The sequence below is a fragment of the Ruegeria sp. CDSB136 genome, assembly GCF_059610965.1.
This window is the reverse complement of record NZ_JBXWOP010000024.1, coordinates 1-57,671: the sequence shown is the minus strand read 5'-3', so window position 1 is coordinate 57,671 and position 57,671 is coordinate 1. Positions and strand designations below refer to the sequence as shown.

Here is a 57,671-nt window from a genome sequence, read left to right as displayed (position 1 = left end):
GGCTGACAGTGCGATAATGGATCGAACGAGCGCCACGTCGTTCACAAAAATCATCGCCAGCCCCAGGCCGCCCAGTACCACGCCCCAGATGGTACGCACACCAGGGGAAGGGTTTTCATCTCCGCCTGTTCCAATCATTGCAAGCGTGAATCCGGCGCTGACAACGCTGGTAACCACAAACAGGAACGCGGCCGCGATGGTTGCGATCTGTGTCACGTATTGCAGAGGAAACTCTTGCAACAAAGCAAATGTCGTCGCATCGAGGCTTTCGGCGTTCACCTCCAGAAGATGGCCGCTTCCATCCAGAACGTCAAAGATACCAATCCCGCCGAAAACGCCAAACCAGAAGATCGAGAACAAAGTCGGCGCGATGATGACGCCGGTCAGAAACTCGCGGATCGTGCGGCCGCGCGAAATTCTTGCAATGAAAATCCCGACGAACGGGGACCATGCAAGCCACCAGATCATGTAGTTCAGCGTCCAGTCCTGAAACCATGTGGAAACGGTTTCGTCGAAAAACTCGGTTGTCGAAAACCCGGCGGGTATGACGTGGAAAACGTACCGACCAAAACCGGAAACGATGGAATTCATCGCGAAGGACGTGGGGCCAACAAGCAGCAAATATACCAGCAGGGCGATTGCAATACTCATGGCCAGATTGGACAGCCTGGACATCCCCTCACCCAGATCGCGCCGAAGTGGGATAAGAAATGCAATGCACATGACGACAAAGATAATCGCGGTCAGCGAATACGAGTTTGGTATTCCCAGGACCCCTGCCAATCCCGTTTGAATCTGGAACACCCCCATCGCCAATGAGCCTGCCAGCCCGACGGCGATGGCAACAACCGACAAGAAATCGAAAACCCACGCCAACGCCCGGGTCCAGGCTTTGTCCCCGTAAACGTCCAGCAACGGTGCACTCAACAGCAAGGAGCGCTCTCGCCGAAATGCAAAATACGCAATAATCAGCCCGACGACGCCATAGATCGCCCAAGCATGAAAACCCCAGTTCAAATAGGTGACAAATATGGCCAGGCTGGCCGCTTCCGGGTCAGCGCTGAAGTTGCGAATAACCGAAAAGTGCGTGAGAGGCTCTGACGCGCCAAAGAACAGCAGTCCAACGCCCATACCCGCCGCAAACAGCATTGCTATCCAGGCGACAGTGGAAAACTCGGGCTCTGATCCTTCGGGACCAATTCGTATCGAACCGAACCTGGACAGCGCGAGATAGATCGACAGCAACAAAAGTGCACTGGCTTCCAGCATAATGAACCAGCCCCGGCTTTCGAATTGAATCGAAACAACTGTTGAAGAAACGGATCCCAGGCCCTGTGGGTCGACAATGCCCCAAATGGCAATGCCGCTGCTGACCAGTAGTGCCGATACCAATAGCGCGTTAACTTTCATCGCTCGCCAATCTGAAGAAGTGCGTCTGCCTTGGCACCGTAGTCACAAAATACCGTCACACAAAGTCGCAAACGTGGATTGCCACGAGAAGCCGATGCTTATCCTGCCCTCGCAGTGGCCGTTTTCGTCCGCCCCCTGCCGCATCGTGGCTAATCACGGCTTGGTCCGCACAGAAAACGATCAAAGAACCGATGGACGGACGTGTCGAACCCGAACTGTGCAAACAATACTTTTCAAAAAATCACTATAAGTGAATATAATGCCCTAATATAGCATTGAACGGCGTGAACGGGGGAAGTCGGCGGTGTTTGATATATTGGCGCATACTGTCAATGAGACAGGCCAAGGTGATCTGATTGTTCAAAACACCACTATGCCTGCGATAATCAGCGGCTCGACCATTTCTTTCGACGGTGGGCAGACGTTCCAAGCCTACACGTATCTCGGTCAGGGCAACTATCGCGGCACCGGTGAGTCCGGCGAATTCATCAGAGTTGGCGGACAGGTCTATGCCTATAACACCACGAATCCCACCGGCCCGATGCAGACGGGCAACTGGAAAATTACAGAAGGCGACCTCGATCCCAGCAATCCTCCCTGCTTTGTTGGCGGAACATTGATCCAGACACCGCAAGGCGAGGTTCTGGTCGAACAGCTTCAAGCAGGAGACTTGGTTACCACGGCATCAGGCGGACACATGCCAATTCTTTGGATAGGCAGCCGACAGGTCATGCCCTCCATGCTGCTTCGCAATCCGTCATTGCAACCGTTGAGAATAGACACAGGCGTCCTTGGGAACGACCGGCCCCTGGTAATTTCCCAGCAACACAGATTGTTGGTTTCGGGCTACAAAGCGGAACTTCTTTTTGGTGAGCGAGAGGTCCTGATGCCCGCCAAGGCGCTTGTTGGATTTCCGGGTGTCACATTGGATTACTCCCGTACAACGTTCACCTACTACCACCTGTTGCTGGAAACACACGAGGTGGTCTTCGCAAATGGAGTTCCATCGGAAAGTCTGTTTCTTGGTGACCAGCTTGGGCGCACTGAAACCGATGAAATCAAACTCCTGTTTCCGGATTTGTTCTGCGAGTTAAGAACTGTCAGAGCAGCAAAGCCTATGGTTTCTCGTCGCGAAGCAATGGTGATGTTTGCCTGATCCGTTTTGCGCTAGCAGGAAAGACTGGCTTCATTCTATCCTTGATCCTGCTGACTTCGTATTGTTGGCGAAGCAGTTTTCGCCGCGACTGAATGAAGGACTACGATGAGCCCAAATCAGGCTTCTTTTCCAAAGGTGGATGCAACGGGCGTGATAGCCTGCCCACACACCGCAGCCAACATATTCAGAAGCCACTTACGCGTTCTATTAGCCAATACATCGACACTGAGCCGATGCCATAAGCGGTAACAGTTGTCGCCGTTTGACCAATCGGAACCGCTATGAATCGCCCCGCCGCCATTAGAAGAGCCAAAGCGCCAATGAAACTGAGCTGGCCTGCCTCGACGCCGACATTGAAGGCAAGCAACGCCGCCGGAATATCGCTTGAGGGCAATCCGATCTCGGCCAACGCTCCCGCAAAGCCAAGGCCGTGCAAAAGCCCAAATCCGAAACATACGATCCAGGGTTTCTGTTTTGACAACCGGAACCGACCTTCGCCGCCCTTCACAATCTCAATAGCGAGGAAAACGATTGAAAGCGCGATCACAGCCTCGACCGGTGGACCGGGAACATTCAGGACACCGAAAGTTGCAAGCACCAGAGTTATGGAGTGCGCAAGTGTAAAAGCCGTTACTGCGCCAACCAGCCTCCATGGGTCACGAACCAGAATGAACAACGCAAACACAAACAGCAGGTGATCCCAGCCTTCCAGTATGTGTTCAAACCCCAACAGGAAATACGCGGAAAAGACTGACCACGTCGTCTGTTCAGTAGGTATTTTCTGAGTAACGGCATCTGGCGTGAAACGAAGGGTCGTCGGCTCGGCTTGCAGAGGGTGCAAACGCACCAAGACGTCGTTCTTTTGAGTCTCTAGCCCCTCAATCGCAATGGGTTGGCCAGCTATACCTGCCCCGCACTCGACAACCCATGAAGATACCCAGGCTCTGCCGTCTGAAACCGGGTCCGGGCCACGCGCCGGGGCGCAGCCATCCGGTAGGACCGCATCAATCGCCATCGGTCGACCGTTCACATCCGGCTTTCGCCAATGAACGCTCCACGTGCCTGAAGCGATTTGGCGAATTTCCAGATAACCCGGATCAAGCGCATGTGCGGTAGCCTTACCTGCCGACAAGGCAAACAGCAGAGCAAAAACAAGACAGACAACCGCTCTCATTTGGCCGGGCCTGCAAGATCGGGAGCTACGATTTCATAGTTTCGGGCAAGAGCCTCATATTGCGCCTGCGCCAGATCTTCGCTTGCAGCGCGACGCCAATCCCGCAGTACCACACCGTGGATTTCTGCCAACGAAGGCAGTTGGCTGGGTTCGATGGCGACAACCTTGACCAGATGTACCCCATATCCCGACCGGATCGGTCCGGTCCATTCACCCACGTCCAGCGTTGTCAGACCTTCGGAAAATCCATTTCCAAACACCGAGTCGATGACTCTTGTCGCGGTCATGGGCATTGACGCGGGCAGCAGTGTCGAGCTTCCAAGGCCATCAGGTTCCTGCTCGGCCCGCAGCGCGGTCAGTGCCTGCTCGATTTCTGCTTCACCTGGCTTTTCACCCAGAAAAACCTGAGTGAAGGCCGCTTTGGCAGATGTTGCGTAGCGTTCAGAGTTCTCCTCCAGAAAAGCCTCTAATTCTTCGTCATCCGGAACAACTGATGTGGCGATCGCTTCAGACAGAAAATCCATCTTTTGGCTCAGCCGGGACCTGATGACGGTATCGCCGCGATCAAGGCCAAGTTTTCTCGCTTCTCTGACTAGTACCTCTTCGCGAATTGATGCATCGACCAAGGCTTGCAACTCAGCTTCGCTTGGTCTGCGTTTCCACCTAGCTTCAAACTGTGCTGACAGCAGCGCAACATCGTTTTCGTCGATTGCTATCGTATCAATGTCTTCAACAGCCTCGGCTTCCGGCGCAACCAAATGGAACCAAACGAAAATCGCCGCTCCAATCAAGAAGAAATGGAACAGAGGTTCTTTCAACAATCGCATGAAGGCTCCTGCAAGAAAAACACGATCCGGTTCTATGTATCGATGCTGGCATCACCCGGTTGGGTTTTGCAAGAAACGAACACCCTGTGTGTTTCAGAAAGTTGGTGACAGCACCGGGGCAGAGTTCCCTACCCCGGCTTCCAATTCCGTCCCCAGATTGGATCACTCTTCCGGCGTGTACCAGATCGGAGAGGAATACGCGCGCTCCTGATGCGTCAGAACCGCGTCTTCCGGCAATTCGGCACCGAACCTCAGCTTGTCGTACAGCACCCAGCGTGGTGTGGGGATTTCGATGGCGCGCACGTAGTAAAAGGCCCGCGCATTCGGATCGAAATCAGGATCAGACCAAACCGTAACCAGTTCGGCGGTTCCGATTGTGTTGGTCCAGCTTGCGGTGTCTACATCCACGGTGTTTCCAACCGCGGGAACCTTGCCGTTTTCATCAGCAACACGATCACCCGACCACGCCACATCGTAGACCTTTTCCTGCAAAGCTCCGTCGGAATCGAGCCATCCCTTTACCACTTGCACGCGGTCCAGATTGGCACCAACCGGGTCGCGCAGAGCAGCGATCAGGAATGCGGGCGCACCATCACCTTCGCGGGGGCGCAGGTCCGAACCCATCGGGACTCCTTTGGTATAGCCGACATCTGCAAGGAAACGGGTTTCAACGTCCGCGTCATTGAAATCCCATCCGCCAAAGAACCGCAGGCCGATCCGGGGGCCGGTTGTTGCATAAGTCTCGCGCCGCTTGAACGCATCAAAGATCGCAGCGCGTGTGTTTTCGGTCGCCCAAACGGCCGTGTAGCCGGAAGCGACCAGAAGGTCGCCGGGAATTTCACCCAGATCATTGGCAATGAAAGGATGTTTGATCCGCGTGGCCGAAGGTTCAACACTGACAGATTTTCCAAAGAAGTTGTCTTCTTCGGCAGTGGCCAGAGACGTATGGCTGTCCGTCGCGCCGCCCATACCGAACTTATAGGGGTTAACGCCGAACTTTTCTTCCAGCAACAGACCGCGCTTCAGTGCTTCTCGGGCGTATTCACCGGCCAACATGTCATCGGTCTTCAGCTCGGTGATATCCAGATTGCCTACATCCCAGTTTTCGTAGTCTGCAAATTCGTCATCCGGGCTCAGGAATGGATGCGCTTCGCCGTCACCCTTGATCTGCGTGACTTCGTAATGGGGCTCCCATTTCGCACGGGCCGCCACGTATTCCTCATCGACCTTACCGCCGTGATATGTATCTTCGGTCGGGAACATCCACCCGTTTGACAGGTTGCCGTTATGGGCAAAGGCAACTGCACGCCCCCCGGTTTTTTCCTGATACTCTTCAAGCCACGCGTAAAGCGCCTTTGGATCCGTATCGCCGTAAGGCGGCTGCGTCACCGGGGGCACCATCTGAAGCGCTCTGATCGGCCCATCGCGCAGCATGACGTTCCGATGCAAATTGAAACCCTTCGGTACCGAGGTCCACTCGAACCCGATGAAAGCGGTAAAGTCGCCAGGGTCGTTATGCCGCTCGGCCGCCAAGACAATGTTCTCCCAGGTGAAGGCGAAAGCGTCGGCACCGGGGCTGTAGGACTCGAGAAGAACTTCCGGCAACGTCATTTGCGAGAAGTTGGTAATAATGTCGAACGCGGTTTTCCCGGCCTCTTCACCGCCGGCTTTGTAACCCTCGTACCATTCCAGACCTTTTGGATCGGCAAGAACACCGGGCTTGCCAGCTTGCAGATCCGGGGCAAATCCCATCAGGTCCGTGTGATCCGTCAGAACCATCCAATCCAACGGCCGGGCCAGCCGGACAGGTTGACCGGTGGACGAAATGACCTGCTCACCCTTTGCGAAACGCCATGCGTCGTCCGGCAGCAGGGTGTTCCCGAAGGCGCCCGCATCCAAGGAAAGCCCCGTGTGAAGGTGCGTGTCCCCCCAAAGCGGGCGTTCGGGAAAAGTCCGGTTGGCATATGGAGAAAACGGTCGGTCCGAGAACAAGTCTTCGGCCGCTTCTTTGCTTGGCACGGCGTCAGAAAGAGCAATTGTCGGCGCAAACACCAATGAGAAAAAACACGCGGATATCCGAAACATAGTGACCTCCCAAATCAACTATACCAACAGAATGGAGGAACTTTTCGCAGCCCCTTAATATTCGATTTTGTTTATATCACAGTGCGTCGATTTCCGTGAGGAATTTTCCGGACCACGGTTTTCGTGGTGCTGGAAAGGCAACCGATCCGTTTCCAATTCGAAGTTTCCACCTGCGAACGTTTTACGGTTTCGCCCATGCTCGTGACCAGGAACCAGTGCTTGCGGAACTCAGGTGCGCAACCGCTTGTTCTCTGGGTCATAGACGTGGTGGTTGTGACGAACGGCAGATCGAAGTGCGCCAAAGGCTTGAACGTGGCAGCTTTGGCCAATGTCCAGAGTTCCCGTTTCCACATAACCCAGCGCGATAAGACGACCGCTTCGGAACCCCATCGACACGGATGTTAGGTAACCGATTGCTCGATCGCCCAGGATAATGGGATCAGACGGCAACGGATCTGGGCCAGGGTCCGTAATTTCAAGTCCGATGAATTGCCAGGCTGGCACCTCGCGCTTTTGCTGCATGACAGCTTCGCGCCCTGTGAACTGCCCCTTTCTCAGGTTGGCAAAGCTCGCCAGCCCCGCGTCAAAGAGTGTGTATTCCGTGCCAAAATCAGCAGCCCAGCCGTGATATCCCTTTTCAACCCGCATTGCGTTCAGCGCGTAGGAGCCGAAATTTCGAATACCGTGGTTTTGCCCGGCCTCCCAAATGGCCTGGTAAAGCTTTGTCAGGTGCTCGGAAGAGACATGAAGCTCCCAACCCAATTCACCCACGTAACTCACCCTGAGGGCGGTGACTGGTACGTCGGCGATCGTCGTCTCGGTAACGCTCATCCAAGGCCGGGTCAGGTCGCCGTTTGTCAAAGGCTCAAGAAGCGCACGGGATTTCGGCCCCATGACCAGAAGTGCGCCATCTCGTTCGTGCTGCCGGGTGAGCGTGGCATCGGCGTCGCCTATCTGTCCCGCGATCCAGTCGTAGTCACGGTCCACGGCAAGTGTCGGACCGCAGAGCAGAAAGCGGTCATCGGCCAGCCGGGCGATCGTTGCCTCGGACCAGATCTTTCCGTTTGGTGTCAGCATGTAAGACAGGCGCACCCGTCCAACGTCCGGCAGGGAACTACAGAAGACCCTGTTCAAAACCGCGGCCGCATCCGGACCTTCGAGCGTGAATTTGGTAAAGCCGCCATGATCCATGATACCGACCGCATCCCGAACGGCCTCGCATTCCTTGCGGACCGGCTCATTCCATGCTTCTTCGCCAAAGCTTAGATCATGAGCCTCTGAACCAGGTGCCGGATCAAACCAGAAGGCACGTTCCCAACCGCCGATCTGCCCCATGACCGCGCCCTGTGAAACCAGATGGTCGTAAAGCGGAGACTGCCTGACGGGTCGCCCTGAGGTCAGAATGCGGTGGGGGTAAGGGATCGCATATTGCAGATCGTAATGCTCCGACGCCCGGCGCGCCGCATAATCCCCGCATGCCCAGTCGCCAAAGCGTCGCGGATCCCAAGCGCTCAGATCCCATTCGGTTTCGCCTGCGGTCAACCATTCGGCCATTGCCTTGCCAATCGCGGCTGAATGCGTGATTCCGATCTGAATACCTGTCGCGTGGAAGAAATTTCGTACGCCACTTGCCGGGCCGACAAGCGGCAGAGCATCCGGCGCATAAGGAATGGGGCCATTCACGAAACGTTGTGCCCCGGCTTGTTCCAGCAGCGGGACATGGCTGCATGCAGCCTCGAACACCGCCATCATCCCGTCGACATCGTCGGCAAAAAGCTGATGGTCAAAATCCCCGGGAACACCATCCATCCAGACCGGTCGACCTTCATGCGCGTAAGACCCCAGCAGGAACGCGTTCCGTTCCCGGCGCAGGTAGAACCTTAGATCCGGGTCCCGGATCAGCGGGAAAAGATCACTGTCCGCGTCCAGCTCAGGCAAGGCGCTTGTAACCATGTATTGGTGTTCCAGGGTCACGACAGGCAGGTTCATTCCGGCAAGCGCGGCGATCTGCGCGCCGCTAGACCCCGCCGCATTGATTACGGTTTCCGCAATCAGGCTGCCAGCCGATGTTTCGACCTCCCAGTCTCCGCTGCTGCGCTGTCTGAGGCCGGTGACTTTGGTATAGCGGCGCACCTCGGCTCCCATGTCCCGCGCGCGTTTGGCCAAGGCCTGCGTCAACTGGCTGGGATCGATATCACCTTCATAGGGGTCCAGAATGCCGCCCAGAACGTCATTCCCCGCCTTCCAGTAAGGGTGCATCTTCTCAATGTCCGATGGTTCCAGCATCGAAAGCTCGAACCCCGCGGATCGCGACACGCCACACAAATGCTGAAACAGCTGCATCCGCTCTGGCGTGTGTGCGGGCCAGATTGCCTTGGTGTGGCGGTAGGTAATCGGTGCATCCGGGTGGGTTGCAAGTTCCTTGTAAAGACGCCAAGCGTAATTGCCCGCGCGCATCCCCAGCCACGAGTTGGCGTAAGTGGGAATGTTGCCTGCCGCATGCCAGGTCGAGCCAGCCGTCAGCTCATTTTTCTCGAGCAGCAGCGCATCGGTAATACCCGCCTTGGCAAGATGGTAAAGGATAGCCGCCCCTACGGCGCCGCCACCGATGACGGCGACCTGCACGTGGTCCTGCATTCAGTGTTTCTCCAGCAATGTGCCGTAGCCCGGGATCGCATCCTTGATGCCGATGGCGCGAAGCGCTTGCCAATACACGGCCGCATTGCATGCAACGACTGGTTTTTTATAGCGCGCTTCCAATTCGGCGATCAGTGAGACCACGGGCAACGCGGTACCGACCTGAAGGATGACATCGCAGTCCGATGCAGCCACCTGAGAGAAGACGGCACGAATATCGTCAAGCGGTGTTTCGCAAATCTCGGGGAGTGTCGGCGCCGCCGTTCCTTTGATCGCGGCAACCTCAAATCCGGCGGCCTCGGTATTGGCTTTTACAACCGCATCCACTTCTGCGCTGAACGGGGTGACAACTCCGACCCGCACCGCCCCAAGTGCGCGAAGCGCCGCGTAGTTGGCCTGCGAAGCGCCCAGCAAACGCACGCCTACCTGGTCAGAGACTTCCGAGCACCGGGCCGCCAGCTTGTCCGGCCCGCCCGCCCCTGCATCCGTTGTCAGCCCCACGGCAATTACCCCGGGGTTACAATCCATCAGCTTGGCCGCTTCGTCAGGCAGATCATCCGACACAGTGTCCCCACCAAGGCGAAAGCGCTGCATCTGGTTGGTCACACCGTTCGGCCGCAAAAGCTCCAGCTCCGGCTGCACGACGGTATTCATCGCCGGTGTCATCACGCCGACAATGGCGCGGGGCGCGAGCGTGTCAGTCATGCTGGTTCTCCCTGAGATATCGGTTCAAACCTTCCATGCCACCAATGTAGATTGCGTCACCCACGATACTGTCCATCTCGTTTGCGACATCAGGCGCACAGTTAAATCGGCTTTCCCAAATGCCCAGAGTCTGATCGGTATGTGATATCGGGATAAATCGATGCGTCGAAACGTATCCTTCGACGGGAAGCGGACTTTCGAGAATGTCGTAGGTATAGAAGTGGTCGATATCGGAATGCGCAAGCAGGGTCTCGCGAAACACCGTCCCATCGCGAATTTGCAGGCTGCGAATTGACCCGGTCGCGGTCGGCGCTCCATTTTCCAATGTGGCCTTATCCACTCCTGGGTTCCAGGCTGCTAACCCGTCAAAGTTTCGGACGGCCTGCCAGACCCGGTCGATATTTGCATCTATGATCATACTGCGAAAAACGTGCATCTTTTCCCTTTCAGTGACCCAAGCGAGTGGTAAATCGCGTGAATATCCTTTGTGTCGTTCAACGGGGATGTGAGGGCGCGATCCCATATTGATTGTGCACCAACTTCGCGCCAATCGTCCACGCTCGGGCGGTCTGCGAGGCGAAGACGACAGTCGTGGAACTGGACACCCATGGGCCTTACGCTTTCGCACCACGATTATGTGACACTTTCCTTGGTCGACAGATTGCTGGTCCGAAAGCGCTGCGTCGAGCGCGCATCGGACCGATGTCCGTTAGATGACCCAATAGCCCACTCCGCTTGCCCGAGGTCAGTCCGACCTTTCGGGATTCTCTGCCCTTATTCGGGAAGGTATTTGTCGGACCACTGCATTGCCGCTGCCCCGGTCTTGATCATGTGATCAATTGCATCTTCGGCCAACCCGATCCGCGCCAGGATTTCGCGCGTGTGGGCCCCATATTTTGGCATGTGCGAAGGCACGGTGATACGGCCCTTTTCCGGGCGCACGGCATTCGGCGCCACCAGATCGGTCCAGCGGCCCATCGGATGCCGGTCGTGGCGGATCACACGGAATGTCGCCTGTGACAGATCAACCTCTCCACCGCTTTCCGGTTGCAGGGCGGCATCGCGGGTTTCGTGCAGCGACCCTAATGGAACAACGGCGCTGGACGAAGCGGCGAATGCTGCTTTCCAAAAGGCCACGGGACGTTCACGGAAGCGCGATGCCAGGCCGGCCTGCACTTCACACTCCGGCAGATTTGCAAGGTCGGCAAGTTCGGGGATATTCGCCAAAGCCTTCTCTCGCTCGGTTGGGGCGGCGAAGAACATCCAACCGTCCGCCGCTTTATAGCAATGATAGAACGGCCCCCAGCCCAGCGCATGACGCCCCGAAGGTTCGTCAAACGACGCCCGCCCGTCATAATCATACATGAACTGGGCCTGAATCAGGTTGCCCGCAGCCGCCAGCGAGGCGCGCGCAATACCGCCCTCTCCTGTCTGGTCCAGCCGCATCAGCGCCCCACCAAGCGCCACGCAGGCACAGTACCCGGTCAAAACGTCGATCGTGCCAAAATGCGCGTGCTCTTCCGGCGTTTCCATGCCGCCGCCAAAACGCACCATGACACCGGTGGCCGCCTGGGCCAGATCGTCATAGCCAAGGTGGTTGGACTTCGGCCCGATCTTCGGCCCGCCAAATGCGTCTAGCTGAACCAGGATCAGCTTCGGATTGATGCTTTTTAACCGGTCCGGCGACAACCCCAGCGCATCGCGCTGCGCATCGGTGCCGTTCATGGTGATGACGTCGGATTCAGCGATCAGGCGCGCCAGTGCCTCTTGCCCTTCGTTGCTGCGCAGGTTCAAAAGGATGCTCTTCTTGCCGCGATGCGCGTGCATGCCAAAGACAACGGCATTCCAAGGGTCTACCGAAGGGTCGACCGGTTGTACCAAAGTGACTTCGGCTCCGAACCGTGCAAGGGTCGAGCTGATGGTGGGGCCGGCGATGACATTCGTCAGGTCCAGAACCTTCAGCCCGTCCAGCCAACCCTGTCCGGCGGTATCAAAGACCGCCGAGACCCGGGGCGCTTCGGCCAGAAGCGCGGCAAGATCGGCGGGCTTGGCCGCATGCTTGACCGGAGCCTCGGCATCTTCTGCCAGCCACGCGACATTGCCCATCTGGCGCATCCTGCCGTGCACGGGATGTTCGACCTCCAACACAAGACCCGAAGCCAGCGCGTGCGGATCATTCAGCCATTCCTGTGAGGATCGCTGGGCCGTTGCCGGTGCTTTCGATGCCCCGAACAGCGCCTCCCACTCGTGGGCCGGGCGGGTCAGAAAGGCCTCTTTCATCGCGGTGGATACGCGGGCGCGGTCCGAAACGCCGACCGGATAGTTGCGTATAGACCATTCCGCGGGCCAGTCTTTCTGATCCAGATAGGCGTCAAAATCTGGCAGGCTTTCAACCATATCGCCAAGCCCAAGCGTTCGAAGCGCGCGTTCAGGATGACCCTTGATGCTGCATGCCACAACATAAAAACCCCGGCCATCTGCGCAGGGGTAGGTCCGGTAGAACGGGTCGAGGAATTCAGACAATTCCGAAAACTCCAGATTCAGCGGCAGACCTTCTGCCGCGCGCCGTTCCAGTTCAACTTCTCGCGGGGATTTGTAGCGGTCCGGATAGTCCTCGATTTGCTGACAATTGTAGACCAGCCCCTCCAGGAGGGCCGAGGCCAGCGGAACCTCAATATGATCCCCGCCATTTCTGCCCCGCGCGCGAAGTGCAAACAGCACCGACATGGCGCCAAACGTTGCCCCGTAGGCCGAAGCCAGCCCCAGCGGAGTGAAGGATGGGTTGATCCCCATAAGCCGGCGGTTCAGGCCCATATCCGTGAACTGCCCTGTGCGCGCAGCGATCACTGCCTCCCACGCTGCAATATCGGCCAGTTCCGGATCGGTCGAGGCAAAGCCGGGCATCGATAGTGAAACAATGGCGGGATTTGCCTGCCGCAAGGCGTCCGGTCCCAGACCAAGACGTTTCATCACACCCGGCCGGAAATTGTCGATGACAACATCGGCGCGCTGAACAAGTTGCAGGGCTGTCTGAAGACCGCCTGGCGATTTAAGGTCCAATTCCAGGTTGGATTTTCCACGTGACAGCATATCCGATGCGGGTGACTTCAGGCGCGGTCCGCCCGGAGGATTGATGCGGATCACATCCGCCCCCATATCGGCCAACATCATCCCTACCAGCGGCCCGGCCAGATATTGGCCGAAATCAAGAACCCGAATGTTCGAAAGCGGTCGGTTGCGCATGGTGGTCAGGCCCTTTTGCCGGTGTGGTTGGTTCGACTGCAAATTGGGTAAAGCGTAGTCTTGAATTTTCTGCGGGCGTTGTCCTAATTTGCCAAAAAACATCCCAAATCGGACGAGATGCTGGCGCTCAAAATCAACGTCCTGCTGTTTGACAAATTTTCCAACATGCTGCTGGCCTGCCTGTTGGAGCCGCTGCGCGTTGTTCGGGATCAGACCGGCGCCGACATCCACTGGTCTATTGTGACGCCTGACGACGATGCAGTTCGCAGCTCCAGTGGTCTGCGTCTTTCGCCGGACGTCACCCTGGTTGACGCGGGCGCCTGCGATCTGTTGATGGTGGTCGGCGGAGACGAGTTTAGGCAGAACGCCTCGAAACCGGCCAGCAGAAAATGCGTCGCGCTGACCAGACAGGCGGAGACGGTCATCGGGGCGGATACCGGGGCGTGGTTTCTTGCTTCCTGGGGATTGCTGGACGGGCGTCGGGCAACCCTGCACTGGCAAACACTGACTGAGTTTTCGGAGGCGTTTCCAAATGTCGAGACCCTGCCGGACAGATTTGTCCGCGACGGTCCGATCTGGACATGCGGCGGCGCGTCGACAGCCATGGATTTGATGATCGCCCTGATTTCGGAACGATACGGTGACGCGCTGGCGCATGATGCGGCCAGCATGTTCCTGCATGACGGTGCGCGGTTCGATGGGCTTGGACACAGCGCCATGCAACCCAAAGGGTCGGAAAAACTGCGGCGCTGCATTTCCATAATGGCAGAAAATGTCGAGGCTCCGATGCAAATCGTGGACCTCGCGCGGCGGGCCAACCTTTCGGTTCGGTCCATCTCGCGCATCTTTGTCAAAGAGCTTGGGATGCCGCCCCAACGCTATTACCAGTTGATGCGCCTGTCGCGCGCCCGCGACCTGGTTGCACACACGAACCTTGTTCTGGAAGAGGTTGCGATGCGCTGTGGCTATTCCTCCGCACAGTCTTTGTCCAAGGCGTTTTCGCGGCAGTTCGGCGTCAGCATCGGATCGACGCGCAAGCACAAGCAAATGTGGTGATCTGCCCGGTACGGTGACGCTACTGCGTCTCGTTGAGAACCGGCTTGATCTCTTCCAGTGCGCGGTCGAACGCATTCAGGGTGTCCGTGACATCATCGTCACTATGCGCGGCCGATGTCACGGCGCTCATCGCGGACATCAGGTCAACGCCGTTGCGGTTCAGAGCATCCTGTAGCCCCGCGACCAGCTTGGGTGCGGGTCCGCGAATGGTCGCGGCGGGTATCCCGTCCATCGACCCTTCGTGCGGCCCGAACCAGAGGTGGAACGTCGAGCTTTCGCCATAGCACAACCCTTCGATTCCGTGTTTGGAGAACAGCGCGTTCACGCCACTCCGAATATCCGCCGCGATCCTGTCCGCATGGGCCTGGGCCGAACCATCCGCCAAAAGGTCCATCATCACCGATCCGGTTGCGGCAACGATGGGCGCCCCGTTGAAGGTTCCCTGGTGCAGCACAGCCGGGGTATGTCCCCGGGTCGTGACGGACGGGTCGAGCATCGCCATGACCTCGGCTGTGCCGCCGACGGCACCTCCCGGCATACCGCCGGTGACGATCTTGGCCATGGTCGTCAGGTCGGGCGTGTTACCGGCCAGCGCCTGACGCCCACCTGGGGACCAGCGGAAGCCAGTAATGATCTCATCCAGGATCAGCAGGCCGCCATTTCGATGCGCGGCGGATTGGGCGGCTCGCAGAACCGCCTGCGCCATCGGCACTGCACCGTAATTGGCGCCCGAGGCTTCGACAATCACCGCAGCATAGTCCTTGGTGGCGAGCATCCTGTTCAACATGTCCGCATCAGGCGGGCAGATGTCGGTCAGCGCTGCGACGGCTGCGGGAACGCCCAGTGATGGTGGCACATCCGATCCCGGTTTGGACCCCTTCAGAACGTGATCATGCCAGCCATGGTAGTGCCCGTCCACGCGAAGGATCTTGTCACGGCCAGTGAAGGCGCGGGCGATGCGCAGGGCCAGCATCGTTGCTTCGGTTCCGGACGCTGTGAAGCGGACCCGCTCTACCGACGGAATCAGATTGCAGATCTTGCGTGACCAGTCGACCTCGCTCGGGTTGCAGTCAGCCGCAAAGATCGCTTGCGCCGCTTGCGCCTGCAGGGCTTTGACAATTTCGGGGTGGCAATGGCCCATCATCTGGCTGGCCGCACCCATCTTGAAATCGATATATCGATTGCCATCAGCGTCCCACTTATGCGCGCCCAGCGCACGGGTGATATAGATCGGGTTCGGCAAGCGCCAGCGATAGCGGTGTGAGGTGCCCCCGGGCATCGTTTGACGGGCTTGCTGAAACAGGTCGCTGGATCTGGTCATCTGTCCTTCTTGCCCTTCACCAAATTTGCCCGCCGCGCCGAGTGGCCCCGGCAGTCAGCACGTTTCTTTCCAGCAGCGTCGGCCCGCGCGGCCTCAGCCAGATGCCGCGATGTCGAACATCCGACAACACCAGCACCAACGATCGCATCGCATATGTGACCAGCCACGCCACCCTCCTGCTTTTCAGCCACTCTGGCGACAAGGAAACAATCGGGCAAGACGACTTTTCGGTAACGGGTTCTCCGGCCTTCCGGCGCTGCAGAACTGACCAGGCAGGCTTGGCTTACAAAGCTCTTGGCCACAGCCCGATGTGAGGCGCGCGCATCTACGTGGGCGCGAAACGGACGGAGCTTTACCGATCAGGTGGATGGGAAAACGGCTGTCTTCTTTACCGTTCCGTAGACAAAGCTGGTATCGATGGAGGCGATACCGCCAATCGGGTGAATGCGATTGCGGATAAAGTCTTCGTAAGCCTCGAGATCCGAAACAAGAACGCGCAACTGATAGTCCATGGCGCCGGTCAGCACATGGCATTCGAGAACTTCCTCGATCATCCGAATCCGACCTTCAAAATTCTGTACATCCGTTTCGTTGTGCCGCTCCAGCCGGATACGCACAAAGACGGTAATAGCCATCCCGTATGCGGTGGCGTCCACATCGGCGCTGTATCCCTTGATGATCCCACTGGCCTCAAGGTTCTTGACCCGGCGCAGGCAGGGCGACGGCGAGAGGCTGACCGCATCCGCAAGATCCTGATTGGTCATGCGCCCATCCCGTTGGAGGGCACGGATGATCTGTCTGTCCTTGGCGTCCATTTTCCCTCCCACGATTGGCAGATCCTGCCAATCTTGACCTCAATGTTGGTATAATTCGCAACCCTTCACCCAAAGTAAAGGCGCAAACTGGCTTCAACTGGAATCAGGAGTTTGTCATGACCCGTTCAACCGGCTTTGCTACCCGCGCCATCCACCATGCTTACAACCCGTTGGAAAATGACGGCGCGCTGACCCCGCCGCTGCATTTGACCTCAACCTTTTCCTTCGAAACGGCCGAGGCCGGCGGCGAGATGTTCGCGGGTGAACGCGAAGGCCATATCTACAGCCGTATTTCGAACCCCACATGCGATCTTCTAGAACGCCGGATTGCGGTGCTCGAAGGAGCTGAGGCCGGGCTGGCCCTTTCCAGCGGCATGGGCGCCATTACCGCAGTGCTTTGGACCCTGCTGTCGCCAGGCGACGAAGTTATCGTCGACAAGACACTCTATGGCTGCACCTTTGCGTTCATGCGCCACGGGTTGGCGAAATGGGGCGTCACGATCACGCATGTCGATATGACGGACCCTGAAAACCTGCGTGCCGCTGTGTCGGACAAAACGCGTGTGGTCTATTTCGAAACGCCGGCAAACCCGAATATGCGGCTTGTGGATATTGCCGCCCATGCAAAGATCGCGCACACGGTCGGTGCAAAGGTCGTGGTCGACAATACTTATGCCAGCCCATATCTGACCCGACCGATTGAACACGGTGCCGACATCGTTCTGCATTCCGCCACCAAATACCTTGGCGGGCACGGAGACGTGGTTGCTGGCCTGGTTGTAGGCTCGGCGGAACAGATTGCCGAGATCCGCCTGGTCGGGATGAAGGACATGACCGGCGCGGTGATGGCGCCCTTCAACGCGATGCTGATCCTGCGAGGGCTGAAAACCCTTAATTTGCGGATGGACCGCCACTGCGCGTCGGCTGAAGTTGTTGCTGAATATCTTGAGGCCCACCCCGCTGTCGGTGACGTATCTTTCCCTGGTCTCAAGAGTTTTGCCCAACACGATGTTGCGCAGCGCCAGATGTCGCAGCCCGGAGCCATGATTGCGTTTGAAATCAAATCTGGTCTGTCCGGTGGGATCGAATTCATGAACCGACTGACCATGATCCAGCGCGCAGTCTCGCTGGGTGATGCGGAAACCCTGATCCAGCACCCGGCCTCGATGACCCATTCGACATACACCCCGGAAGAGCGGGCCGAGCATGGAATCAGCGATGGCCTGATCCGCCTGTCAGTCGGGCTTGAAGACGTCGAAGACATCCTTGCAGACCTGGAGCAGGCTTTGCCCTACCCTGCCCGCAGCGCCGCCTGAACCCGGAGACCTCCATGCACATTGATCCCACCCAGTTGAAAATCGTTGAACAACGCCTGCTGTGGTTGTCGCATTGGATGATCCACCATGCCAATCATGTCCGGCCCAAGGTGGATGGGATCAAGATCGGTGGTCATCAGGCTTCGTCCGCCTCGATGGCATCGATCATGACGGCGCTCTATTTCTCGGCCCTGCGGCCGGAGGACAGGGTCGCCGTCAAACCCCACGCGTCGCCGGTCTTTCACGCGATGCAGTACCTCATGGGCAACCAGACCCGCGAGAAAATGGAAAACTTCCGCGGATTTGGCGGTGTTCAGAGCTACCCCAGCCGAACCAAGGATATCGATGACGTAGACTTCTCGACCGGGTCAGTGGGCCTGGGTGTCGCAATCACCTCGTTTGCCTCGATCATTCAGGATTACATCAAGGCCAAAAGCTGGGGTGCAGACGCCCCATTGGGTCGCATGGTTGCACTGGTCGGCGATGCCGAATTGGACGAAGGCAATATCTACGAGGCGTTGCAGGAAGGGTGGAAGAACGACCTGCGCAACACTTGGTGGATCATCGACTACAACCGCCAGTCACTGGATGGGATCGTACGCGAAGGGCTGTTCGCGCGGATCGAGAAGATCTTTGATGCTTTTGGCTGGGATGTCGTACGCGTGAAATACGGCGTCCTGCAACGCGCTGCATTCGAAGAGCCCGGAGGGGACCGGTTGCGGAACTGGATCGACGCCTGCCCCAATCAGGACTATTCGGCCCTAACGTTCATGGGAGGTGCGGTGTGGCGCCAGCGCCTGATGGACGATCTGGGCGATCAGGGAGACGTCACGGCGCTTATCGAACGGCGCACGGACGCGGAACTGGCGGCCTTGATGGAAAACCTCGGTGGCAACTGCGTCGAGACCATGTCCCGGACATTTGCCGCGATCGACCATGATCGCCCGACTTGCTTTCTAGCCTATACGGTAAAGGGCTGGGGCACGCCCATTGCCGGTCACAAGGACAACCACGGCGGGTTGATGAACAACAGTCAGTTTGCCGCGTGGCAGGCCCATATGGGCGTGCTTGAGGGTGAGGAATGGAATCCGCTCGCTGCAGTTGAGGACCCTGAAGCCCTGAAAGACTTCCTGTCCAAAGCGCCATTCTTTGCCAAAGGTCCTCGGCGCTATCTTGATGACAAGCTGGATGTGCCGCCAATAGGGATCGACACCAGCCGTGAGATTTCAACCCAGATGGCTTTCGGCAAGATTCTGGACGCCTTGTCCAAGGGCGACAGCCAACTGGCCGAACGCATTGTGACAACGTCGCCTGACGTAACCGGCACCACCAATCTTGGGCCATGGGTGAACCGTCGCAAGCTTTTCGCGCGTTCCGAACAGACCGACGCCTTTGTCGAACATCGTATCCCCTCGACGGCCAAATGGGAGTTCACGCCGGAAGGGCAGCATATCGAACTCGGGATCGCTGAAATGAATCTGATGCTGTTGCTGGGCGCGGCGGGTCTTTCGCATTCCCTGTTTGGAAAGCGGCTGATCCCGATTGGAACGGTTTATGACCCCTTTGTCTGCCGCGGACTCGATGCATTGAACTATGCCTGCTACCAGGACGCGCGCTTCATACTGGTGGGCACGCCGTCGGGGGTTACACTGGCTCCGGAAGGTGGGGCGCACCAGTCCGTCGGCACCCCCCTGATCGGGATGAGCCAGGATGGGCTGGCCGCATTTGAACCTGCCTTTGCCGACGAGTTGGCGGTGATCATGGAATGGGCCTTCGACTACATCCAGCGCGACGGCGAGGGACAACCGGACGAGCGCACCTGGCTGCGTGATGAAACCGGAGGGTCGATCTACCTGCGCCTGACGACCAACCCGATCGAACAGCCCGGCAAACGCGTGGACGACGAATTCCGTCAGGGTGCGATCGATGGGGCCTATTGGCTACGCAAACCTGGGCCCAATTGCGAGGTCGTAATCGCCTATCAAGGGGCAATTGCACCAGAGGCGATCAAAGCCGCAGGAGCAATTGGTGAAGGCCGTCGGGACATCGGTGTTCTGGCCGTCACGTCCGCCGATCGGTTGAATGCCGGATGGACCGCCGCCCAACGGGCACGGTCACGCGGAAACAAGGCGGCGCTGTCCCACATCGAAGCCCTGATGTCTGACCTTCCGCGTCACTGCAAACTGATCACGGTGATCGACGGGCATCCTGCGACCCTGTCCTGGCTGGGGTCCGTGCATGGACATCCGACGATTCCAATGGGTGTCGAGCACTTCGGTCAGACCGGCACGATCGGCGACCTCTATCGTCACCACTGCATTGACGCCGATGCCATCATCGAAAAGGTGAGCGGATTGACAGATGGGAAACCAATGCAACAACCGAGCATCGGCCTTGTTAGGGACTGACACCCTCTGATCGCAGCGTTTTGCAGGGTGAGGCCCCTTGGTCAAAGACGTCTCACCTCGGCGTGAAATTGCGACCCAAGTAATGCCGGTTTGATTTCGACCAGCTTGCGCCGATCCTTGCAATTCGGACCGGAACTATGGGTCTTCTTCTTGATCCCGGATTCCATCTCCAATCCGACGGCAACCGGGCTGTGGCTGTTCGGAAATCAATTTGAAAAGGCCAGCCAAATTTTCAGCCTGCTATCCGTGACCGAATACCTTGTCCGCGAAACCATCCACGAGGAAGTCAATCAGGGCCCGAACGCGCCGTGGCAGGAAGGGCATTTCCGGTCGCAGTACGAAGACCCCACCGCCGGCGCTAGGCTCCGCGTGATCCGACAGAACCGGACACAGGCGACCTGTGCGCAAGTCGTCGGATATCAGAAACTCCGGCAACCACGCTATGCCGCGTCCCGCACAGCACGCCGAACGGAGCGCTTCCAGACTATTGCAGGAAAACCCCGACCCGAGCCGCGACATGCCGCCACCCGTTCGTTTGAAGCCCCAATCCGACAGATATTTTTCCGGCCCGAGGCGCAGGCATCTGTGCGCAGTCAGGTCCTCGGGTTCCAGTGGAACTCCGCTCCGCTCAAGATAACCGGGCGCGGCACATGGGATCCGCTGATTGTCCATCAGTTTCCGTGACACGAGGGACGAGTCCGGCAAGATGCCGCTGCGGATTGCGAGATCGAAGCCATCGCCCACCAGATCAATGATCTTGTCCGTCAGCAACAGCTCGATTTCGACTTCGGGATTAAGCTCCATGAATTCGACCACCAGAGGGACAACATGTAACTGGCCAAGAGCCGCCGAGCTTGTCACACGGATCACACCGCGCAGGTTGCCGGCATCATCGGCAATGTCCTCTTCCAGGGCTGTCAGGCGGGCAAGAAGATCCCTCGCTTCCTCTACATATCGTTGTCCGGCCTCCGTCAATGCCATGCGCCGGGTCGAGCGGACAAGAAGCGGCACCCGCAACCTCTGCTCCAACAGGTGCACCCGTTTGCCCACCGCAGACGGGGTGTACCCCAACACGCGGGCCGCGGCCGAAAAACTGCCGTGGTCAACCACGGCCAGAAGGATTTCCAGTTCCGTTTTTTGCGACATTTATTCCAAAAACTATTAAAAGTTGATCCAAGATACCGGATTATCGGCGCAAACTTTCCAAATTATCTATGGTGGAGGCCAATAAACCAAGGAGAAATACCTTGCCCATCGCTTCGAACACCTCCCTTTTTAGCCCGTTCACCCTGCCGAACGGGCGTGTTTTGAAGAACCGGATCGTCAAATCGGCCATGTCGGATTCGCTGGCGGATGGCCGGGGCAACCCGACCGCCGCCCAGATGCGTCTCTATGAACGCTGGGCCGAGGGTGGTTTGGCGGCGTCGATCATCGGTGAAGTGCAGGGGGATCCGCGTTACCCCGAAAAACCGGGTAATCTCGTGCTCGACGAGGCGGCCGATATGGCGGCTTTCCGGGATCTGGCCCGCCGTGGCTCGGTCAACGGGGCGCAGCTTTGGCTGCAACTTGGCCACGCCGGGGCGCTCGCGCATCGACCGATCGGTCATACCAAAGGCCCAAGCGCTATCGATTTCCCTGATTTCAGCAGTGAAGCCATGTCGCTTGCCGAGATCAGGACCATTCCAGAAAAATTTGCCCGCACAGCCCGTCGGTCTGCCGATCTGGGGTTTGGCGGTGTCCAGATCCATGCAGCGCACGGATTTTTGTTGAGCCAGTTCCTCTCCCCCCTCTTCAACCGTCGAACGGATGCCTATGGTGGCCCGATCCACGCGCGGATGCGGTTGCTGATCGAAACCGTTGAGTCTGTGCGCTCTGCGGTGCCGTCTGATTTCACAGTCGCGGTCAAACTGAGCGCCACTGACCAGCTTGACGGCGGACTGACGGAACAAGACGCGCTCGGGGTGGTTGCCGGGTTGGACGGCAAAGGCGTCGATCTGCTGGACATCAGCGGCGGGACCTATTTTCCCGGCGCGCCATCTAGTTCCGAACGGTCAACCAAAGGTCCCTACTTCCTCGACTTCGCGCGCGCCGCACGGCGGTTGATCAAGACCCCACTCATGGTGACCGGAGGGTTCAAGCATCGCGCGGAAGCAGACGCGGCAGTCAAATCAGGGGATGTGGATGCGGTCGGCATAGCACGCGGTTTCATCCTGGACCCTGATTTGCCCAGCACTTGGCAGGCTGCGAAGAGTGACCCAGTCTTCCCTCGCTTCGCCACTTTGCCACCGGGCGGGATGACCGCATGGTTCACAATGCGAATGACGGACTATGGAGAAGATCGGGAGGGGCCGGTGGATCGGGATATTTTTCAGGCTATCGCGGAATATGAAAACCGCGACCATCAGCGTGTAGGGATTTGGAACGAGAAGTTTGTTTGAAAACGCCCCTGCCTCCGAACACGCCAAACATAATCGACGAGGGCGTAGATACTGTCGTGGCTTCTACGCCGATCTATTCCGAAAAGCGCCAACATCGCAAACCACCGTCTATCCAACAGATGTTTTGGGAACGTCCACAATGTTGGCTTCACACCTCTGAAACCAATCAAAAAAAGCATTGGCCCCAGGTTTGCACGGATGGTCATAGCGCGTGAATGTCGAACGTATCAGAGAAACCTTTTATCTTCGTTGCGCCGAATGTCTTTTCCACATGGGCACCTTCCAACAGCGCCAGTGTTTCCTGATCTATCAAAATTCGGCTACCGGTTCGCTGGGTTTCCGCTTCAAGACGGGCCGCAAGGTTTACGGTCGATCCGATGCAAGTGTACGTCGCCCGGTTGTCCGTGCCGGCATATCCGGCAACAACCTCGCCGGTTGCGATTCCGATGCCGATCTTCAAGGCATCTTTCCCTTCCGCGCGCCGTTCGAGATTTAAAATTTCGATCATGTTGTGCATCTCATGTCCCGCCGCCACCGCACTTTGCGCAGAGTTGGGCAGGGGTTGCGGAACCCCAAAAAGCGCCATCAAACCGTCGCCCAGCATCAGGCTGACAATGCCGCCATTGCTGGTCACAGCCTCGAACATCAAAGTGTAGAAGGTATTGAGCAGATCAATGGTTTCTTCCGGCGCGAGGTTTTCCGACAACGTCGTGAAGCCCCGGATATCGCAAAACAAAACCGACGCGTTGGCACGTTTTCCGCCGATGGCAAAGCCAGACGCTTGCAGGTCCTGGGCTACTTCGGTGGTTGCAAAGCGTTCAAGCAGACGTTTCTGTTCGTCCCGCAGTCTTTTCTTTTCGAGGCCACTGGAAACGCGTGCACTGAGAAGCGTCTTGTTGACCGGTTTCGGCAAGTAGTCTTCGGCCCCCAGTTCAATGCAGCGCACCACATTGTCGAGCCCTTCGACAGATGAGGTCACAATCACTGGCAGATCGCGCAGTTCGGTGTTCGACTTGATCGCCTCCAGAACCTGGAACCCGTCCATTTCCGGCATTTCAATATCGAGAAGAAGCAGGTCAAAAGGCTGACTGGACAGCATCTCCATCGCAACCCGACCGTTTTCCGCCACCGAAGCCTGGTGACCCAAAAGCTCGACATTCCGGGACAACAGCAGGCGATTGACCTTGTTGTCGTCGACAATGAGCAGATGTCCGGGGGCGTCAGTCATCAATCAAGCTCCGAAGCGCCGCTGCTGCGGTGTTAAGGGCCGCCTCCAACGCATTCGCATCCGTAAGATCACCGGCCACGGGCGGCTTTCCAAGCTCGACTTTCCTGGCCAGTTCGGCAAGCGCCGTTGCACCAAATGTGTTTGCATTGGATTTGATGGAATGTGCGGCCCGACGGTATCTGTCGGCATCGGCCGCGCCCGCGGCTGCCTTCAATTCGCTAATCATTCCGGGGGCTTCGTCGAGAAAGGTGTTCACAAGCTCGGCAGCAAAGTCTTCGCCTGTCGCGTCTTTGAGTTCCATGAAGATTTCATGATCAATTGGGCTATCTGTCATGGATCACCTTCTTGTTCGGGGGGAGTTCAAAAGGGCTTCAATTAAAACGGGGACTCGGATTGGTTTGGTGATGTAATCATCCATACCGGCGTCCAGGCACATCTCGCGATCGCCCTGCATCGCGTTCGCAGTCATGGCAATTATGCGAGGACGGCTGCCATCGGGGAACGCCTTGTTGATCCGGCGGGACGCCTCCAACCCGTCCATTTCGGGCATCTGCACATCCATGAACACGACGTCGTATGTTTGTCGGTTTACGCTTTCAACGGCCTCAGCGCCGTTGCTGGCCAAATCCGCGCGATACCCCATCTGCTCCAGCAGGCGGAGGGCGAGTTTTTGGTTCACCAAATTGTCTTCCGCCAGCAAAATGCGCAGGGGATGGCGCTTTGCCATATCGGGGTCTGTTTGGGGTTTGTCCGGTGGTTTGGCCACTTTCAGTTGCACCTTTTGGGTCGCAAACAATGTGACCAACGTATCAAATAGCTGCGATTGACGTAATGGTTTGGCAAGGTTGGCGGCAAACAACCCATCCTCAAGATCCATGTCGCGCTGGCCGAGTGAACTGAAGAGGATCATCGGCAGTGCCGGCTGCTTTGTGCGGATCTTTCCTGCAAGTTCCTCACCATCCATTTCCGGCATATGCATGTCGAGGATGGCCAGATCGAACCGGTCGGTGTTACCGAGCAGGCCCAGCGCTTCGGACGGAGTTTCACACGTCGTGGTTTGGGTGCCCCACTTCTCGGTTTGGAGAGCCAGAATTTTGCGATTGGTGGCGTTGTCGTCCACCATCAGAATGCGTTTGCCCTCAAGCTCGGGCTGAACGCCAACCAGATTGCGAGATGATGACTTCACTGGTTTCGCCGCTTTGGCCCGGATCTTGAACACAAAGGTAGAACCACGCCCTTCGCCTTCGCTTTCCGCCCACATTGTCCCGCCCATAAGCTCTGCAAGACGCTTGGAGATCGCAAGACCCAGACCAGTGCCACCATATTTGCGGGTCGTTGAACTGTCTGCCTGGCTGAAAGATTGAAACAGACGGCGCATGCCCTTGTCAGACAGGCCTATTCCGGTGTCGCGAACTTTGAACGTAAGTTCCAACGCGCCCTGCTCCTTGGCTGATCGCTCAACGGACAGAACCACTTCGCCGCTTTCTGTGAACTTTACGGCGTTAGACAGAAGGTTCAGCAGAATTTGCCGCAGTCGGGTCAAGTCGGCGCTGATCGCCGGGGGCAGAGCGTCGTCGAACTCATAGGCTAAATCGAGCTGTTTTTCGGCAGCTTTGCCGCTGATCAAATCCAGCGCGCTTTCTATGCATTCACGCAAGTCGAACGGATGGTTCTCGATATCCATCTGCCCGGCCTCGATTTTTGAGAAATCGAGGATTTCGTTGATGATACCCAGTAGCGCATCGCCACTGTCGCGGATCGTATTGGCATAATCGCTCTGCTCCGCATCCAACTCGGTATCCATTAATAGTCCGCTCATCCCGATCACGGCGTTCATCGGGGTTCTGATTTCGTGGGACATGGTGGCAAGGAAAGCGCTTTTGGCTTCGTTGGCCTCTTCCGCGGCCTTGCGCGCTTCTTCAGCTTCTCGGAATAGGCGCACATTCTCAATTGCTATGACAGCCTGGTCGGCAAAAGATTCCGCCATGGCGATATCGTCATCCGAGAATGGCTTTTTCGTTTTCCTGATGAACACAAGGCCACCCAGGCAGGTGCCGGCACGCATCAACGGAACACCCAGGTAAGCCTCGGTTCCGTTTTCCTTATGCAGTTTTTTCGCCAATCTCGGCAGTTCATGTGATGAAAAATCGGAAACATGCCGTGTTCTTCCCGACATTAATACCGATGACTGGAAATTGTCTTGTGGATCAAGCGGGTGACGGGACTGTCCGAAGTCACGTATCAACCCGTGCGGTGAAGCCACGGCCACTTGCCACCAGGATGACTCATCGGCCAAGGTTGCAATCGCCATATCACACGAAACAAGCCGGGTCGCGGACTCTACGATCATCTCAAAAACAGGCGTTGTATCCGTAGGCGATTGGCTGATCACCCGCAGTACATCAGCACTCGCCGTTTGACGCGCGAGCGCAGTTTGCGTGTCATTGAACAATTGAGAATTCTGGATCGCGATAATCGCCTGCGACGCGAATGTCTCCATTTGCTTGATTTGCTTTTCGTCAAAAGCAGAAGCCGTTCGGCTGCCCATGCTGATGACACCAATTGTGGCGCCGTCACGTATCAGAGGCACGGAAAGAACGGATCGATACCCTTCGAGGTTCGACTTCAGAACCGGATCATAAAGAGGGTCTGCCTGCGTATCCTCGACATAGTCGGCCTGTCCACGAAGAAGTGCACGCGCGGTCGCCGATGAGTTCCCCGGTTCAAACGGGTGCGCCTTCAGAAACTCGGTAAATCCGTCTGACAGGTTGTGCCCTGCAAAGAAATGATATTTTCCGTCCTCTGGTTTCTTCAAGGCGACGAAGGCATCCTGAAGACGGCAGATACGGGACGAAACGGCCAGCAACGCTTCCAGCACGGGTTCCAATGCGTCAGGAGATCGGGAAATCACCTCGAGAACTTCAGTCGTGGCAGTCTGGTATTGCAAGGCCTCTTCGACTTCTGCAGTGCGCGCCTGTACTTCCTCGAAAAGCTGCGTGTTGTTGATGGCGATCAGTGCCTGAGACGCAAAGGTTTCCAAAAGGCTGATCTGTTTGTCGTTAAACGCCGAAGCCTGCCGGTGCGCCATGACGATGACCCCAAGCGTCAGACCATTTTTGACAAGCGGAACGCCCAAAGTGGTCAGGTAATCGCCCATCTCGGCCGCCTGTTTCCATGTGTAAGTCGGATCGTTGCGCGTATCCTCGATGTAGACCGTCTTTCCGTGCAACGCCGTTCGCCCGATGCACGAGCCTTCTTCGGGAGCTATGGGGTTGTCTGACAGGAACTTCAGAAACGCATCGCTCACGTTGTGGGACATGACCACCCGGTACAGCCCGTCGTCTGGGTCCCGCATCGCGAAGAATGCATATTCCGGTGAACATATGCGCGAAGAAACCTCGAGGATGGCATCCAGCACCGGCGGCAGATCGTTGGGCGAGCGGGAGATGACATCCAGCACTTCTGACGTGGCTGTCTGGTACTTCAGTGTCTCTTCCACTTCGGCCGTACGTGCCTGAACTTCTTCGAACAACTGGGTATTGTTGATCGCAATCACGGCCTGGGCCGCAAAAGTCTCTAATAGAGAGATCTGCTTTGAATTGAATGGCGCGACCTTGTCGTGGCAGAGCACGATCACACCGACCACCACTTTGCCCTTGATTAGCGGGACACCTAGCAGCGAACGGTACTTTCCGATGCGAGCTGCCTCTTTCCATGCGTATTCGTCAGCTTCCGTGTCCTTGTAATAGACTGTTTCCCCTCGGGCTGCTGTTTGGCCAATTCCGCTCCCGTGACCGGCCGGAACAGGGTTGGCCTTCATGAACTTCATGAAAACACTGTCAAAATCGAGCATGATGTCAGTGTGGTAAAGGTTATCTTCCGGATTGAGGATCGAAATCGCAGCGTATTTTGGTTCGCAGATCCGGCTTGCGACCTTCAGGATTTCCTCAAGAACCGGCTCCAACTCGTTCGGAGAGCGCGATATGACCGACAACACGTCTGACGTGGCGGTCTGGTATTCCAGCGCTTGCTCTACTTCCGCAGTGCGTTTCTCAACCTCGCGGAATAGGTTCGCGTTTGTGATGGCGATAATGGCCTGGTCTGCGAAAGTTTGAAGCAATTGAATCTGTTTCTTGGAAAACCCGGAAACTTCCGGCGACCCGAGCGATAATACGCCCACGACCTTGCCGTTCTTGACCAACGGCACCCCAAGCAGTGATTTGTATTCACCGACGCCGCTTTCTTCCATCCATGTGTAGGACGCGTCCGCTTCGACATCTTCGATATAGATTGTGCGTTTGGACAGAATGGCCCGCCCGCTTACACCGCTCTCACTGGGCGAAATAGGGTGCGATTTGACGTAGTCCGCAAAAGCCGTGTCCTGAGTGAGTGTCGAGTGAACATGGAAAAGCCCGTCGTCCGGATCCAACATCGCAACATAGGCATCCTGCAACTCGCAGATACGCGACGCCTCTTTGAGGATGGCATCGAGAACGGGGGACAACTCGTTTGGCGACGCCGAAATAACCCGCAGCACTTCTGATGTGGACGTCTGGTATTCCAGCGCTTGCGTAACTTCCGCCGTGCGGTCCTGGACCTCCCGAAACTGGCGAACATTCTCCATTGCTATCACGGCCTGGGCCGCAAAGGTCTGGACCAGAGCGACGTCGTCATCTGAGAACGGTGCAACTTCACGGCGATAGAGCACGATCACCCCGAGTCCGGTGCCGCCTTTCATCAACGGAACCGCAAGAACCGAGCGGGCTCCTTCGATCTCGACCATCTGAACCCGTTTCGGGTCGCGGTCCCGGTAATAAAGCGGATCATCGGCGATGTTGTCCCGACGAATGACCTGCCCATCGACCATGGGCCTGATTGCGATCAGTTCCGTACGTGTCAAAGGCTCGGTGAATTCCCTGAGCGCTTCATCAAAATCGGTTCTCGCGCCAATATTGGCCGGGATCGTCGCAAGCCCGCGTTCGTGATCAGCGACACACAAGAAGGCCAGCGGTGCCTTGCACAAACGGCTGGCATTTTCGAGAATGCTGTGGAAGACCGGCTTGTCGTCGTCACGACTGCGACTGATGACTTCAAGGATTTCTCGCGACGCTTTCTCCCGCTCAAGCCGTTCCTGAACTTCGCGAAACTGGCGCGTGTTCTCGATGGCAATCACCGCGTGTCTGGCGAATTCATCGATTAGCTGCACATCAGGGTCGGCGAATGGGCGCACCTCGCGGCGGCTGACCGCGATGGCCCCGATGGCCTGCCCCCCCTGCATCAACGGAACTGCAACGCGGGACCGAATGCCTTCTACCTCAACCATCGCAACCGCCGTTGGATTGCCCGAGCGATAGTAATCTGTGTCAGCTATATCGTCGACGCGAACTACCTGACCTGTTCTTATCGCGATAGCGGCTGTAAACGAACCTTCGAGAGGCCACTCCGTTCCTATTTCAGCCCCTTCTTTTTGGTGACCCCAAGCCGCCACGAGCCTTCCGCAGGTTCCAGCAGAGTTTACCAGAATGAGTGCGGCCTGATCCGCACCACAAACCTGAGTGGCCTGCTGAAGAACCACCTCAAAGACCCGCGCATCGTCGTCCCGGCTTTTGCTGATCACTGTCAGAACTTCCCGCGTCGCCGTTTGGCGTTCCAACTGAGTGTGCAGCTCTGTCAATTGGCGTGTATTGTCGATGGCGATGACAGCCTGAGCTGCAAAGCTCTCGACCAAAGCAATCTCGTCATCGGTGAAAGGGCGTACTTCGCGCCGATAAATCCCGATTACCCCGACCGGGTCGCCGTCCACTGAAATCAGAGGGACTGTCAGAAACGAACGGACACCTTCTTCATCAACCAACTGACGGCGCCAAGGGTCCCCGTTAATGTAATGGTCTGTCAGGCGTAAATCGACGTTGTGAACAACCCGCGCTTCCCGCACGGACTCGGCAATCTGAAGATTTGAGTCCAACGACCAGCGATCAACACCGACCTCGTAAGTGGCCAATTGATCGCCGTAATGGGCAGCGTATTCAAGATGCGTTCCAGCTTCATTCAAAAGGCTCAGCGTCGCGACATCGGTTTCACACAGCCGGGCGGTGTTTTCGAGGATCGTCTTAAAGACCGGAGCTTCATCCTCCCGAGAACGGCTTATTACCTCAAGCACTTCGCGCGTGGCGCCCTCGCGCGCCAGGCGAGTCTGCAATTCGCGGAATTGGCGAACATTCTCGATTGCGATCACGGCTTGCGCGGCGAATGTTTCCACCAGCCGAACCTGATCGTCGGTGTATGGGCGCACTTCGTTGCGCGCCAACATCAAACACCCGATTGCCGCGCCATCCAGTTTCAATGGAACAAACAGATTGCTGCGGCATCCATGTGTGTCGACAATCAGCTTAAAACGCTCATCACCGGACTTGTGAAAATCGGTATCTCCCATATCGACAACGCGTTTGGTCTCGCCGCTGAGAATGGTATCGGTCACAAGGGAATTGCCCGGCTCCATGGTGTACTTACCGTCGAGCCACAGCTGTTGAATGTCCGGGTGCAGATTAACGCTGGCCACAAGTTGCTGAAGGGCATCCCCTTCTCGCCCCAGAACCAGACCGGCGAAGAAAGCGTCGCAGAGATCTTTTGCCAGCGTTACAATCAGATCGCAGACCGGTTGCACGTCATCCTTGGTCTCGGAGATTGCCTGCATAACCCGCGCGGTCGCTTCGAACCGCGCCTGCTGATCAGCGACGCTGAGCCCCTCACTTTGCGCGGATGACGACGCAGGACCTGCCGTCTCTCCTGATGGTCTTTTTTCACCCACGTGAGGTTAAGCTCCCCAGTCAACTCATGAAAAGTACCAGGTTCGAGTTTAGAGAGCATGAGATAGAAGTCACTGAGTTTTCTTCGCGGGTCCCGGAATCAGCGTTGCCCCGCAATCAGCCCAAGGTCACATGATCCGATCATTTCAGATGAGCCGTGCCAAAACACACATGACGAAGCGGGCTGCCGTCGGCACCTTTTGCAGGTGTTCTGTTAGCACTTCATTGAGAAATCTGGATTCAACAAAGAAGGTTTCTGGGACCTGTCGATGCGTGTGCTCGAAGTGCGCGCAATGCATTGCTTTGGCAACAGCGATCCCATCATCGTCGGGAGAAAGGTATTCCGTTGTTCGCGCCTATCGCAAACTGATCCGCACGAGCCTCAGGCGGAGGCGACGTCTTTCATTTGGATGAGCTGAATGAGATTTCCGCACGTGTCATCAAAAACAGCCATGTGAACTGCCCCCGCATCCATCGGTTCGGTGACGAAATCCACGCCCAGATTTTTCAGCCTCTTGTACTCAGCATCAAGGTCCTGGACCTGAAATGAATGTGCGGCGATGCCGTCTGCAACAAGGGCTGCTTTGTAAGGCCCCACCGCCGGGTGGTCGCTTGGTTCAAGCAGCAACTCGGTCCCCTCGGGATCTTCCTTTGATACGACCGTCAACCAACGGTTTTCGCCCAATGAGATATTGTGCTTGACCTTGAACCCCAGGGTTTCAGTGTAAAACTTCTCAGCTTTGTCTTGGTCATCAACAAATATGCTGGTTACGTAGATTTTCATGTCTTGGATCCGTTTGGTTTGTAATTTGTGAGCCATGATACAGCCGCGATGTGCTCATCGCTCACGCGCAAAGAGTGCGTTTTTGTCCGGCCCTTCCATTCAACTTCGATCAAGCCTGCCTTCTCCAACACCGCCAGATGCTGGGAAACCGTCTGCCGGGACAACGCAACACCATCCTCCGCAACCGATGCGGCGCAAACTTCGAACAGCGACTGGGCAGGTTGCCTGCTCAGACGGTCGATGATGCGGCGGCGGGTGCTGTCGGAAAGTGCCTTGAAGATTAGGTCGAGCTGATCATCTTTCATGACTTCAATGTGCAGCAACATTACTGCATATTTCTTGCGCCGGAAGAGACGTTCATGAGTCCTGCGAAGATGCCAGAAATGGGCGCACCAGGACTAGTTTTCATACGACTTGACACATGACGGGCGGATGACTAAGTCGACAACCGCCTGAGGCATACCGCCTCGTGCAACGGAGATTTTATGAAAGAGACCCGGGCATAACGCCCGTTCCTGGCGACCCAAATTCAGGAACACCAACATTGATAGGCACACTCACGCGCGATGCTGAGTGAACCTGTTTCTGTGCTTTCGTAAGATCGAGACATCCCAATGAATATCTCAAAGCACGAGCAACGTGTTTTGCACGAACTCGCCCTTGGCGGGGCGATCCACTTCGAACGCCTAGAAAACGGCAAAATCCACGACGTCACTTGTTACACGCGCGACGGTCATGTCCTGACCGACTGCAGCCTTGGCGTCTTCAAGCGCCTTTTGAAGCGCCGTTTCATTCGTTCGAAAAACGGCAGTCCTTACCGCGCATCCGCGTTGGGGATCAAATCTGTGCGTGCGCAAATGAACCAAAGATAGGAAAGAAAAATGAACCATATGAAAATCGAGGTCATCGGGCTTTTTACCCAAGTTCAAGTTAGTTCCGACAAACAAGCAGACACCGCACCCCTGAGCTTTTGACCCTGTCGCAATTCTGGATGCAGCTTGAGTTGAGGCCCGGAATCGCAAAGCCGCTCGATGGTAAGGCGATTGCGGTCGCACTGATCATGCAGCCGGAGATGACAAAGTAATCTTTGGTTAGGCTCCGTAGTCTGCACATACCCTTCGCCATCCAATTGGCGGAGGGTTCTTTCGGCTACACAGTGCTCAATCTTCTTTTGGGAAATACGTCTTCCACCTCGGCTCTTGGCCTAAACTCGGTGCAGGGAACTGGCAAAATCTTGCCGGGGAATTGGCAACCCTCTTTTCATTTCAGATTGGATTACCGTAAAAGCCTCGAAAGTCTTCGAACAGGCAAAGAAGCGACTTGCACACCAGCGCCCGCAAAACGAATACAAACCTGCCGATTTTGCTCGGCACTGCCCGAACCGCGATTGCGTTGGGGCTTTTCATTCTTGTTTCTGCCTGTGCCCAAAACCCATCCGAAAGGGAACTCAATCCGGAACGTCAGTCAATGGCGTTGCGCGAGGTTTCACAAAAGCAGGCCCGGGGGCAAAGGGTGTGGTGCGTACCCTATGCACGAAGCCTCAGCGGCATCGAAATTCGCGGCAACGCCAAGGACTGGTGGGGCAAGGCGCACAATATTTTTCAGCGGGGCAATGAACCGGTTGTCGGTGCGGTGATGTCGTTTCGGGCTACCCGAGGGATGCCGTTGGGCCATGTGGCTGTCGTGTCCGACATTGTCACCGAGCGGGAAGTTATCGTGAACCACGCGAACTGGCACCGCAATAAGGTATCATTGAAAATGGGCGTCAGGGACGTATCCAAAAACAATGACTGGACGCTGGTCCGGGTCGAAAGTCAGCCGGGCCGGTATGGCAGTTTCTACCCGGTGAACGGATTCATATATCCGATCGCTACCAAGTAGCCCAAACTAATTTCTCTTCTCGTTCGCCGTAGACCCGTAGAATACCCCGCGCGCAATTCTCATCCCGGTCGTTAAGCACGGTCACTGACCGTCCTCGCACAGAAGACGAACAGTGGCGTCGCTCGACATCTCAAAAAATTCAAAGCTTGATTTGTAACACCCGTTTCGGTCCGGCAATAGCAATTGGTAAGTTTTCACCCGAACGGCGTTACCAGAAGGCAACCAGACAAAACTTCGCCGACATTTATTGAGCTTCGATCTCCGACAATGGGAGGTTACCGTGGCCAAAGCTTTGCGCCAAAGATGCAAATCTTTGGGCGAAATGCAAAGCTTTGGGAGCACCTACAACCTGTTGTGGGTTTGCGCATATCGCCGCGCCTATGCTATTGATTTAATTCATGAAATTCAAGTGAGCTCGCCCACAACTTTGCGCGACGTTTGCGCAAAAATTTGCGCGATTTGCCCAAAAGCTTGCTCACTCACCATTTTGGTGTCGGCTTAAATCCTTCCGAAAGTCTCTTTTAGTTCTACGACTTGAGCTACATCCAACATTCGGGTTGGCATACCTCGCAGTGCCAAGAGTAACTTGGCTGTTTCTTCCAGCTCTTCTGCTGCACAGACCGCCGAGAAGAGGTCCTTTCCCGATACGACGGGACCGTGATTGGCTAATAGAACCGCACTATATTTGCCGCCGAGTTCGCGGATCAAATCACCGGATTTCGGATCACCCGGCTTGACGTATGGAACCAGTTTGACCGTGCCGACGCGCATGACCACATACGGCGTAAGTGGTGGAATACAGTCGTCTGGATCGGTGTCTTCCAGGCAAGATAGAGCAGTGGCCCAGGTCGAATGCAGATGAACCACCGCACCCGCGTCTGGCCTCGTCTCATAGAAGGCTTGGTGCAGAAAGACCTCCTTGGTGGGCTTGTCGCCGGAGACGTGGATGCCCTCCAAATCAATCTTGGCGATACGCTCTGGGTCGATATCACCCAAGGTGGAATTGGTTGGCATCATGAGGATTCCGTCATCAAGACGTGCCGAGACATTGCCCGCTGTGCCGACGGAAAAGCCACGCGCAAACAGCGAAGCACACAGTTCCGACATCTGCTGCCGTAAAGCCAATTCTTCAGATCTCATTTGCCGGCCTCCATCATTCTGAGGGCTTTCGCAAAAAAGTCCGGAGCGCCAAAGTTTCCAGATTTTAGGGCCAGCGCAATGGGTTCAGTTTTTCCAACGCTCAGGACTGGCACGCCCGGGTCGATCTCTGGCCCAATTGACATGGCCGGAGACCCCAGTGCCTCAGAGATGACCTTGGCAACAGCTCCCGACGTCTCTCCTCCTGCCACCACAAGGCGCTTGTACCCCGTTTCGGCAAGTTCTCGTGCTGTATCTGCAAAGAGATTGTCCAGCTTTTCCGCCACAGCCTCCTGACCGAATTTGTTTTGGATCGCCCGCACATCATCCGGGCTTCCCGATGAATACGCGAGCGGTGCCTGACCCGGATGCGTTTCAAAGAAATCCAGAAGCGTTTGCGTAGTCACATCCCCGGACATGACACCCGAAACATCGATGGCGAAGGTCGGATGGGATTTCGAATGAACATCAATCTGTCCACGGGTCGCGCCTGAGCAAGACCCGGCAAGGATAGCGGCAGGCCCAGAGATACCTGTGAACACACTGCCACTTCTTATGGATGAAGCTCTTCTGACGAAGTTTCTCGGTAGCCCCAGTGCTATCCCCGATCCCCCAGTAATGAGCTGGGCATCCTTTAGAGCCTCACCCCAAGCCAGCAAATCCTCGTCCGAAATCGCATCGCCGATCACAAAGCGTTCGTCGGCGTTCTGCAACGCATCAAGAATTGCCCCTGATCCTTGCTTCACGGTGTCAATTGACACCAATCCTACCGCTTCTTCAGTCTGATGCTGCAACCAACGCCTGATGTTCGCATCCGTCATCGGAGTAAGAGGGTGATTTTCCATCCCAGACTCGTGCAATAGCTTGCCAAGCACAAAAAGATGGCCCTGATAGATCGTTCGGCCAGTTGTCGGAAAAGCCGGGCAGAAAACCACCTTTCGCGCGCCCAGTTCGTTGGCCAACGCTTCCACAACGGGTCCGATATTCCCATCCATATTGGAGTCAAAGGTTGAGCAATATTTAAAGATGAACTGCTGGCATCCTTGGTCTGCGAGCCATCGCAAGGCTCGCAGGCTGTCCGAAACAGCTTCTTCGACAGGTGCGGTGCGGCTTTTGAGCGAGATCACACCCGCTTCAATCTCTTCGTCAGCCGGGATCGTCGGAATACCTGGGAACTGCGCGGTTCTTAATCCACCTTCCGGTTCAACGCCCTTCGCCAAGGTGTTCGCAATATCGCTCGCACCGGTAAAATCGTCCGCTATGACACCGATTTTCATAATTTGATGTCCCTCGTCGGCCCAGGATCCAGCCTATGGATATGCGGTGCCCCACCGACGGGAAAAATCTCACGCACAAGCGGATCATGGCCGGGCACGATAAGTCGAGGATGCGAAGCCAACCTCTCCAAGGTCTCGAAACCATCCATCATGTCCTGCAAATCGACGACGATGGGAAAAGCTTTGCGCGCCATGAAATTCTCATAGTAATGCGAGGCGTCCGAGGCCAGAACCATCCACCCGGCTGTCGTTCTTACACGAACGCATTGCAACCCGCGCGAATGCCCACCGATGCAGTGCACCGTGATCCCATCTGCAATCTCGGCTTCTCCGTCGTAGAACACGACTGTGCCCGAATAGAGACGCTTTACGACCTCACAGACATGGCCAGCCGTGAAAGGCACACGCAGGTGGTCATGGCACATGCAGGGACCTGTAGCGAAGACCATTTCCGCCGATTGCATGTGCAACTTCGCGTTAGGGAACATATGCACCCCCCCTGCGTGGTCATAATGAAGGTGGGTCACGATGACCTCAGTCACCGCTTCCGGCGCGATGCCTAGAGGCCGCAAAGCCTCGCGAGGGTCCATCGCGATGGGACGACCACGGGCGGCAGCCTCATCGGAGTCGTAGCCAGTATCGACCAGAATGACTTTTTTGCCGCGTTTGAGCACCCAAACGAAGTAATCCATCGCATGAGGCGCGTTGTGATTGTCATCGATGATGAAACTATCAGCTCGCGTCCGGGCATTTCGATCCGCGTATTTCACGGCGTGAATTTCCCAATCGTTCATCGGATGACCTCGGAATACTGGTGAACTACCTTGGTGGCGATCATATAAGCCACTGCCGCATCAAAGGATTGAAAATGCGCGCTTTCTAGGTGGGCAGAGAACGCCACGCTGTCATCATAAACCTCATAGAGAAAAACTGTCTCGGGATCGTCGCCGAGGCAAACGTCAAACTGATGGCATCCGGGTTCTTCACGCAAAGAAATTGAAGCGTTTTCGACCATCAGCGGCAAGAAAGCTGCTCTCGTACCGGGTTTGAGAGTGAAGGTGACAGTAACCGCAAACATCAGACAGAAATTCCTTTTAGGCGTGAGTAAGCGCGCTTTGCGACGGGCAGTTGGCTGAGGATCAGACCAATGTTGAGCACCAGCAGAATGGCCGCACCGGGTCGTGAAAAGAAGACCGAAAGATCCCCGTCCGACAAGAACAGCGACCGGCGGAAGGTTTCATCGAACAGACTGCCCAGAATAACCCCGATAACCAAAGGCGCGATTGGGTATTTCATCAGGTTCATGAAATAGGCAACTGCGCCGACGCCAAGCATCAGATAAAGATCATTGATGCCCCCACCAACGCTGAAAGACCCAATTGTTGTCAGAACCATAACGACGGGCAAAAAGATGATCTGCGGGATGGCAAGTATTTTGATAAATACCCGAGCGGTGAAAAGCCCCATCAGGAACATCGTCAGCGAGGCCAACACCAGGATTGCAACCACGCGCAGAATGATTTCGGGGTCTATCGTCGGGCCCGGGATCACGTTGTTGATCTTGAAGGCCCCCATCAAAGCGGCGGCGGGTGGTGAACCGGGAATGCCCAACACCAACAGCGGGATCAGCGCGCCGCCAATACAGGCGTTGTTTGCAGTCTCAGAGCACAACAGACCTTCCAAGGAGCCTTTTCCGTACTTGTCGCCCTCGGTAGATAAGGTCTTGCCAACACCGTAGCTGACCCAACCGGCTACATCTTCGCCTACTCCGGGAAGTGCTCCGACCCCTGTCCCAATCACGCCTGACCGGCCAATGGTGGGCAGGTAGCGTCGAATTGAGCGAAGGTTCGGAAGGATACGACCTTTCAGGGCCAGAACTTTCCCGGCCTCAACGTGCGTCAAACCGTCAATGATTTGGGGGATCGCAAAGGCCCCCATCAAAACCGGCACGACCTGAAACCCGCTCAACAGGTAAGACCAGCCGAAAGTATAGCGCGGTTCAGACAACAAAGGGTCGAGTCCCACCATGGACATCGCAAGCCCGATCAGACCGGCGATCCATCCCTTAATCACCAGGTCTTCGCTCATCAAAGTGCCAGAAAGCAGAATGCCGAAGAGGGCCAGCAATGCTTTCTCCGGGCTTGCGATGTTCTTTGAAACCAAAAGCAGCGCCCAGACGAAAATCAAAAGTGTGATGGTCCCGATAACTGTGCCAATGAAACTGGCCGTCGTGGTCAGCCCAAGTGCTTCGCCCCCTCGGCCCGCTTTGGCCAGAGGGTAACCATCCATGGCTGTTGCCGCGCTGGCTGCCGTGCCCGGAATGTTCAGCAAAATAGACGGGTATGGGCCTGAACCAATTGCCACGCCCCGCTGGACTCTAGAGACACGAATTCTGAATGAAGCCTGAAGATGAGACCAACGAAGTCTACCGGTTCTTCACCGAGGTCGGGATCATCAATCAGTTGATCTCGACCAAGCTAGAAGCGTTCTTACCTGGCAGAATGACCGCAACCCAATTTGGCATATTGGGCCACCTGGTCCGGCGCCCCGACGGAGAAACTCCGCTACAGCTATCGAACGCGTTTCAAGTGCCCAAGACGTCGATGACGCACATGCTCTCCAGCCTTGAAAATCATGCCCTAATTACCCTTGAAGCCAACCCCAATGACAAGCGTTCGAAAATTGCCCGGTCCACGCCGCAAGGCGCGGAGTTTTTGAGTGCTTGTATGGAACAGATGTCAAAAGCGCTTGGTCCAGTATTGTCCGAACTCGGGTTCGATCCATTTCACAATTCGCTGCCGAATCTGACGCTCATACGCAAAGTTTTGGACAGCGAACGGGACTAAGAAATACCAACGCCAACCAGAATACGAAGCCAAATTGTTAGAACATCATGCAATCTCCGCCCGGGGGAAGCGGCTGTGATCCTTCAGGCAAGGTGGGCGTGTATTCAAATGTCACAATCTTTGCGCCACCGTCGAATGCCACGAACAATTGGTTTGATCCTGGCCTTATGGCGATGCCTTCCGGGTCGGTTCCAAACTCCAACAAGCTTTGCTGGGCGAGTAGTTGGCCGTCTGCCGTGAACTCATACAAGCTGTTTGACCCTTCCCAATCATCAACAATCAACATGTGACCGGTACGCGGATCAATCGCGATTCCTTGCGCCTCACTCAACGGAGGAGAAAGCTTCATGGTATCCAACCTTGCCGTCAAAGCACCCTCTGAAGTGAACCAAGATAATCGTTCAGGGTCATCTTCCACGGTCACAATCTGCCCTTTGGCATTGATCGCGATCCCTTCAGTATCCGCAAACCCACCTTCAAGTTCAAAGGGTGTTCCTAAAGCGGTTCCTTCCTTGGTGACACGTTGGAGTCTTCCAAGACCGTCGCCAACCAACAAGTGATCCCCTTCGATAGCAATTGCTTTGATCCGGAAGAGATCACTGGATATTCGGCGCAATTGATCCCCTTGCAACGTAACGAGAATTGCCTCGGGTCCCTCGTTCGCAATCCACAGCCCGCAAAACGTTGGATCGTAGTCAAGACTTGCGGGTTGATTGAGCTCGTAGTGCCCTGTTTCGCGAAGATTCAATGCAAAGAACGCGTGATCTCCTAACGACAATGCGCATCAATTTGCCTGATCAGAGAGACTGAGAACACGAAAAATCTGCACGGGGTTACCGATGCCCTTCAGCTCTCTTTCTTCCAGTTCTTCTGTCTCCACATAATCTTCTATGTCTAATAGCGCCCGTTGGTTCAAAAGGATCTGCCCGTCGCTGGCAAAATCGCAAAGCCTCGATGCAGTGATCACCACGCCGCCGATAGCGGTATAGTCGGCCCGACCATGAAACCCGATAAGCCCAAGGGTTGCGTAACCGCTGCTGATCCCGATACCCAAACCCATCGCATGCCCAAGCCTCAGCCAGGGTGCTCGAATTCTGTCAAAGGCTTCGCTTATTGCTTTAGCCAACCGCACGGCTTGCAGGACGGGTTGCTCGCAGGGAACCGGATCATTGAAGAAGACCATCAAACCATCTCCAGCTCGGTATCCAATCGTCCCCTTGTGTTGGGCAACTAACTGACCGACGTCATCGTGGAATTGCTGGAGAAGGGTAATGACATCTTCCGGCTCAATCGCCTCGGAAATGGCGGTGAAATTACGGATGTCGCAGAATAGGCAAGAGATGTATTGACGATGGGTTTTAAGAAGCTCTTCAGAATTTTCTTCTACGACGAGCTCCGCCACCTGAGGAGCAAGGAATTGTTTAAGTCGCCCCAGCCTGTCAATTTCGCCTTCCTGGCGCTTCACCTTCTCTGTCAGCCTTTCGTTTAACGCCTCTATTTCATGCGTCTGGTCACGAACCTTGTGGTTTAACGCATCGAGTATAAAGTTCTGGTTTAGCAAAGCTGCAATCACCAAAAGTACATAGGCGAGCGCTTCGACGCGTTCGTCATAGCCGAAATACAGCGTGATAATCAAAATAAGGGCAGCAATCCCACCAAGGACGAGTGGAAGCTCTTTGGCATGTCGTTTACGGTCTCTCCACAAGAAACTGACCGCCAACAAAGCAAACACCCACATGAGCACCGCTTGCACATGTGGGTTTATGGAAAGCGCTTCATAGCCAACCAAATAAGTCAACAGAATTCCAGAATAGCATGTGGCCAAAGAGGCAAGTGCAGCCAAAACTGCTCCGATCCCTATTGGCATCGAAATTCTGAATTCCTCCGTTGCCCTTCCGATACCATCGGCTACAGCGTGCGACCTAGGTTCCGCGACGGATTCATTTCTGTTCTCGGGATCAGACATGGTCCTCGTTTGCGCTTGGCTGCTGCCAGAGTACGTTTGAAATGATGTTGCGTCAAAACCGCCAACCCTGCAGCCGGACGGTCGACGTTTCCGCGAAATCGGCGCCGTCAGACAAAACAACCTCAAGTTTCACATTGGTTGGCAACCGAGGTGAATTTCGGAACCTGAACGTCAGTAAAAACCAATCTCACTGACATCTACGCGGGCCTCGTGATCGCGCCCGTAGGCTACAACTCCGACGGAGGTGATTTCGTCAGCAACGGGAATAGCGCGCAACATGGCACCTGAAGCTTTGAAGCCTGACAGAGGCAAATAGACTTCGGTCCATTCTTCAGAAGTTGCGAACGCGGCCTGATAGTATTGCCAAGGAAGCACCGTGCCACGTGTTCTGAGGTGAACGAAGTAGTGCTCGCCGTTGCCCCGTACCAATAGCCTGACGCCTGATACACCCTCATCTGGCCGATCAGACAACTTGCGCCGGAACTGGATGAAGCCGCCGTTATTTTCTGTACTGACGGTTCCGGTCAACCGTGCGAATGCAACATCACCCTCCGAACGAAACTGCACCTGCCCTGAAGAAACTCCTCCCATTACGGTGTCGGCAACGTAGTCCCAACGCGTCTCCGGTGACTCGGAGAAGTCTTCTGCAAGATTTTCATCAGCCTGTGCCATTGTAGATCCGATGATAAAAAGACTTGAAACAAGCCCAGCGAAGTTTCCACGCATATCGTTCTTTCTCAGTTCAGTATCGCGATAGAAAAGTTCAAGGCCGCGGCAAATGCGACCCACGCAAAGTACGGAAGGAAGGCCAGTGCGGAAACCCGATCCGAATTCCTGACCTTAACGATGAACACAACGATGACAGCCAACAACGCGACAATGACCAAAAGGGCAAACCACGGCAGTTGCAGTACGAAAAAGGCTGGGGACCACAAAAAGTTCAGACCCATCTGCGCCCACCACAACTTCATGGCGGTCGAGCTTCGGTCTGTTTCAAACTGGCGCCAACCCGCCATAGCGATCAAAACATAAAGCACCGTCCAAACCGGCCCAAAAATCCAATTTGGTGGGTTGAAGGCCGGTTTAGAAAGCTGCGCATACCAGTCGCCGGGTGCAGTCAGTGTCCCGATCAGGATGCCGCCTCCCACCATGAGCGCAAGGAATGCTATGCGGATCAACCAATTCGACATTGTTGGATAGCTTTCAGCAGTCCTTGGTCGTCACGTTCACAAGTGCTTCGGAAGAGAAGGTCGCAGTATTAGTCTCATCCGCATCGGTATATGACACCGTGGCGCCTGCGATCTCCGACCCTGTTACGGTGATTTCGCGTTGCCCGATAGTGTCATCGACATCGATGGTAAAGGCGAGATTGTCCCCGACTCCGTGGGAGGCGATCTCAAGCTCAATTGTATCTTGCCCATCCACGACCGCTGGAATTTGACGCAGAGCATCCGCACCCTCAACGAATTCGAGAGGTTGGAATACCTCCACGCCCGCACCCTTTTGGGTAACGTCGAAAATCAGACGCCCGGCAGATTGCGACAAGTCAATTTTGACGGTCGAGGCTTCTACTTCGCAAGCTCCGACATTTGTCAGAACAAAACGGTCCTTGGGTGCGCCTTCTATAAAGCGAATTTGTACACCAGCTTGAAGCGAGGTGGCTGTGAAAAGTCCAAGGGTCGCCGCAAGAATACTCTTCGGGAGCATATTTATCTCCTAACTAAAGGGTTCTTGATAGATACGCTTCGGCGGGTTTCATGGATCAGACTTATACCCTTTGGCCATCTTGGTTTAGCAGACAGGAGCTTTCGAAGCTCTATGCTCCGCAGTCAGAACGGCGAAGTCAAAACATGCCATTGTCATTCTCGCTGTTTGCTGGAACTTCCTGAAGAACGTCCCAGTGTTCGACAACTTTGCCATCAGCATCCAGGCGAAAAATATCTATCCCTGCGTACTCGAGACCATCAGGCCAGATTTGGTGGCAATGCAGAATAACGTGATCGTCTTCAGCAAACGCTCGTTTGATGTCCACTCGCTTTCGCGGATATTCGGCAGCCATGCGCTCGAAATATTCGATAAAGGCTTGCTTGCCGTCGCCAACATGTGGGTTGTGCTGCGTATAGGTTTCACCAACAAAGGTTGCTATGGCCTCGGCTGGTCTACACGCGTTGAACATCATTTCGTAGAAAGCAATGACGTTTTTCTTGTTTGTTTTGAGGTCCGGCATACTGATCTCCAAATCGACGTTTGCACCGCCCAAAAAATGTTGGCCCACGCAAGTCATGGAAGCAACCCGGAAGGACCTCAATCCCTAATCGGCAAGATGTTACCGGCTTGATTTTGCGTTGCGACTATTTCGCGGGTTAGCCACTTATTCGGTTTCTTCAAAGTCTATGTGAATGTGATTTCCATCAGGATCGGCCACATGGATTTGCACCATTCCAGCCCCCGGGACATCAGTTTTGCGATACTGGATCTGACACGAGATCAGTTTTTCTTCGAATGCGCCCAACCCCGTGGCTGAAAGCGCGAAATGCTCGAGTTTGAGCTTCACTTCGGAGCCGACGTTAGGTGTTCCTTCGTGACCCACAAGGTGAACCACTGCGTGATCACCCGCATACAACCAAGCTCCGGGAAACGGAAGATCAGGGCGGGCCCCGAGTTTCAAACCCAAGATCTCTTCATACCAAGTAACCATCTCAGGCAACCTAGTCGTCACGATATTCACATGATCCAGCCGCTCAATTCTCATCTAAAAACCCTCAAGCACAAGCTTACCTTTGGCTTTTCCGCTTTCGAGGATAGCATGCGCATTCATTAAGTTTGCAGCATTGATTGTACCAAGCGTTTCGGTTGCCGTGGATCTGATCTTTCCATCGTCTATCAACCCGGCAACCTGATTCAGGATTTCGCTTTGACGATTCATATCTCCAGTCCCAAAAAGCGACCGAGTGTACATGAACTCCCAATGCAATGAGATCGATTTGAATTTGAACGGCGCGATGTCGAAGGTCTCAGGATCATCGATCAACCCAAAGCGACCTTGGGGTGTCATCATCTCCCCAGCTTGAGACGCATAAAGCTGAGAGTGGTTTGTTGAATAGACGAAATCCACACTTTCGATACCCAGAGCCTCGAGTTGTGTGCCAAAATGTTCTGCGTGGTTGATGACATGGTGTGCGCCCAGCCCTCGAACCCAGTCTTGTGTCTCGGGTCGGGACGCCGTCGCTATCACTGTCAAGTCAGTGAGAGCCCGCGCCAATTGAATGGTGATTGACCCGACACCGCCTGCGCCACCAATAACCAGCAACGTATTGGTTCCGCCGGAAACGGCATCTTGGACCCGCAAGCGGTCGAACAGCATCTCAAACGCAGTAAGCGTCGTTAGCGGCATCGCCGCAGCTGCTTTCGCCGGTATGGATTTTGGCGCTGATCCGACAATACGTTCATCCACCAAATGAAACTCGGCATTGGTTCCCGGTCGGTCTATTGCCCCGGCATACCAAACTGCATCTCCCGGACGGAAAGTCTCAACCGTTTCGCCAACTGCTTCGACGATGCCTACTGCGTCCCACCCCAAAATATCAGGTGCTGGACCTACAGGAGCACGTTTTTGCCGAATTTTCGTATCGACCGGGTTCACTGAAACGGCCTGCACTTTCACCAACAAGTCATGCCCCTTCGGCGTCGGTTTGTCGGCCTCGAAGTCGATTAAGGCGTCCGCCCGATCAATCGACCCTGTCTCACGGTATCCCACGGCTTTCATAAAGTGCTCCTTTGTTCGGTTTTGTATCAACCGATGACTGTCATTTCATTCAACGTGAATTCTGCAACGGCACCCTCTGTTGCTTCCAGGTAAGCCGCAAGGTGCTGAGCACCCATGTGGGTTTGCCAAAGCTCCCGGCTTTGCCAGTTTTCGTAGAATACGAAATGGGCCGGGTTGCCGTTGTCCTGATGCAGGTCGTAGTTAATGCAACCCTCTTCGGCACGGGTTATGTCGATGAGCTTGATCAACTCACCCTTTACAAGGTCGATCTTGTCGGGGTTGGCTTTGATGTTGGCGACAATTGTCAGCTTGGCCATTGGAATAGGTCCCTTGTGTTCTTGAGCGATGCGCTAGATTTACGCCGCAGTCTTTTCGGGATAAACAGGGCGAGATCGAACATATAATCCGGAAATTCCGTTTAATGCTTTTAGACAATCTTCGCTTGTTTCTGACTATAGCCGAGAAAGGCAGTCTTGTGGCCGCAGCGCGCGCAACAGGGATGTCGAGCACGACAGTGTCCGAGCGACTCGCGGCTCTGGAGGCACACTACGGAGTGGTTTTGTTCAACCGCACCACTCGTTCTATTAGCCTGACCGAAGAAGGCCGTACACTAGCCGATGGAGCAAGAAACGTACTCAGTGAGGTTGCGGACCTGGATACGCTTGTTCGGCACGGCGCCGAAACTTTGTCTGGTCCAATTCGCATAAGCGCGCCTATCGATTTGGGGCGGAGCTTTGTTTCCGAGGTTATTGCCGAATTCACCGAAGAGAACCCTGCCGTCTCAATCGAACTGTCCCTCTCGGACGGCTACGTCGATCTTGTAGGCCGGGGTTTTGACCTCGCCGTTCGCTTCGGCAACATCACAGACAGCTCGCTCAGATTACGAAATTTAGGAAGCTACCAACGTTTCGTATGTGCCTCCCCAAGTTACCTAGCCTTATTCGGAACGCCTGAAAAACCAGAAGATCTATTGAACCACAACTGCTTGGTTATGAGGTTTGGCGACATAATCGACAACGTTTGGGAGTTTGGATCAGGACCAAATGCCCAGCGCGTATCGGTAAAAGGAAATCGAATAGTCAATGATGGTTCACTCATCCGCGAATGGGCGATTGCAGGTCATGGGGTCGTCTTGAAGTCGGAGCTGGATGTCGGCGAAGATGTTCGATCTGGCAAACTTGTTTCTGTCTTGCGCGACTTCCTCCCACCGCCGAAACCTTTGCAAATGATGTTTCCGCCGAGCCGAGCCCAACCACGTCGCATAACGGCCTTAGCTGAGCATTTGCGTCGCAAATTTGGCGTGAGTTGAGGCCGCAGGGGAAGTCACTAATCTGACAGCCGTTATGTTTGCTCAATGAATTTCAAAGTCGCGTTTGCTAGCTCTGCCCCAGCATCTTCTTGAATGAAATGCCCCGCTTTAGGCAAAGCAGTATGATTTTGACCAACTGCCCCAGGGATCGACTTTTGGAACAGTTTGTCTACCCCCGCCATGACCCTGTCGTCTTCTCCAAAAACAGTCAGAAACGGGGTGTTTAGGGTCTTGAGGGTTTCCCATGCGGCTCGGTTGGCTTCAGAAGCTGGATTGTCAGGCGAGTCGGGCACCAACACTGGAAACTCGCGAGCGCCTGCCAGATAGCGCGAATCCGGAAACGGTGCGTTATAGGCTGCAACCTCTTCATCTGAAATCTTCGATGTTGTGCCGCCAAATACGATACGGCCCGAATTAAATTCAGGCACAGATTGTGAATATTCCCGCCATGAAAGAAATGCCTCACCCAAGGGCACGTCACCGGTAGGTAGGGCCGTGTTCGCCACAACCACACGAGAGAAACGCTCGGGCATACTCGCAACCAGCCGCAAGCCAATGAGTCCGCCCCAGTCCTGACACACCAATGTGATGCCAGTCAGGTCAACTTTCCGCAACCACTCGGACATCCAGTCTACATGGCGTTGGTAGGTGTAGTCGGATCGCTCGGTGGGCTTGTCCGACCGTCCAAACCCAATCAAATCAGGAGACAGTACTCGATGGCCCGCATCTTTGAATAACGGAATCATGTGCCGATACAGGAAGCACCAGGTTGGCTCTCCGTGCATCAACAATACGGGCGGTGCCTGTTCCGGTCCCTCGTCCAAATAGTGCATTCGGAGACGACCGCCTTCGGTATTATCCACATCAAGATAATTCGGGCCGAATGCGAAATCTGGCAACCCGTCAAACCGATGGTCAGGTGTTCGAAGGAACTTCATTGTGAACTCTCCAATATGCCGACGGTATTGGCCAAGCAACAGTGATCGATAAAACAAAGACGGTCCAGTACCAGCGTATGTCGACGTCAGGTTTGCATTTGTTCGCCGCCCTTCTTCTCTTTCTCGCAGCGAAAGTCCATTTGTATAGATCTCGGATTTTCTGCTCCAACAAAAGGATTGGCCTCCAAGACCTCATCTTGCCAGTTCTTCTGAGCTGAAGCAGAGTTCATTGTACGGGTCGCCGAGAAGCGGCTCAGAAGAAAAGCGCTAGTCCGGTCATTGAAACAACCAAGAAAAGGAGAGTCATGATTCCGCCCGAGCGAACGAAATCGACCACCCGATAGCCTGCTGGGCCCATGATCAACGCATTCACCTGGTGTGTTGGGATCAAAAATGAGTTGGACGTTGAAATTGCCACGGTGAGAGCAAATACGGCCGGGTTACCACCCGCCGATACGGCAATAGAAACCGCCAGCGGCACCAGCAAAACAGTTGCACCTACGTTGGACATGACCAGCGTGAACGCCGTTGCCAAAACGGCGATCCCTGCTTGCAAAGACCAGATCGGCCACCCCTTCAGGAGGGCTAACACATGCGCGGCAATCCAATCCGCAGTGCCAGTGTTCTGAACTGCTTGGCCCAACGGGATCAACGAAGCCAGTAGAAAGACTGTGCTCCAACTTATCGACTCGTAGGCTTCGTCAATCGAGAGCACCCGGCTCAACACCATCCCAATAGCGCCGATCAACAGGCATAATGACAAGCGCAGATCAGAAAACAGAATTAAGCTCAACGCTATTAGGAAGAAAGCAAGCGCCCATCCGACCTTGTGTGGGCGTAACTCTTCTTGGGGAAAGTCCGAAGTTACGACGACAAAATCCCTGTCTGACTTCAGTCGTGTCAGACGGTCCCATTGCACGTGCACGACACACGTATCACCCGCCTGCAAAGGGACTTGCCCGATATGCGTGGCTGAATGATCTTCCGTTTCTACATGGCTCAGTGTTTCTTCGCCGCGCTGAATGGCCAACAGAGACAAACCATGTGTCTGACGGAGACGCAAATCAATCGGAGTCTGGCCGATCACTGAAGAACCGGGCGGAATAACAACCTCTGCCACCCCTGATTGGGTCGCGGCGAAATCATCTGCAAAGACATCCAGTTGGGGCAGAATCTCTAAGCCATAAGGCTCAGCGAACTGATGCTCAACCACACGGCGCAGGCCAAGCACTGCAAGCCGCGCTGGCGCTTCGATCTTGGTATCAGCCATCGGCGCGATGACCTTGTGGCCGCGATAGGATGTGCCGAGAATGTATAAATTATGGGCGACCATGACATCCGCGAGCGTTTGTCCAATCAAGATCGAACCTTCTGGAACACGTATCTCGAACATATCAGCCCTAAGCCCATAGGTGTTTTCGACGTAGGTCTGCATGGACCGGGCTGAGCTTGCGTCTTCTCCACGCTCTCGCTGCGCTGGAAGAACCCAACGACCAAAGAGCACAAAGTAAAGCACCCCTGTCAGCACCAGCATCACACCGATAGGCGTGACTGAAAACAACCCAAATGTCTCCATTTGTTGGTTAGCCGGAAGAGATGAGTTTGCCGAAACAATCAGGTCGTTCAAAAGGATGAGAGGCGACGACCCGACCAATGTGATCGTACCACCCAGAATCGCGCAAAACCCCATGGGCATAAGCAACCGACTCATCGGTATTTCTGTACGCGCTGAGATGCGGCTCACAACGGGCAGAAAAAGCGCAGCAGCTCCCACGTTCTGCATGAAAGAGCTGATCACACCAACCGTAGTTGAAATTATCGGGATTATCCGAGCCTCTGTCGTGCCTCCATTCTTGAGGATCAGGGCCGCAACCTTTGACATAAGCCCCGTCTTATCAAGCCCAGCCCCGATTACCATAACTGCGATGATGGACATCACTGCGTTCGAGGAAAAACCTTCAAAGAGCTTTGATATATTGGCAAGATTACCCAGCCCCGGGAGATAGCTCAGTGCACCAAGCAGCACCATTACAAGAATTGCTGCGACATCGATCCGTATAATCTCGGTAACAAAAAGTAAGACGGTAAAAGACAATAGACTCAGTACGGCTATCATTTCGTATGTCAGTGTCGGTAATTCCATATCGCACTCCCAACCTAACGTTACCTGACTACCAGCAAATACGAAGAACCAACTCTGCGCGTCAGATAAGGCCAAGATCCATCAGGCCGACTCACGCGGCTTGTTTTCTCGGACGTGATATCTGCTGAAACCTGGATTTCGCCAACCCAAAGAGACGCTGGTGACAAACTCCCAAGCCTCTCTTAACCATCGTAATGCAAAATGAATTTTCACTATTTCTCGAGTACAAACACTTACATATTCCGTATCGTCATTATTCATATGGACTCGGCGCGGACCTTCGCTGCACTTACTGCCAGCAACAGCTTTGCGGGCTATGCTGCCCTAGGCGCGAGTATATGCTGGTCATTCCTGTCTGTCGTCGGAAGTTTTGGGTTAGTTGACGTACTTTGCAAGAAGTGTCTTCACAGGCAACGAGGCATTCAATCGAGTGGCCAATAAGAACATCCCTCCAATCTTTCGCTGAAGGTAAAGAACATCCATTGGAAGCTGGGGTGGGAAATACCCGGCCTCAGCCAAAGACATGCCTTCTTTGTTCAAGTGGTTGGAGAGCGCTCGGTCGGAGAAATCAAATTCATCCGCAGATAGGATTGCGTCAAAAACGCTGCGGATCATTCCGAGGATGCGGTCGTCAAATGGGCCATCACCTTCAATAAGCTTCAGTTGTATGGCAGCCTTTCGAAGCGCCGCGCCGTCTTCAAGCAAACCGGCGCGCAACAGATCCACGTATCCATCTATTGCAGATGGTTGCAGTGCGCGTGCCGCGCCAAAATCCAAGAGACCGATTTTTCCATTGGATGGGTTGTATCGGTAATTGGCAAAGTTTGGATCGCTCTGCATCATACCGAACTCAAAAACCTCGCGCAGCGTGAGATTGACCAAGGCCTCTAAGACTCGATTGCGTTCCTCGCTTGTCTCATCACTCACGGCCTCGATAGGGCGACCTTCCAGAAAGGACATCGTCAGAACTTCTGGCGTGCTCCAATCTGGATAGAACTCTGGGATTTTAAACGCTTCATCGCCCTGCAATAGGTCAGCAAAACAGCGCAGGTATTGCCCCTCGCGTTCATAGTCCGTTTCTTCATGTAATTGACTGCGCGCCTCTTGGATATACGGAGCCAGATCAAAGCTTTGGGGAAGCAGACCTGACATGCGAACCAGAGTGGCAACGTTGGCCATGTCGCTGTCGATACTGCGCGCGATACCGGGATATTGCACTTTGATCGCCACATCGCGCCCGTCTTTCAAGGTTGCACGATGTACTTGCCCTATACTAGCCGCCGCAATGGGCCTTACATTGAAGGTGTGAAAGGCCTTTAGCCAGTCCTGGCCCCAGTTTCGGTTCAAGACGTCACGCAGTTGTTTGGGGGGCATGAAATGCGCCTGATCTCGCAAACGCGCCATGATGTCAGCCAGTTCAGGCGGCAAGACCTCACCTGCATCCATTGAAATCAACTGACCCACCTTCATCGCGGCGCCTCGCATGCGAGCGAGTTGATCCGCGACTCGTGTCACGTTGCCGGGTGTCATCAACAAACCACGCATATCGGGTCGCGCGCCGCGACCGATCTCTCTTAGGGCGCGTGCTGCCATGCTCCCCGCAATGCCTGCCGTCATGCTGCTTAAACCGGCAACACGGACCAAACGGCTTGTAGGAACTGCCAAAGGGGTTGGTGAGGATTTAGGGTCGGTCATCAATACTCACCAAAATTCCGTGCCCGGAGCGCCTTTTATGCGACCCTTCAAGTATTCGGTGACCCAACCTCCATAGAAATCCCCGGGTTGCGGGATCACCCGGTACTCACCAACAAAACAGGCGTCCATAAGTCCGGCGTAAAAGGCGAGATAGCCCTTAATCCGTTCAAATCTGATGGTTGGTGCAGCATAACTCCACGCAGCTTTCTTAGCCGCAGCTGCCCCGCTCTGAACGTCCCAGTAGCTCGCAACACCCTTCCACTCGCAGAATGATCTACCCGAGGCCTTTGTCAGAACGGCATCAATGTCTTGCGGCGGAATATAATACGTGGGGGCGTGGTGGGTTTCGAGAACCTGAAACGCCTGATCGGTTTCCACGATTGTTTGACCGCCGAGCTCGATCCGCACTCGATGAGGCACTGCCCGCAGCGCAGGTGGTCGCGGATAGTCTTGGATGTTTTCAGTTGTCCAACCTGTCATTTCGAACCTTGGTTATGAATCAGTTGTTCCATCTTCGAACTAGCGCGCCGACAGCGTTATTCTAGCGATAGAGCTTTCAGCGTATGGCAGGTGAACTTGCACCAAAATTGGGCTTAGTGTCAGCTTGGGACGGGCAACGTTATTTGACCGACTTTGCAGCCCGAACCGTCGAAATGAGTGTCCTAAATCTACCAGTTTGCCAATAGTTCGCCCATGCGCTCTAGGCCAAGGTCGAGGTTGGCAGCAGCACCTCCCCCCACACCCAGTCGGATGTGGTTCTGCATCCCGTAAGACGAACCCGGTAGTAGAAATGTCCGATAGGGATCGGCGAGCAAGCGTTTGGCGAACACGTCGCCATCAATCCCATCGAGCCGTGCCAAACCAATTAATCCGGCCTGAGGTTTGACCCAATCGAGGTTGGGCTGATCGGCAACAAACCTATCCAGGCGTTCCAGCGTTTTCATCCCAGCTGCCCGTGCAGTTTTCAAAGCCTGATTATATCGGTCAGACCTCAAGGCGATTTCGGCGATGACTTCGCCAAGAATATTCATAATTTCGCTCGAGTTTTCCCGCAGAATAATAGCGTCCCAAATGAGATCTGAATCACGGCATATCATCCAGCCGGTGCGTAGCCCCTGGAGCCCCAGTGCCTTGGAAACGCTGCCCGTCGTGATACCCCTTGGATACAAACCAGCAATCGAAGGGGCACGGGACCCGTCCCACTCCAATCCCGCGTAAACCTCGTCAACAACCAGCCATGCGCCTACGCGATCTGCGATTTGGACAAGCCTTTCCAGCTCTGCTTGTGTCATCAACTGCCCGGTGGGGTTATTGGGGTTGGTCATAAAGATGAGCCGCGTGCGCGCTGTTACTGCGGCCTCAACTTTGTCGAGCGGCAATACCCAACCAGCCCTCTCTTCGCGGTCGACAACTTTTAGCGTCGCGCCAACTGCCTCTGCCAATACGCCCGCTTGTGGCCAGCCCGGGCGTTCCGTTACGACTTCGTCGCCCGGTTGGACCAATTGCATGAATGCAAGATAATTGGCTTCCGCGGCGCCGGCGGTGATCAGAACGTCGTCTGGCTTGCAAACATCAGACAAGCCAGCGCGGTCCAAAACATGCCGTCGTAAAGCAGGCAGACCCCGAAAGCTCTTTTGGTTCCAATCCAACGGCAGCGCTGGATCCAGCGCATCCATGAACTCACCCAAACGCGGCGACTCGGACAAGGAAAACCCAACGAAAGCTTCTGGATCCGCTTCCGTGGTATCCAGTAGGTATTGAAAAAGTGTGTGTATCTTGACTTTCATGCTCTACTCAAAGTCTTTGTAGTCAATCAGGGAGAGAGTCTGTGCAAGCAGAGGGATTTGTCAAAGGGCGACCGATTGACCTTGTGGTTTTGGACTACGGGCTGTTCAAGGTCCATTCCACTGGCCGCATCATAGGTATCTGCGGGTTTCTGATCCGAACAGATTTGGGAGAAGCAATACTCATCGACACTGGATTTCCTGAAAAATACGCCATTGATACCGACGCCGCGGTCAAAGAAGATCGATTGTTCGAGTTTGGCGAGGTTCTGAAGTGCGAACCAGATAATCTGCCACGCGCACAGCTGGCAAAACTCGGGCTTATTCCGTCAGACATTACATTACAGATTTGTACGCACTCCCATATCGACCATATCGGTGCATTGGGCGACTTTCCAAACAGTCCCATTCTCATCTCCTCTGCCGAGCGAGCCTTACCTCGCCCCTTGTATTGGGGCGATATGCGGCCGATGGAATGGCCCGAGCAGGATTACCTGGTTATTGATGACGACGTAGAGATTGGGCCAGGTATCTTCGTTTTGATGGCACCCGGTCATGCGCCTGGCCAGATCGCGGTAATGGTCGATCTTCCGTCGGGGGCGATTTTATTGACTAGTGATGCGATTTCCCGACCAGCAGAAATCGACGAGAAGTTTGCCGGGTCTTGGGACGAAGATGCAGCAATTGCCAGCGCAGACAGGTTGATGCGTCTGGCATCCGAGCGAGATGCCTTTGTAATCTATGGGCATTGTCCAAAGCAGTGGGCTGTTCTGAAGAAAGCACCAGAAGTCTACAGCTGATCCCACCCCTTGGACCATTTTTCCGGAAAGTGATGTCGCACCAAAGAATTATCTGACGTCGCGCCCTTGGTTCAGAATAATCACATTCCCACTGGAAACATCCCCTGCCGGTGAAATGAGAAAACCAACCCAAGAGGCGATTTGCTCAGGTAGCATCGCATGACCATGTGGCATGGCACTAACGGCTTTCTTCAAGACTTCCTCGGTCAAGACATTGAACAACGGTGTCTCAGTCATGGCAGGTGCCAGAGAATTTACACAGATTTTATCCTTTGCGTATCGACGGGCGAGGTCTTTTGTTAGAGTATCCATCGCAGCCTTTGACGCACGGTAGTGCGGAGGGTCAAAAACATCGAAATTGTAAGCTCCGTTCGATGAGATATTGACAATCTTTTTGCTTCCTTCGCGTTCCAACATCAATTGGACCGCCTGCTGGCAGCAATAGAAAGCAGAATTAAAATTGATTGCCATCTGCTTTTCGAGTTCCTCGGGCGGAATGTGCGGGAAGTCGGACATGAAGCAGGTGCCTGCATTGTTTACCAAAGCATCCAGACCGCCATGCGTTGTCTTAATGCCATCAAACGCCTGAGCGATAGCCGAATGATCAGTTAAGTCAACGCAGATTGGCGTGAAATTCGAACCTAATTCTGTCGCCAGTTCACCTAAACCCTCCTCATTGAGGTCCAGTCCAACAACGTGGAAACCGACTGCCGGCAATTGGCGGCAGATGGCTTGCCCCATCCCTCCCGCGGCGCCGGTCACAACAGCTGTTTTCATAGTAACTCCTCTGACCTCGGCCTCGTATGAGGCACAATAGAGTATAGTATGAACCTGGCATCCCTTTTACATGAAATTGGCACGGTTCAATTGGGCTTGAAATCACCGCTCGTCCGCTTTGGGCTCAGTTTGGTCATTCGCAGCTGTCTGCTAGGTAACTGCTCTGCGAAAATTTCCAACATTGGACTTTCGAAAATCGCTGATGCAGCGTGGCCTTTTAGGCGCGTCAAAGGCTGCGCGGCATTGCATCGGGTTTCCCGTTTGCAGCCTCTCAACGAGGCGGAATTGGCGCGAACTTAAGTCTGAGCACTTGGACCGTAGTGCCACAAACGCGAAAATTCATTGCTTAAGCGGACGGCGACCTCCGTGGCGGCTACTCCAAACCAAAATTTTGGCTGCGTTGCTCTAACGCGATACGAAAGTTCAAGTTCCAACTAGGGACTAAGAACAAACCTGACGGCGCTACATTTGCTGCATTCTTTCGCCGGTGTGCGTGGTTACGACCGTGTTATCGATCCGCCGTTGGCGCGTTGTCGGGTACTTGGCGACCTTAATCCAGCGCAGGACATTGCGTCGGTAAGACGGGGGCAATCGCTCCCATTTGTCCAGGTTCAATACAACGGATAAATCGTCTGGGACGATAAGAGCATCGACATCGTCAAAAGTTCCAAAGCCCTGAAGCTTTACCGGCTTGTATGGAAGCCTCTCCGGCGGGGTGCACTATGCCTTCTTGCCCAAGGCGCTCCGCCCTGTCCTTGTAGCTTTTGGACCAAGCTTGTTGTTTTCGCGGGCCGATAAGTTGCGCCGTCCAGTCTTCTTCGATTGGAAATCGTCTTCCATCAATCCAACCATACGCAATCAGCGCATCCAACACTTCATCCCGACTGACATATCTACGCAGATGTGCAGCCTTCCACGTGATCAGTCGGACGCTCTCAGGTTGGGTAAAGTGCTTGTTCAGCCAGTCCCAAAGTTGATCTCTGGATGTGACCTCACTCTCAGTCATACGCTGCCGTGGAGTTCATGCTCGTGTCATCCGTTGCAAAAAAGCTTCAGCCGTCTTGACATGCTTGTTTTTGACTTCTGACGACATGCGCCCAGCCGTACGGCACATCATCGCCCATCGGGGATTTCCTGCAAGTCTATCGGTGTGTTTCAGGATAAAGCGCCAATAAAGTCCGTCCCAAATTTCGGCCCAAGGCCCTTTGCCCCAATGGCTCATTTTGCGAACATAGTTTGAGCTGGAAAAGTACGGTTTGGTGGTGATCAACCCTCCATCGGCATGCTGGCTCATCGCGTAGGCATTAGGAACCATAACCCAATCATAGCTGTCGACGAACATTTCCATGAACCAGCGATAGACATGGTCCGGATCAATCTCGCACAGAAACATAAATCCGCCCAGTACCATGAGGCGTTCAATGTGGTGGCAATACCCAGTTTTGAGCACCCTTTTGATCGTGTCATCCAGCGGATCAATACCAGTGGTTCCGTTGTAGAAAGAGCGGGGCATGGCGCGGTGATGGCCCCAGTGATTTGTCGTGCGCATCGGCACACCTAGGCCATCATAAGTCGCGCGCATGAACTCGCGCCAGCCACTGAGTTGGCGGATGAAACCTTCTACAGAATTCAGGGGAATGCCCTTGCGATCCGCATGCTCCAGGGCAGCGTCCAAAACTTGTTTCGGCGTCAACAATCCAATGTTCAAAGCAGGCGTGAGAATGGCATGCCATAGCCAGTTTTCTCCCTCAACAATGGCATCTTCATAGTCGCCAAAACGTTCGAACCGCCGTTCCAGAAACTGCGTCAACCAGACGGACGCAGCGTTGTGTGATGTCGGATAATACAACGTATCTAGGCTGCCTAATGCATCTGGAAAGTCAGCAACAACGCTCGCTTTTGCGGCTTCATCAACTGCGTCATGGGAAGGCCAGTCGATCCAAGGCAGGCTGCCCAACAGCGCCTTGGGCACTTTTTTGCGATTTTCCTCGTCAAAACTCCATCGTCCCCCGGTCGGTTGACCGCTGTCCATCAAAACGTTCAAGCGTCGGCGTTGGCTTTTGTAGAACTCAGCCATGAGCCAACGTTTTCGACCGAGAGACCAATCCAGATTGTCGGCCCGCGTATTCAGAAAGCCAGGCGATGGCTTGATGGCGAGCGTGATGCCGGTATTGCTAGCCGCCGCCCGCAAACGTCTTTCCGCAATGAAGTCTACTGGATCAGCTATGATCATTTGGCTGACACCGCGATCACGTAGGTTTTGAAAAAGTCGCAGGCACGCGCCCGACTGCCGCTCAAAGGGCCAGATCGCGGCATCAATGCCCTTAGCGACCAAGCCATCGCGATAGCGCGCCATAGAGGCGCGGTGCAGCCAAAGCTTTTGTTTATGCATCGTGGCTGGGTAATGCGCATCGCCAAAGAACAGCGGGTCTTCGAAAAGCACAACAGTGTCTGGCCCGGCGGACAGACCCGGGTGTTGGGCAAACAACTGGTTGGGGAGTAGAAGGACTGCAGAGGACACGAGCTATTCTCTTTGTTGGGTGGCTAGGTTCAATTGGCCTAAGAGCGACGGGATCTTCTTTCGAAGGCTGAAGAATCCGGCCCTTGCATGAGGCCATGTCATAGCGTCGTACGGCAGCATTATCCTATTCAATGATAGGCCTGCGTCTCTCAATAAAGGCTCTGCACGATCCAGCCATGACCGAGTGGGGCCGACAGGCACATAGGCTGTTGCAATGGTCGTGACGCCGGCATTCCGTGCTGCCTCGATCAACGGACCACACCAATCCTCAGCTGATTTCGCGTGTTTTCCATGGGGTTCCAGGGCGCTGTTCATCGCGCCCTTGGCAAAATCCTTTGCGGCGTCCCCCATCGGGTTTGGAGACCGACCATGCGTCGCCAAAAGTCCAATCGCGGCAGCAGGCGATGTCCGCACTAAGCAGTCACTTGACAGATCATCCTCTGTCAACAGCAACAGATAAGGGCTGTCTGCGGGAATGAGCGGGATAGAAAGTGGAATGAGCGGGTGATCTACCGGCTCGGTCAACGGTTCTGCAAATTTGGCGAGGCCTTTTGGTTGAAACCGTCCTTGCGTGTATTTGGCAATATTATCGGGTCGCGCGAGGTAGGTTTTGCCTTTCGTGTGCAATCCGCCGACCCACCGCCAGCTCAGCGTGTTTGACGCGGGATCGCCATCCAGCAAATGCCGCAAAAAGAAGTCCGCGCCAAGATGCCAGGGTATGTGGAGCGTAAAAATCCAAATTGATGCAAACCACATGCGCGCATGGTTGTGGAGGTAACCGGTCGTCACCAGTTCCCGCGCCCAATGATCGAAACAGTCGATGCCGGTATTGCCGTTCACTGCATCGTTGAAACGGATCTCTAAGCCCTGATCGAATTTTAGTCGCTCTAAAGCGCTCAACAGATCCCGTTGATAATGTGCCCAGACGCTGGGCCTCTGTTCCAGCCAGCCCTTGAAGTAAGTGCGCCAGAACACTTCTTGAACGAACTTCTCCGCCGCGTCGGGATTATGTGACGCTAGTACAGTTGCCAGTACCTCTTGTTCCGTTATCAAACGGTGGCGCACCCAAGGTGACAAACCCGATACATTGCTGCGTTGATCGGTCCCAAAATCGTAGTTCCGCTTACCGGCGTAATGCCGACCGGCGCGTCCTACGAACTGCTTCAGCCTTTTAAGGCCATTGGTTCGTGTGGGCTTGAAACTGATCGTCTCTTTCGCTTCCCCAAGTTCTGGAAAAATCTCGGTCATGCGGCCGACCTGCATTTTTTCGAGCAGTAATTCACTTCATCCCAAACTTTTTCCCATTTCTTGCGCCAAGTGAAAGGGCGCTGACAGACCGGGCAGATTTCCGCCCCGAACAGCGTCTGTCGTCGCGCAAACGCCCGAAGTTGGGTGAATGGGCCCAAAAAACAGCGCATCCCG

Annotated in this window: 52 protein-coding genes (1 of these 52 running past the window's edge); 10 read left to right on the top strand and 42 right to left on the bottom strand. The window is 55.1% G+C overall.

Annotated elements, in window-relative coordinates; all coding sequences use genetic code 11:
• Positions 1-1,410, bottom strand: the 5' portion of a protein-coding gene (locus tag AC2FIR_RS21260; RefSeq protein WP_170612216.1) for a BCCT family transporter. The gene continues 75 nt to the left of window position 1, outside the view; only the first 1,410 of its 1,485 coding nucleotides appear in the window; it begins with the start codon at positions 1,408-1,410; its stop codon lies off the left edge, out of view.
• A gap of 304 nt (positions 1,411-1,714) precedes the next feature.
• On the opposite strand from AC2FIR_RS21260, the gene AC2FIR_RS21255 reads away from it, so the two are divergent.
• Positions 1,715-2,566, top strand: coding sequence for a Hint domain-containing protein (locus AC2FIR_RS21255; RefSeq protein WP_496763066.1), 852 nt, complete (start codon positions 1,715-1,717; stop codon positions 2,564-2,566).
• A gap of 184 nt (positions 2,567-2,750) precedes the next feature.
• Here the strand turns inward: AC2FIR_RS21255 and AC2FIR_RS21250 are convergent, their stop codons facing one another.
• The 7 genes from AC2FIR_RS21250 to AC2FIR_RS21220 form a co-directional block, all read right to left on the bottom strand.
• On the bottom strand, positions 2,751-3,740 hold the full coding sequence (locus AC2FIR_RS21250) for a HupE/UreJ family protein (protein ID WP_496747605.1): 990 nt from the start codon (positions 3,738-3,740) through the stop codon (positions 2,751-2,753).
• Positions 3,737-4,567 carry a peptidyl-prolyl cis-trans isomerase gene (locus tag AC2FIR_RS21245; protein ID WP_496747607.1) on the bottom strand — a complete coding sequence of 277 codons (831 nt, stop codon included), beginning with the start codon at positions 4,565-4,567 and terminating at the stop codon, positions 3,737-3,739. Before AC2FIR_RS21245 ends, AC2FIR_RS21250 begins: the two co-directional genes overlap by 4 nt.
• A 162-nt stretch (positions 4,568-4,729) precedes the next feature.
• Positions 4,730-6,652, bottom strand: a complete 1,923-nt coding sequence (locus tag AC2FIR_RS21240) for a DUF3604 domain-containing protein (RefSeq protein ID WP_480526103.1) — start codon at positions 6,650-6,652, stop codon at positions 4,730-4,732.
• 228 nt (positions 6,653-6,880) lie between these two features.
• On the bottom strand, positions 6,881-9,289 hold the full coding sequence (locus AC2FIR_RS21235; protein WP_496747609.1) for a GcvT family protein: 2,409 nt from the start codon (positions 9,287-9,289) through the stop codon (positions 6,881-6,883).
• Positions 9,290-9,994, bottom strand: coding sequence for an aspartate racemase/maleate isomerase family protein (locus AC2FIR_RS21230; RefSeq protein WP_170805876.1), 705 nt, complete (start codon positions 9,992-9,994; stop codon positions 9,290-9,292).
• Complete coding sequence (locus AC2FIR_RS21225) at positions 9,987-10,430, bottom strand: SRPBCC family protein (protein ID WP_496747611.1); 444 nt, start codon at positions 10,428-10,430, stop codon at positions 9,987-9,989. Before AC2FIR_RS21225 ends, AC2FIR_RS21230 begins: the two co-directional genes overlap by 8 nt.
• Before the next feature lie 338 nt (positions 10,431-10,768).
• On the bottom strand, positions 10,769-13,237 hold the full coding sequence (locus AC2FIR_RS21220) for a CoA transferase (protein WP_496747612.1): 2,469 nt from the start codon (positions 13,235-13,237) through the stop codon (positions 10,769-10,771).
• 117 nt (positions 13,238-13,354) lie between these two features.
• Between AC2FIR_RS21220 and AC2FIR_RS21215 the strand changes: the two genes are divergently transcribed.
• Positions 13,355-14,293 carry a GlxA family transcriptional regulator gene (locus AC2FIR_RS21215; RefSeq protein WP_480490399.1) on the top strand — a complete coding sequence of 313 codons (939 nt, stop codon included), beginning with the start codon at positions 13,355-13,357 and terminating at the stop codon, positions 14,291-14,293.
• Between the two features lie 19 nt (positions 14,294-14,312).
• On the opposite strand, the gene AC2FIR_RS21210 is transcribed toward AC2FIR_RS21215, so the two are convergent.
• The 3 genes from AC2FIR_RS21210 to AC2FIR_RS21200 all read right to left on the bottom strand — a co-directional run bounded on the left by AC2FIR_RS21210 (position 14,313) and on the right by AC2FIR_RS21200 (position 16,429).
• Positions 14,313-15,614, bottom strand: coding sequence for an aspartate aminotransferase family protein (locus tag AC2FIR_RS21210; protein WP_496747615.1), 1,302 nt, complete (start codon positions 15,612-15,614; stop codon positions 14,313-14,315).
• A complete protein-coding gene (locus AC2FIR_RS21205) occupies positions 15,611-15,781 on the bottom strand; it encodes a hypothetical protein (RefSeq protein WP_496747617.1) in 171 nt (56 codons plus the stop codon). Before AC2FIR_RS21205 ends, AC2FIR_RS21210 begins: the two co-directional genes overlap by 4 nt.
• A gap of 192 nt (positions 15,782-15,973) precedes the next feature.
• Positions 15,974-16,429: an Lrp/AsnC family transcriptional regulator gene (locus AC2FIR_RS21200; RefSeq protein ID WP_170612240.1), complete on the bottom strand. Its 456-nt coding sequence runs from the start codon at positions 16,427-16,429 to the stop codon at positions 15,974-15,976.
• Between the two features lie 116 nt (positions 16,430-16,545).
• Here AC2FIR_RS21200 and AC2FIR_RS21195 point away from each other — a divergent pair, with 116 nt between their 5' ends.
• Both AC2FIR_RS21195 and AC2FIR_RS21190 read left to right on the top strand, forming a co-directional pair.
• On the top strand, positions 16,546-17,745 hold the full coding sequence (locus AC2FIR_RS21195; RefSeq protein WP_496747619.1) for a methionine gamma-lyase: 1,200 nt from the start codon (positions 16,546-16,548) through the stop codon (positions 17,743-17,745).
• Between the two features lie 14 nt (positions 17,746-17,759).
• Positions 17,760-20,153: a thiamine pyrophosphate-binding protein gene (locus tag AC2FIR_RS21190; RefSeq protein WP_496747620.1), complete on the top strand. Its 2,394-nt coding sequence runs from the start codon at positions 17,760-17,762 to the stop codon at positions 20,151-20,153.
• A 240-nt stretch (positions 20,154-20,393) separates the two neighbouring features.
• Here AC2FIR_RS21190 and AC2FIR_RS21185 read toward each other — a convergent pair whose 3' ends face one another.
• On the bottom strand, positions 20,394-21,299 hold the full coding sequence (locus AC2FIR_RS21185) for a LysR family transcriptional regulator (protein ID WP_496747621.1): 906 nt from the start codon (positions 21,297-21,299) through the stop codon (positions 20,394-20,396).
• A gap of 101 nt (positions 21,300-21,400) precedes the next feature.
• Here AC2FIR_RS21185 and AC2FIR_RS21180 point away from each other — a divergent pair, with 101 nt between their 5' ends.
• A complete protein-coding gene (locus AC2FIR_RS21180) occupies positions 21,401-22,591 on the top strand; it encodes an NADH:flavin oxidoreductase/NADH oxidase family protein (protein ID WP_496747623.1) in 1,191 nt (396 codons plus the stop codon).
• Between the two features lie 202 nt (positions 22,592-22,793).
• On the opposite strand, the gene AC2FIR_RS21175 is transcribed toward AC2FIR_RS21180, so the two are convergent.
• From AC2FIR_RS21175 to AC2FIR_RS21155, 5 genes are all read right to left on the bottom strand, one after another.
• Complete coding sequence (locus AC2FIR_RS21175; protein ID WP_496747624.1) at positions 22,794-23,819, bottom strand: adenylate/guanylate cyclase domain-containing protein; 1,026 nt, start codon at positions 23,817-23,819, stop codon at positions 22,794-22,796.
• Positions 23,812-24,153: an Hpt domain-containing protein gene (locus AC2FIR_RS21170; RefSeq protein WP_170805865.1), complete on the bottom strand. Its 342-nt coding sequence runs from the start codon at positions 24,151-24,153 to the stop codon at positions 23,812-23,814. The genes AC2FIR_RS21175 and AC2FIR_RS21170 overlap by 8 nt, the downstream gene beginning before the upstream one ends.
• Before the next feature lie 3 nt (positions 24,154-24,156).
• Entirely contained in the window at positions 24,157-30,627 is a 6,471-nt protein-coding gene (locus AC2FIR_RS21165; protein WP_496763058.1) for a GAF domain-containing protein, read from the bottom strand.
• A 380-nt stretch (positions 30,628-31,007) separates the two neighbouring features.
• The gene (locus AC2FIR_RS21160) at positions 31,008-31,409 is read right to left on the bottom strand and encodes a VOC family protein (protein ID WP_496763056.1); all 402 of its coding nucleotides are present in this window, start codon (positions 31,407-31,409) and stop codon (positions 31,008-31,010) included.
• On the bottom strand, positions 31,406-31,735 hold the full coding sequence (locus AC2FIR_RS21155; RefSeq protein ID WP_496763054.1) for an ArsR/SmtB family transcription factor: 330 nt from the start codon (positions 31,733-31,735) through the stop codon (positions 31,406-31,408). The genes AC2FIR_RS21160 and AC2FIR_RS21155 overlap by 4 nt, the downstream gene beginning before the upstream one ends.
• A 288-nt stretch (positions 31,736-32,023) precedes the next feature.
• Between AC2FIR_RS21155 and AC2FIR_RS21150 the strand changes: the two genes are divergently transcribed.
• Both AC2FIR_RS21150 and AC2FIR_RS21145 read left to right on the top strand, forming a co-directional pair.
• On the top strand, positions 32,024-32,281 hold the full coding sequence (locus AC2FIR_RS21150) for a YjhX family toxin (RefSeq protein WP_170612258.1): 258 nt from the start codon (positions 32,024-32,026) through the stop codon (positions 32,279-32,281).
• A 448-nt stretch (positions 32,282-32,729) separates the two neighbouring features.
• Positions 32,730-33,290 (top strand): CHAP domain-containing protein, encoded by a 561-nt coding sequence (locus tag AC2FIR_RS21145; RefSeq protein ID WP_480442101.1) that lies wholly within the window; start codon positions 32,730-32,732, stop codon positions 33,288-33,290.
• Positions 33,291-33,788: 498 nt separating this feature from the next.
• Here AC2FIR_RS21145 and otnC read toward each other — a convergent pair whose 3' ends face one another.
• From otnC to AC2FIR_RS21120, 5 genes are read right to left on the bottom strand one after another with little or no spacing between them, the layout of a single operon-like run.
• A complete protein-coding gene (gene otnC / locus AC2FIR_RS21140; RefSeq protein WP_496763052.1) occupies positions 33,789-34,430 on the bottom strand; it encodes a 3-oxo-tetronate 4-phosphate decarboxylase in 642 nt (213 codons plus the stop codon).
• Positions 34,427-35,704 (bottom strand): 3-oxo-tetronate kinase, encoded by a 1,278-nt coding sequence (gene otnK, locus AC2FIR_RS21135; protein ID WP_480914360.1) that lies wholly within the window; start codon positions 35,702-35,704, stop codon positions 34,427-34,429. Before otnK ends, otnC begins: the two co-directional genes overlap by 4 nt.
• Positions 35,701-36,498 carry an N-acyl homoserine lactonase family protein gene (locus AC2FIR_RS21130; protein ID WP_496763048.1) on the bottom strand — a complete coding sequence of 266 codons (798 nt, stop codon included), beginning with the start codon at positions 36,496-36,498 and terminating at the stop codon, positions 35,701-35,703. Before AC2FIR_RS21130 ends, otnK begins: the two co-directional genes overlap by 4 nt.
• Entirely contained in the window at positions 36,495-36,782 is a 288-nt protein-coding gene (locus AC2FIR_RS21125) for a putative quinol monooxygenase (protein ID WP_170612268.1), read from the bottom strand. Before AC2FIR_RS21125 ends, AC2FIR_RS21130 begins: the two co-directional genes overlap by 4 nt.
• Positions 36,782-38,068, bottom strand: a complete 1,287-nt coding sequence (locus AC2FIR_RS21120) for a tripartite tricarboxylate transporter permease (RefSeq protein WP_496763044.1) — start codon at positions 38,066-38,068, stop codon at positions 36,782-36,784. The genes AC2FIR_RS21125 and AC2FIR_RS21120 overlap by 1 nt, the downstream gene beginning before the upstream one ends.
• A gap of 32 nt (positions 38,069-38,100) precedes the next feature.
• Here AC2FIR_RS21120 and AC2FIR_RS21115 point away from each other — a divergent pair, with 32 nt between their 5' ends.
• Positions 38,101-38,550 (top strand): MarR family winged helix-turn-helix transcriptional regulator, encoded by a 450-nt coding sequence (locus AC2FIR_RS21115; RefSeq protein WP_480442107.1) that lies wholly within the window; start codon positions 38,101-38,103, stop codon positions 38,548-38,550.
• Positions 38,551-38,587: 37 nt separating this feature from the next.
• On the opposite strand, the gene AC2FIR_RS21110 is transcribed toward AC2FIR_RS21115, so the two are convergent.
• From AC2FIR_RS21110 to AC2FIR_RS21070, 9 genes are all read right to left on the bottom strand, one after another.
• The gene (locus AC2FIR_RS21110) at positions 38,588-39,298 is read right to left on the bottom strand and encodes a hypothetical protein (RefSeq protein ID WP_496763042.1); all 711 of its coding nucleotides are present in this window, start codon (positions 39,296-39,298) and stop codon (positions 38,588-38,590) included.
• Between the two features lie 36 nt (positions 39,299-39,334).
• Positions 39,335-40,393, bottom strand: a complete 1,059-nt coding sequence (locus tag AC2FIR_RS21105) for an adenylate/guanylate cyclase domain-containing protein (RefSeq protein WP_496747963.1) — start codon at positions 40,391-40,393, stop codon at positions 39,335-39,337.
• A gap of 294 nt (positions 40,394-40,687) precedes the next feature.
• On the bottom strand, positions 40,688-41,188 hold the full coding sequence (locus AC2FIR_RS21100; protein ID WP_496747965.1) for a CIA30 family protein: 501 nt from the start codon (positions 41,186-41,188) through the stop codon (positions 40,688-40,690).
• Between the two features lie 65 nt (positions 41,189-41,253).
• The gene (locus tag AC2FIR_RS21095; RefSeq protein WP_496747967.1) at positions 41,254-41,706 is read right to left on the bottom strand and encodes a TspO/MBR family protein; all 453 of its coding nucleotides are present in this window, start codon (positions 41,704-41,706) and stop codon (positions 41,254-41,256) included.
• Between the two features lie 13 nt (positions 41,707-41,719).
• Entirely contained in the window at positions 41,720-42,223 is a 504-nt protein-coding gene (locus AC2FIR_RS21090; protein ID WP_496747969.1) for an aggregation factor core, read from the bottom strand.
• A gap of 136 nt (positions 42,224-42,359) precedes the next feature.
• A complete protein-coding gene (locus tag AC2FIR_RS21085; RefSeq protein ID WP_496747971.1) occupies positions 42,360-42,743 on the bottom strand; it encodes a nuclear transport factor 2 family protein in 384 nt (127 codons plus the stop codon).
• Positions 42,744-42,887: 144 nt separating this feature from the next.
• Positions 42,888-43,268: a VOC family protein gene (locus AC2FIR_RS21080; RefSeq protein ID WP_496747973.1), complete on the bottom strand. Its 381-nt coding sequence runs from the start codon at positions 43,266-43,268 to the stop codon at positions 42,888-42,890.
• Positions 43,269-44,282, bottom strand: coding sequence for a zinc-binding alcohol dehydrogenase family protein (locus AC2FIR_RS21075; protein ID WP_496747975.1), 1,014 nt, complete (start codon positions 44,280-44,282; stop codon positions 43,269-43,271).
• Between the two features lie 26 nt (positions 44,283-44,308).
• Positions 44,309-44,599: a putative quinol monooxygenase gene (locus tag AC2FIR_RS21070; RefSeq protein WP_170612296.1), complete on the bottom strand. Its 291-nt coding sequence runs from the start codon at positions 44,597-44,599 to the stop codon at positions 44,309-44,311.
• A 104-nt stretch (positions 44,600-44,703) separates the two neighbouring features.
• On the opposite strand from AC2FIR_RS21070, the gene AC2FIR_RS21065 reads away from it, so the two are divergent.
• The gene (locus AC2FIR_RS21065) at positions 44,704-45,591 is read left to right on the top strand and encodes a LysR family transcriptional regulator (RefSeq protein ID WP_170612298.1); all 888 of its coding nucleotides are present in this window, start codon (positions 44,704-44,706) and stop codon (positions 45,589-45,591) included.
• A 32-nt stretch (positions 45,592-45,623) separates the two neighbouring features.
• Here the strand turns inward: AC2FIR_RS21065 and AC2FIR_RS21060 are convergent, their stop codons facing one another.
• From AC2FIR_RS21060 to AC2FIR_RS21040, 5 genes are all read right to left on the bottom strand, one after another.
• Complete coding sequence (locus tag AC2FIR_RS21060; protein ID WP_496747977.1) at positions 45,624-46,529, bottom strand: haloalkane dehalogenase; 906 nt, start codon at positions 46,527-46,529, stop codon at positions 45,624-45,626.
• 253 nt (positions 46,530-46,782) lie between these two features.
• Complete coding sequence (locus AC2FIR_RS21055) at positions 46,783-48,672, bottom strand: SLC13 family permease (RefSeq protein ID WP_170612302.1); 1,890 nt, start codon at positions 48,670-48,672, stop codon at positions 46,783-46,785.
• Between the two features lie 375 nt (positions 48,673-49,047).
• On the bottom strand, positions 49,048-50,367 hold the full coding sequence (locus AC2FIR_RS21050) for an ABC1 kinase family protein (RefSeq protein ID WP_170825410.1): 1,320 nt from the start codon (positions 50,365-50,367) through the stop codon (positions 49,048-49,050).
• A 6-nt stretch (positions 50,368-50,373) separates the two neighbouring features.
• Positions 50,374-50,847, bottom strand: a complete 474-nt coding sequence (locus tag AC2FIR_RS21045) for a DUF427 domain-containing protein (RefSeq protein ID WP_496763040.1) — start codon at positions 50,845-50,847, stop codon at positions 50,374-50,376.
• Between the two features lie 188 nt (positions 50,848-51,035).
• Positions 51,036-52,154 carry a pyridoxal phosphate-dependent aminotransferase gene (locus AC2FIR_RS21040; protein ID WP_496747981.1) on the bottom strand — a complete coding sequence of 373 codons (1,119 nt, stop codon included), beginning with the start codon at positions 52,152-52,154 and terminating at the stop codon, positions 51,036-51,038.
• A gap of 41 nt (positions 52,155-52,195) precedes the next feature.
• Between AC2FIR_RS21040 and AC2FIR_RS21035 the strand changes: the two genes are divergently transcribed.
• Complete coding sequence (locus tag AC2FIR_RS21035) at positions 52,196-52,951, top strand: N-acyl homoserine lactonase family protein (RefSeq protein WP_170775417.1); 756 nt, start codon at positions 52,196-52,198, stop codon at positions 52,949-52,951.
• Positions 52,952-52,999: 48 nt separating this feature from the next.
• Here AC2FIR_RS21035 and AC2FIR_RS21030 read toward each other — a convergent pair whose 3' ends face one another.
• The 6 genes from AC2FIR_RS21030 to AC2FIR_RS21005 all read right to left on the bottom strand — a co-directional run bounded on the left by AC2FIR_RS21030 (position 53,000) and on the right by AC2FIR_RS21005 (position 57,667).
• Positions 53,000-53,728: an SDR family NAD(P)-dependent oxidoreductase gene (locus tag AC2FIR_RS21030; RefSeq protein ID WP_170612308.1), complete on the bottom strand. Its 729-nt coding sequence runs from the start codon at positions 53,726-53,728 to the stop codon at positions 53,000-53,002.
• Between the two features lie 462 nt (positions 53,729-54,190).
• Entirely contained in the window at positions 54,191-54,370 is a 180-nt protein-coding gene (locus tag AC2FIR_RS21025) for a YdeI/OmpD-associated family protein (RefSeq protein ID WP_480442127.1), read from the bottom strand.
• A 16-nt stretch (positions 54,371-54,386) separates the two neighbouring features.
• Complete coding sequence (locus AC2FIR_RS21020; RefSeq protein WP_480914390.1) at positions 54,387-54,734, bottom strand: YdeI/OmpD-associated family protein; 348 nt, start codon at positions 54,732-54,734, stop codon at positions 54,387-54,389.
• 15 nt (positions 54,735-54,749) lie between these two features.
• On the bottom strand, positions 54,750-56,249 hold the full coding sequence (locus tag AC2FIR_RS21015) for a cryptochrome/photolyase family protein (protein ID WP_496747984.1): 1,500 nt from the start codon (positions 56,247-56,249) through the stop codon (positions 54,750-54,752).
• Positions 56,250-56,252: 3 nt separating this feature from the next.
• Positions 56,253-57,497 carry an FAD-binding domain-containing protein gene (locus AC2FIR_RS21010; RefSeq protein ID WP_170612312.1) on the bottom strand — a complete coding sequence of 415 codons (1,245 nt, stop codon included), beginning with the start codon at positions 57,495-57,497 and terminating at the stop codon, positions 56,253-56,255.
• On the bottom strand, positions 57,494-57,667 hold the full coding sequence (locus AC2FIR_RS21005) for a DUF2256 domain-containing protein (protein ID WP_496763070.1): 174 nt from the start codon (positions 57,665-57,667) through the stop codon (positions 57,494-57,496). Before AC2FIR_RS21005 ends, AC2FIR_RS21010 begins: the two co-directional genes overlap by 4 nt.
• Between the last annotated feature and the right edge of the window lie 4 nt (positions 57,668-57,671).

Excerpts from the sequence above, each read along its gene's own strand:
- AC2FIR_RS21250 (WP_496747605.1), bottom strand. The coding sequence starts at position 3,740 with ATGAGAGCGGTTGTCTGTCTTGTTTTTGCTCTGCTGTTTGCCTTGTCG.
- AC2FIR_RS21245 (WP_496747607.1), bottom strand. The coding sequence starts at position 4,567 with ATGCGATTGTTGAAAGAACCTCTGTTCCATTTCTTCTTGATTGGAGCG.
- AC2FIR_RS21240 (WP_480526103.1), bottom strand. The coding sequence starts at position 6,652 with ATGTTTCGGATATCCGCGTGTTTTTTCTCATTGGTGTTTGCGCCGACA.
- AC2FIR_RS21235 (WP_496747609.1), bottom strand. The coding sequence starts at position 9,289 with ATGCAGGACCACGTGCAGGTCGCCGTCATCGGTGGCGGCGCCGTAGGG.
- AC2FIR_RS21230 (WP_170805876.1), bottom strand. The coding sequence starts at position 9,994 with ATGACTGACACGCTCGCGCCCCGCGCCATTGTCGGCGTGATGACACCG.
- AC2FIR_RS21225 (WP_496747611.1), bottom strand. The coding sequence starts at position 10,430 with ATGCACGTTTTTCGCAGTATGATCATAGATGCAAATATCGACCGGGTC.
- AC2FIR_RS21220 (WP_496747612.1), bottom strand. The coding sequence starts at position 13,237 with ATGCGCAACCGACCGCTTTCGAACATTCGGGTTCTTGATTTCGGCCAA.
- AC2FIR_RS21215 (WP_480490399.1), top strand. The coding sequence starts at position 13,355 with ATGCTGGCGCTCAAAATCAACGTCCTGCTGTTTGACAAATTTTCCAAC.
- AC2FIR_RS21210 (WP_496747615.1), bottom strand. The coding sequence starts at position 15,614 with ATGACCAGATCCAGCGACCTGTTTCAGCAAGCCCGTCAAACGATGCCC.
- AC2FIR_RS21200 (WP_170612240.1), bottom strand. The coding sequence starts at position 16,429 with ATGGACGCCAAGGACAGACAGATCATCCGTGCCCTCCAACGGGATGGG.
- AC2FIR_RS21195 (WP_496747619.1), top strand. The coding sequence starts at position 16,546 with ATGACCCGTTCAACCGGCTTTGCTACCCGCGCCATCCACCATGCTTAC.
- AC2FIR_RS21190 (WP_496747620.1), top strand. The coding sequence starts at position 17,760 with ATGCACATTGATCCCACCCAGTTGAAAATCGTTGAACAACGCCTGCTG.
- AC2FIR_RS21185 (WP_496747621.1), bottom strand. The coding sequence starts at position 21,299 with ATGTCGCAAAAAACGGAACTGGAAATCCTTCTGGCCGTGGTTGACCAC.
- AC2FIR_RS21175 (WP_496747624.1), bottom strand. The coding sequence starts at position 23,819 with ATGACTGACGCCCCCGGACATCTGCTCATTGTCGACGACAACAAGGTC.
- AC2FIR_RS21170 (WP_170805865.1), bottom strand. The coding sequence starts at position 24,153 with ATGACAGATAGCCCAATTGATCATGAAATCTTCATGGAACTCAAAGAC.
- AC2FIR_RS21160 (WP_496763056.1), bottom strand. The coding sequence starts at position 31,409 with ATGAAAATCTACGTAACCAGCATATTTGTTGATGACCAAGACAAAGCT.
- AC2FIR_RS21155 (WP_496763054.1), bottom strand. The coding sequence starts at position 31,735 with ATGTTGCTGCACATTGAAGTCATGAAAGATGATCAGCTCGACCTAATC.
- AC2FIR_RS21150 (WP_170612258.1), top strand. The coding sequence starts at position 32,024 with ATGAATATCTCAAAGCACGAGCAACGTGTTTTGCACGAACTCGCCCTT.
- otnC (WP_496763052.1), bottom strand. The coding sequence starts at position 34,430 with ATGAGATCTGAAGAATTGGCTTTACGGCAGCAGATGTCGGAACTGTGT.
- otnK (WP_480914360.1), bottom strand. The coding sequence starts at position 35,704 with ATGAAAATCGGTGTCATAGCGGACGATTTTACCGGTGCGAGCGATATT.
- AC2FIR_RS21130 (WP_496763048.1), bottom strand. The coding sequence starts at position 36,498 with ATGAACGATTGGGAAATTCACGCCGTGAAATACGCGGATCGAAATGCC.
- AC2FIR_RS21125 (WP_170612268.1), bottom strand. The coding sequence starts at position 36,782 with ATGTTTGCGGTTACTGTCACCTTCACTCTCAAACCCGGTACGAGAGCA.
- AC2FIR_RS21115 (WP_480442107.1), top strand. The coding sequence starts at position 38,101 with ATGAAGCCTGAAGATGAGACCAACGAAGTCTACCGGTTCTTCACCGAG.
- AC2FIR_RS21100 (WP_496747965.1), bottom strand. The coding sequence starts at position 41,188 with ATGGCACAGGCTGATGAAAATCTTGCAGAAGACTTCTCCGAGTCACCG.
- AC2FIR_RS21095 (WP_496747967.1), bottom strand. The coding sequence starts at position 41,706 with ATGTCGAATTGGTTGATCCGCATAGCATTCCTTGCGCTCATGGTGGGA.
- AC2FIR_RS21090 (WP_496747969.1), bottom strand. The coding sequence starts at position 42,223 with ATGCTCCCGAAGAGTATTCTTGCGGCGACCCTTGGACTTTTCACAGCC.
- AC2FIR_RS21085 (WP_496747971.1), bottom strand. The coding sequence starts at position 42,743 with ATGCCGGACCTCAAAACAAACAAGAAAAACGTCATTGCTTTCTACGAA.
- AC2FIR_RS21080 (WP_496747973.1), bottom strand. The coding sequence starts at position 43,268 with ATGAGAATTGAGCGGCTGGATCATGTGAATATCGTGACGACTAGGTTG.
- AC2FIR_RS21075 (WP_496747975.1), bottom strand. The coding sequence starts at position 44,282 with ATGAAAGCCGTGGGATACCGTGAGACAGGGTCGATTGATCGGGCGGAC.
- AC2FIR_RS21070 (WP_170612296.1), bottom strand. The coding sequence starts at position 44,599 with ATGGCCAAGCTGACAATTGTCGCCAACATCAAAGCCAACCCCGACAAG.
- AC2FIR_RS21065 (WP_170612298.1), top strand. The coding sequence starts at position 44,704 with ATGCTTTTAGACAATCTTCGCTTGTTTCTGACTATAGCCGAGAAAGGC.
- AC2FIR_RS21060 (WP_496747977.1), bottom strand. The coding sequence starts at position 46,529 with ATGAAGTTCCTTCGAACACCTGACCATCGGTTTGACGGGTTGCCAGAT.
- AC2FIR_RS21055 (WP_170612302.1), bottom strand. The coding sequence starts at position 48,672 with ATGGAATTACCGACACTGACATACGAAATGATAGCCGTACTGAGTCTA.
- AC2FIR_RS21050 (WP_170825410.1), bottom strand. The coding sequence starts at position 50,367 with ATGACCGACCCTAAATCCTCACCAACCCCTTTGGCAGTTCCTACAAGC.
- AC2FIR_RS21045 (WP_496763040.1), bottom strand. The coding sequence starts at position 50,847 with ATGACAGGTTGGACAACTGAAAACATCCAAGACTATCCGCGACCACCT.
- AC2FIR_RS21040 (WP_496747981.1), bottom strand. The coding sequence starts at position 52,154 with ATGAAAGTCAAGATACACACACTTTTTCAATACCTACTGGATACCACG.
- AC2FIR_RS21030 (WP_170612308.1), bottom strand. The coding sequence starts at position 53,728 with ATGAAAACAGCTGTTGTGACCGGCGCCGCGGGAGGGATGGGGCAAGCC.
- AC2FIR_RS21020 (WP_480914390.1), bottom strand. The coding sequence starts at position 54,734 with ATGACTGAGAGTGAGGTCACATCCAGAGATCAACTTTGGGACTGGCTG.
- AC2FIR_RS21010 (WP_170612312.1), bottom strand. The coding sequence starts at position 57,497 with ATGACCGAGATTTTTCCAGAACTTGGGGAAGCGAAAGAGACGATCAGT.
- AC2FIR_RS21005 (WP_496763070.1), bottom strand. The coding sequence starts at position 57,667 with ATGCGCTGTTTTTTGGGCCCATTCACCCAACTTCGGGCGTTTGCGCGA.